The 57671-nt window shown below is 37.3% G+C and carries 64 protein-coding genes and 2 pseudogenes (2 of these 66 running past the window's edge); 15 read left to right on the top strand and 51 right to left on the bottom strand.

Features of this window, described 5'->3' with window-relative positions; translation table 11 throughout:
* The 3 genes from SMA_RS12210 to SMA_RS07895 all read left to right on the top strand — a co-directional run.
* Positions 1-49: the 3' portion of a hypothetical protein gene (locus tag SMA_RS12210; RefSeq protein ID WP_270335682.1), read on the top strand. Its footprint begins 83 nt before the window's first position; 49 of the gene's 132 nt are visible here — the last part of the coding sequence; its start codon lies off the left edge, out of view; it ends in the stop codon at positions 47-49.
* Positions 3-839: a peptidylprolyl isomerase gene (locus tag SMA_RS07890; protein WP_014295056.1), complete on the top strand. Its 837-nt coding sequence runs from the start codon at positions 3-5 to the stop codon at positions 837-839. Before SMA_RS12210 ends, SMA_RS07890 begins: the two co-directional genes overlap by 47 nt.
* A 152-nt stretch (positions 840-991) precedes the next feature.
* Positions 992-1642, top strand: a complete 651-nt coding sequence (locus SMA_RS07895; RefSeq protein ID WP_014295057.1) for a metal-dependent transcriptional regulator — start codon at positions 992-994, stop codon at positions 1640-1642.
* Positions 1643-1689: 47 nt separating this feature from the next.
* On the opposite strand, the gene SMA_RS07900 is transcribed toward SMA_RS07895, so the two are convergent.
* The 14 genes and pseudogenes from SMA_RS07900 to SMA_RS07965 all read right to left on the bottom strand — a co-directional run bounded on the left by SMA_RS07900 (position 1690) and on the right by SMA_RS07965 (position 14969).
* A complete protein-coding gene (locus SMA_RS07900) occupies positions 1690-2382 on the bottom strand; it encodes a 5'-methylthioadenosine/adenosylhomocysteine nucleosidase (protein ID WP_014295058.1) in 693 nt (230 codons plus the stop codon).
* Positions 2383-2465: 83 nt separating this feature from the next.
* A complete protein-coding gene (gene macP, locus SMA_RS07905; protein ID WP_014295059.1) occupies positions 2466-2795 on the bottom strand; it encodes a cell wall synthase accessory phosphoprotein MacP in 330 nt (109 codons plus the stop codon).
* A gap of 5 nt (positions 2796-2800) precedes the next feature.
* Complete coding sequence (locus SMA_RS07910; protein WP_014295060.1) at positions 2801-3349, bottom strand: NUDIX hydrolase; 549 nt, start codon at positions 3347-3349, stop codon at positions 2801-2803.
* Positions 3350-3554: 205 nt separating this feature from the next.
* Positions 3555-4937, bottom strand: a complete 1383-nt coding sequence (glmU, locus tag SMA_RS07915) for a bifunctional UDP-N-acetylglucosamine diphosphorylase/glucosamine-1-phosphate N-acetyltransferase GlmU (RefSeq protein ID WP_014295061.1) — start codon at positions 4935-4937, stop codon at positions 3555-3557.
* 143 nt (positions 4938-5080) lie between these two features.
* Positions 5081-6043, bottom strand: coding sequence for a Gfo/Idh/MocA family protein (locus tag SMA_RS07920; protein ID WP_014295062.1), 963 nt, complete (start codon positions 6041-6043; stop codon positions 5081-5083).
* A gap of 23 nt (positions 6044-6066) precedes the next feature.
* Positions 6067-6510, bottom strand: a complete 444-nt coding sequence (locus SMA_RS07925) for an ASCH domain-containing protein (RefSeq protein WP_014295063.1) — start codon at positions 6508-6510, stop codon at positions 6067-6069.
* Positions 6511-6525: 15 nt separating this feature from the next.
* Positions 6526-7227 carry a DUF6994 family protein gene (locus tag SMA_RS07930; RefSeq protein ID WP_014295064.1) on the bottom strand — a complete coding sequence of 234 codons (702 nt, stop codon included), beginning with the start codon at positions 7225-7227 and terminating at the stop codon, positions 6526-6528.
* Positions 7228-7361: 134 nt separating this feature from the next.
* Positions 7362-8060, bottom strand: a complete 699-nt coding sequence (locus SMA_RS07935) for a 3-oxoacyl-ACP reductase (RefSeq protein ID WP_014295065.1) — start codon at positions 8058-8060, stop codon at positions 7362-7364.
* Positions 8053-8289: a DUF2829 domain-containing protein gene (locus SMA_RS07940; RefSeq protein ID WP_003065964.1), complete on the bottom strand. Its 237-nt coding sequence runs from the start codon at positions 8287-8289 to the stop codon at positions 8053-8055. Before SMA_RS07940 ends, SMA_RS07935 begins: the two co-directional genes overlap by 8 nt.
* 69 nt (positions 8290-8358) lie before the next feature.
* Positions 8359-9192, bottom strand: coding sequence for a hypothetical protein (locus tag SMA_RS07945; RefSeq protein ID WP_014295066.1), 834 nt, complete (start codon positions 9190-9192; stop codon positions 8359-8361).
* Positions 9176-9514, bottom strand: a complete 339-nt coding sequence (locus SMA_RS07950; RefSeq protein ID WP_014295067.1) for a PadR family transcriptional regulator — start codon at positions 9512-9514, stop codon at positions 9176-9178. The genes SMA_RS07945 and SMA_RS07950 overlap by 17 nt, the downstream gene beginning before the upstream one ends.
* Positions 9515-10104: 590 nt before the next feature.
* Entirely contained in the window at positions 10105-11337 is a 1233-nt protein-coding gene (locus SMA_RS07955) for an aminoacyltransferase (RefSeq protein ID WP_014295068.1), read from the bottom strand.
* A gap of 196 nt (positions 11338-11533) precedes the next feature.
* On the bottom strand, positions 11534-13537 hold the full coding sequence (gene metG, locus SMA_RS07960) for a methionine--tRNA ligase (protein ID WP_014295069.1): 2004 nt from the start codon (positions 13535-13537) through the stop codon (positions 11534-11536).
* Positions 13538-13655: 118 nt separating this feature from the next.
* Positions 13656-14969, bottom strand: a pseudogene (locus tag SMA_RS07965) (MATE family efflux transporter).
* Between the two features lie 126 nt (positions 14970-15095).
* Here SMA_RS07965 and SMA_RS07970 point away from each other — a divergent pair.
* The gene (locus SMA_RS07970; RefSeq protein ID WP_014295070.1) at positions 15096-15644 is read left to right on the top strand and encodes a TetR/AcrR family transcriptional regulator; all 549 of its coding nucleotides are present in this window, start codon (positions 15096-15098) and stop codon (positions 15642-15644) included.
* On the opposite strand, the gene SMA_RS07975 is transcribed toward SMA_RS07970, so the two are convergent.
* Both SMA_RS07975 and SMA_RS07980 read right to left on the bottom strand, forming a co-directional pair.
* Positions 15633-16271, bottom strand: a complete 639-nt coding sequence (locus SMA_RS07975) for an SdpI family protein (protein ID WP_014295071.1) — start codon at positions 16269-16271, stop codon at positions 15633-15635. The genes SMA_RS07970 and SMA_RS07975 overlap by 12 nt on opposite strands.
* A complete protein-coding gene (locus SMA_RS07980; RefSeq protein WP_014295072.1) occupies positions 16261-16539 on the bottom strand; it encodes an autorepressor SdpR family transcription factor in 279 nt (92 codons plus the stop codon). Before SMA_RS07980 ends, SMA_RS07975 begins: the two co-directional genes overlap by 11 nt.
* Positions 16540-16749: 210 nt before the next feature.
* Between SMA_RS07980 and SMA_RS07985 the strand changes: the two genes are divergently transcribed.
* From SMA_RS07985 to SMA_RS12215, 3 genes are all read left to right on the top strand, one after another.
* The gene (locus SMA_RS07985; RefSeq protein ID WP_014295073.1) at positions 16750-17580 is read left to right on the top strand and encodes an exodeoxyribonuclease III; all 831 of its coding nucleotides are present in this window, start codon (positions 16750-16752) and stop codon (positions 17578-17580) included.
* A 205-nt stretch (positions 17581-17785) separates the two neighbouring features.
* Entirely contained in the window at positions 17786-18271 is a 486-nt protein-coding gene (locus SMA_RS07990; protein ID WP_014295074.1) for a TetR/AcrR family transcriptional regulator, read from the top strand.
* A gap of 334 nt (positions 18272-18605) precedes the next feature.
* Entirely contained in the window at positions 18606-19094 is a 489-nt protein-coding gene (locus tag SMA_RS12215; protein ID WP_014295075.1) for a hypothetical protein, read from the top strand.
* Between the two features lie 114 nt (positions 19095-19208).
* Here SMA_RS12215 and SMA_RS08000 read toward each other — a convergent pair whose 3' ends face one another.
* The 6 genes from SMA_RS08000 to serC all read right to left on the bottom strand — a co-directional run bounded on the left by SMA_RS08000 (position 19209) and on the right by serC (position 23382).
* Complete coding sequence (locus tag SMA_RS08000; protein ID WP_014295076.1) at positions 19209-19565, bottom strand: arsenate reductase family protein; 357 nt, start codon at positions 19563-19565, stop codon at positions 19209-19211.
* 12 nt (positions 19566-19577) lie between these two features.
* Positions 19578-20063, bottom strand: coding sequence for a methylated-DNA--[protein]-cysteine S-methyltransferase (locus tag SMA_RS08005; RefSeq protein ID WP_014295077.1), 486 nt, complete (start codon positions 20061-20063; stop codon positions 19578-19580).
* Positions 20064-20121: 58 nt separating this feature from the next.
* Positions 20122-20349 carry a DUF6440 family protein gene (locus SMA_RS08010; protein ID WP_014295078.1) on the bottom strand — a complete coding sequence of 76 codons (228 nt, stop codon included), beginning with the start codon at positions 20347-20349 and terminating at the stop codon, positions 20122-20124.
* A gap of 98 nt (positions 20350-20447) precedes the next feature.
* The gene (locus SMA_RS08015; protein WP_014295079.1) at positions 20448-21626 is read right to left on the bottom strand and encodes a 3-phosphoglycerate dehydrogenase family protein; all 1179 of its coding nucleotides are present in this window, start codon (positions 21624-21626) and stop codon (positions 20448-20450) included.
* A 45-nt stretch (positions 21627-21671) separates the two neighbouring features.
* Entirely contained in the window at positions 21672-22220 is a 549-nt protein-coding gene (locus SMA_RS08020; protein ID WP_014295080.1) for a GNAT family N-acetyltransferase, read from the bottom strand.
* 70 nt (positions 22221-22290) lie between these two features.
* Complete coding sequence (serC, locus tag SMA_RS08025; RefSeq protein WP_014295081.1) at positions 22291-23382, bottom strand: 3-phosphoserine/phosphohydroxythreonine transaminase; 1092 nt, start codon at positions 23380-23382, stop codon at positions 22291-22293.
* 135 nt (positions 23383-23517) lie between these two features.
* On the opposite strand from serC, the gene SMA_RS08030 reads away from it, so the two are divergent.
* Positions 23518-24156 (top strand): copper homeostasis protein CutC, encoded by a 639-nt coding sequence (locus SMA_RS08030; RefSeq protein WP_014295082.1) that lies wholly within the window; start codon positions 23518-23520, stop codon positions 24154-24156.
* Positions 24157-24286: 130 nt separating this feature from the next.
* On the opposite strand, the gene SMA_RS08035 is transcribed toward SMA_RS08030, so the two are convergent.
* The 17 genes and pseudogenes from SMA_RS08035 to SMA_RS08115 all read right to left on the bottom strand — a co-directional run bounded on the left by SMA_RS08035 (position 24287) and on the right by SMA_RS08115 (position 37901).
* On the bottom strand, positions 24287-24628 hold the full coding sequence (locus tag SMA_RS08035) for a P-II family nitrogen regulator (protein ID WP_014295083.1): 342 nt from the start codon (positions 24626-24628) through the stop codon (positions 24287-24289).
* 56 nt (positions 24629-24684) lie between these two features.
* The gene (locus SMA_RS08040) at positions 24685-25920 is read right to left on the bottom strand and encodes an ammonium transporter (protein ID WP_014295084.1); all 1236 of its coding nucleotides are present in this window, start codon (positions 25918-25920) and stop codon (positions 24685-24687) included.
* Positions 25921-26317: 397 nt separating this feature from the next.
* Positions 26318-27184, bottom strand: coding sequence for a 16S rRNA (cytidine(1402)-2'-O)-methyltransferase (gene rsmI, locus SMA_RS08045; protein WP_014295085.1), 867 nt, complete (start codon positions 27182-27184; stop codon positions 26318-26320).
* A 6-nt stretch (positions 27185-27190) separates the two neighbouring features.
* Positions 27191-27511 (bottom strand): DNA replication initiation control protein YabA, encoded by a 321-nt coding sequence (yabA, locus tag SMA_RS08050; RefSeq protein ID WP_014295086.1) that lies wholly within the window; start codon positions 27509-27511, stop codon positions 27191-27193.
* Positions 27504-28304 (bottom strand): PSP1 domain-containing protein, encoded by an 801-nt coding sequence (locus tag SMA_RS08055; RefSeq protein ID WP_014295087.1) that lies wholly within the window; start codon positions 28302-28304, stop codon positions 27504-27506. The genes yabA and SMA_RS08055 overlap by 8 nt, the downstream gene beginning before the upstream one ends.
* The gene (locus SMA_RS08060; protein WP_014295088.1) at positions 28301-29176 is read right to left on the bottom strand and encodes a DNA polymerase III subunit delta'; all 876 of its coding nucleotides are present in this window, start codon (positions 29174-29176) and stop codon (positions 28301-28303) included. Before SMA_RS08060 ends, SMA_RS08055 begins: the two co-directional genes overlap by 4 nt.
* Before the next feature lie 10 nt (positions 29177-29186).
* Positions 29187-29822 (bottom strand): dTMP kinase, encoded by a 636-nt coding sequence (gene tmk, locus SMA_RS08065; RefSeq protein ID WP_014295089.1) that lies wholly within the window; start codon positions 29820-29822, stop codon positions 29187-29189.
* A gap of 186 nt (positions 29823-30008) precedes the next feature.
* Positions 30009-30668: a CBS domain-containing protein gene (locus tag SMA_RS08070; protein ID WP_014295090.1), complete on the bottom strand. Its 660-nt coding sequence runs from the start codon at positions 30666-30668 to the stop codon at positions 30009-30011.
* A 173-nt stretch (positions 30669-30841) separates the two neighbouring features.
* A complete protein-coding gene (locus SMA_RS08075; RefSeq protein ID WP_014295091.1) occupies positions 30842-31552 on the bottom strand; it encodes an ABC transporter ATP-binding protein in 711 nt (236 codons plus the stop codon).
* Complete coding sequence (locus SMA_RS08080; RefSeq protein ID WP_014295092.1) at positions 31552-32316, bottom strand: ABC transporter ATP-binding protein; 765 nt, start codon at positions 32314-32316, stop codon at positions 31552-31554. Before SMA_RS08080 ends, SMA_RS08075 begins: the two co-directional genes overlap by 1 nt.
* Complete coding sequence (locus SMA_RS08085; RefSeq protein ID WP_014295093.1) at positions 32316-33269, bottom strand: branched-chain amino acid ABC transporter permease; 954 nt, start codon at positions 33267-33269, stop codon at positions 32316-32318. Before SMA_RS08085 ends, SMA_RS08080 begins: the two co-directional genes overlap by 1 nt.
* 3 nt (positions 33270-33272) lie before the next feature.
* Positions 33273-34157, bottom strand: a complete 885-nt coding sequence (locus SMA_RS08090; RefSeq protein WP_014295094.1) for a branched-chain amino acid ABC transporter permease — start codon at positions 34155-34157, stop codon at positions 33273-33275.
* Positions 34158-34208: 51 nt separating this feature from the next.
* A complete protein-coding gene (locus SMA_RS08095) occupies positions 34209-35390 on the bottom strand; it encodes an ABC transporter substrate-binding protein (RefSeq protein WP_014295095.1) in 1182 nt (393 codons plus the stop codon).
* A 112-nt stretch (positions 35391-35502) separates the two neighbouring features.
* Positions 35503-35754 (bottom strand): YlbG family protein, encoded by a 252-nt coding sequence (locus SMA_RS11710; RefSeq protein WP_009854761.1) that lies wholly within the window; start codon positions 35752-35754, stop codon positions 35503-35505.
* A 96-nt stretch (positions 35755-35850) separates the two neighbouring features.
* Positions 35851-36189 (bottom strand): annotated as a pseudogene (locus SMA_RS11715) (YlbF family regulator); the annotation flags it as partial.
* A 96-nt stretch (positions 36190-36285) separates the two neighbouring features.
* Entirely contained in the window at positions 36286-36876 is a 591-nt protein-coding gene (locus SMA_RS08110) for an ATP-dependent Clp protease proteolytic subunit (RefSeq protein ID WP_014295097.1), read from the bottom strand.
* A gap of 131 nt (positions 36877-37007) precedes the next feature.
* Entirely contained in the window at positions 37008-37901 is an 894-nt protein-coding gene (locus SMA_RS08115; protein WP_014295098.1) for a DMT family transporter, read from the bottom strand.
* Between the two features lie 112 nt (positions 37902-38013).
* Here SMA_RS08115 and SMA_RS08120 point away from each other — a divergent pair, with 112 nt between their 5' ends.
* Positions 38014-38883, top strand: a complete 870-nt coding sequence (locus tag SMA_RS08120) for a LysR family transcriptional regulator (RefSeq protein ID WP_014295099.1) — start codon at positions 38014-38016, stop codon at positions 38881-38883.
* Between the two features lie 65 nt (positions 38884-38948).
* Here the strand turns inward: SMA_RS08120 and upp are convergent, their stop codons facing one another.
* The 4 genes from upp to SMA_RS08140 form a co-directional block, all read right to left on the bottom strand.
* On the bottom strand, positions 38949-39578 hold the full coding sequence (gene upp, locus SMA_RS08125) for a uracil phosphoribosyltransferase (RefSeq protein ID WP_014295100.1): 630 nt from the start codon (positions 39576-39578) through the stop codon (positions 38949-38951).
* 158 nt (positions 39579-39736) lie between these two features.
* On the bottom strand, positions 39737-40900 hold the full coding sequence (locus SMA_RS08130) for a MalY/PatB family protein (protein ID WP_014295101.1): 1164 nt from the start codon (positions 40898-40900) through the stop codon (positions 39737-39739).
* A gap of 1 nt (position 40901) precedes the next feature.
* The gene (locus SMA_RS08135) at positions 40902-41996 is read right to left on the bottom strand and encodes a cystathionine gamma-synthase (RefSeq protein ID WP_014295102.1); all 1095 of its coding nucleotides are present in this window, start codon (positions 41994-41996) and stop codon (positions 40902-40904) included.
* Positions 41997-42247: 251 nt separating this feature from the next.
* A complete protein-coding gene (locus SMA_RS08140) occupies positions 42248-43882 on the bottom strand; it encodes a putative polysaccharide biosynthesis protein (protein WP_014295103.1) in 1635 nt (544 codons plus the stop codon).
* 96 nt (positions 43883-43978) lie between these two features.
* On the opposite strand from SMA_RS08140, the gene SMA_RS08145 reads away from it, so the two are divergent.
* The 5 genes from SMA_RS08145 (at position 43979) to SMA_RS08165 (ending at position 49441) form a co-directional block, all read left to right on the top strand.
* Entirely contained in the window at positions 43979-45430 is a 1452-nt protein-coding gene (locus SMA_RS08145) for a UDP-N-acetylmuramoyl-L-alanyl-D-glutamate--L-lysine ligase (protein WP_014295104.1), read from the top strand.
* A 176-nt stretch (positions 45431-45606) separates the two neighbouring features.
* Positions 45607-46389 carry an ABC transporter ATP-binding protein gene (locus SMA_RS08150; RefSeq protein WP_014295105.1) on the top strand — a complete coding sequence of 261 codons (783 nt, stop codon included), beginning with the start codon at positions 45607-45609 and terminating at the stop codon, positions 46387-46389.
* A gap of 21 nt (positions 46390-46410) precedes the next feature.
* On the top strand, positions 46411-47343 hold the full coding sequence (locus tag SMA_RS08155; RefSeq protein ID WP_014295106.1) for an ABC transporter substrate-binding protein: 933 nt from the start codon (positions 46411-46413) through the stop codon (positions 47341-47343).
* Between the two features lie 77 nt (positions 47344-47420).
* Complete coding sequence (locus tag SMA_RS08160; protein WP_014295107.1) at positions 47421-48443, top strand: FecCD family ABC transporter permease; 1023 nt, start codon at positions 47421-47423, stop codon at positions 48441-48443.
* A complete protein-coding gene (locus SMA_RS08165) occupies positions 48440-49441 on the top strand; it encodes a FecCD family ABC transporter permease (RefSeq protein WP_014295108.1) in 1002 nt (333 codons plus the stop codon). The genes SMA_RS08160 and SMA_RS08165 overlap by 4 nt, the downstream gene beginning before the upstream one ends.
* 61 nt (positions 49442-49502) lie before the next feature.
* On the opposite strand, the gene SMA_RS08170 is transcribed toward SMA_RS08165, so the two are convergent.
* Both SMA_RS08170 and SMA_RS08175 read right to left on the bottom strand, forming a co-directional pair.
* Positions 49503-50159: a DUF1803 domain-containing protein gene (locus SMA_RS08170; RefSeq protein ID WP_014295109.1), complete on the bottom strand. Its 657-nt coding sequence runs from the start codon at positions 50157-50159 to the stop codon at positions 49503-49505.
* On the bottom strand, positions 50152-50667 hold the full coding sequence (locus SMA_RS08175; RefSeq protein WP_014295110.1) for a YiiX/YebB-like N1pC/P60 family cysteine hydrolase: 516 nt from the start codon (positions 50665-50667) through the stop codon (positions 50152-50154). Before SMA_RS08175 ends, SMA_RS08170 begins: the two co-directional genes overlap by 8 nt.
* Positions 50668-50776: 109 nt before the next feature.
* Between SMA_RS08175 and yaaA the strand changes: the two genes are divergently transcribed.
* Positions 50777-51508: a peroxide stress protein YaaA gene (gene yaaA, locus SMA_RS08180; protein WP_014295111.1), complete on the top strand. Its 732-nt coding sequence runs from the start codon at positions 50777-50779 to the stop codon at positions 51506-51508.
* A gap of 57 nt (positions 51509-51565) precedes the next feature.
* On the opposite strand, the gene SMA_RS08185 is transcribed toward yaaA, so the two are convergent.
* From SMA_RS08185 to SMA_RS08210, 6 genes are all read right to left on the bottom strand, one after another.
* Positions 51566-52537 (bottom strand): DUF6287 domain-containing protein, encoded by a 972-nt coding sequence (locus tag SMA_RS08185; RefSeq protein ID WP_014295112.1) that lies wholly within the window; start codon positions 52535-52537, stop codon positions 51566-51568.
* Between the two features lie 29 nt (positions 52538-52566).
* Complete coding sequence (locus SMA_RS08190) at positions 52567-53748, bottom strand: DUF6287 domain-containing protein (RefSeq protein ID WP_014295113.1); 1182 nt, start codon at positions 53746-53748, stop codon at positions 52567-52569.
* 209 nt (positions 53749-53957) lie between these two features.
* Entirely contained in the window at positions 53958-54890 is a 933-nt protein-coding gene (locus SMA_RS08195; RefSeq protein WP_014295114.1) for a manganese-dependent inorganic pyrophosphatase, read from the bottom strand.
* A gap of 148 nt (positions 54891-55038) precedes the next feature.
* Positions 55039-55686 carry a hypothetical protein gene (locus SMA_RS08200; protein ID WP_014295115.1) on the bottom strand — a complete coding sequence of 216 codons (648 nt, stop codon included), beginning with the start codon at positions 55684-55686 and terminating at the stop codon, positions 55039-55041.
* A gap of 53 nt (positions 55687-55739) precedes the next feature.
* Positions 55740-56528, bottom strand: coding sequence for a pyruvate formate-lyase-activating protein (pflA, locus tag SMA_RS08205; RefSeq protein WP_014295116.1), 789 nt, complete (start codon positions 56526-56528; stop codon positions 55740-55742).
* 71 nt (positions 56529-56599) lie between these two features.
* A protein-coding gene (locus SMA_RS08210; protein WP_014295117.1) for a hemolysin family protein crosses the window boundary here: on the bottom strand, positions 56600-57671 show its 3' portion. It continues 260 nt past the right edge of the window; the window shows 1072 of its 1332 coding nt (coding positions 261-1332); its start codon lies off the right edge, out of view; its stop codon occupies positions 56600-56602.

The following is a 57671-nucleotide window of genomic DNA, read 5'->3' on the forward strand; positions in this document are numbered from 1 at the left end:
ACATGAAAAAATTTTGGTCTTTTGGATTAATGGTATTATGCCTAACTAGTTTATCTGGTTGTGAAAGCATTACACGCGCTATACGTGGCGATGATTATGTCGATGCAAAAATAGCGGCTAGTTCTTCAGAAGTAGCTGCTCCTGCTTCAGCAAGCGCCAGCGCATCCTCATCAAAAGCTTACCAAAAAGAATTAAAGAAAGCTTTGAGCGCCGACAAATCTGCCTTTCCTCAATTATCAACAGACGTCTCAGGTGACGAAGCTGAAGTCATTATGCATACTTCTATGGGAGATATTACCTTAAAACTATTTCCAAAATATGCACCTTTGGCAGTTGAAAATTTCCTCACACACGCCAAAGACGGTTATTATGATGGTCTGCTATTTCACCGTGTGATTTCAGATTTCATGATTCAATCAGGTGACCCTAACGGAGATGGCACAGGTGGTCAATCTATCTGGAATGGTAAAGACAAGAGTATCGACTCAGGGAACGGATTTGTCAATGAAATCTCACCCTACCTCTATAATATTCGTGGCGCTCTTGCCATGGCAAATGCTGGTGCTGATACCAACGGTAGCCAATTTTTCATCAACCAAAATTCAGATGACCAATCAAGCCAACTCTCATCAGATAATTATCCTCAATCGATTATTGATGCTTATGCCAACGGCGGTAACCCAAGCTTAGATAAAAACTATACTGTCTTTGGACAAGTTATTGATGGCATGGATGTGGTTGATAAAATCGCTGTGGTTGACACTGATGACAATGATAAACCAACGACTGATGTTACCATCACAAGCATTGAGGTCGTGAAAGACTACGATTTTGATTAATGAATTGATCCTCAAATAATTAAAAAATCAAGCTAGGATAGCCTGCCTTGGTTTTTTGCTTGCCTTTTTATTAAAATCATTCCGCTAAAACACCCAATCCCCCAAGAAAAACAGATTTTTTGCTATAATATAAGAACAGAAAGCGAGACGATATGACGCCAAATAAAGAAGATTACTTAAAATGTATTCATGAACTTGGAAAAAACAGAACTAAAATCACGAACAAACGCATTGCTGAATTAATGAAAGTATCTGCGCCAGCTGTTTCTGAAATGGTCAAAAAAATGATTACCGATGATCTCATTGTCAAAGATAAAGCACTTGGTTACTACCTGACCAAAAAAGGCTTGCTTTTGGTTTCAGAACTTTACCGAAAACACCGTTTAATAGAAGTTTTTCTAGCCAACCATCTTCACTACAATGCTGATGAAATTCACCAAGAAGCTGAAGTTTTAGAACACACGGTTTCTACCATTTTTATCGATCGTTTGGAAGAAAATCTTAATTTTCCCGCATTTTGTCCGCACGGTGGAACAATTCCAAAAAAGGGGGAGTTTTTAGTAGAAATTCATCATCAAACGCTTAGTCAAATTGAAACATTGGGAACTTACAAAATCAGTCGCACGCACGACGAAGCTCATTTACTAAACTACCTTGAAGAACATGAGTTGACCATCAATGATGTCGTCGAGTTGGTAAAAGTCGATGACTATGCCAAAACGCACACACTCGCCTACCACTCACGACAATTGCTTATCCCAGAAAGAATTGCTGAACAAATTTATGTTGAAAAAGTTGATTAAGTGATCTATACAAAATATCCCGAGACAAATTGCCTCAGGATGTTTTTTTATGCTAATTTTTCCAAGAATGCCATTAAAATCTTAGCAGATTGTTTACCAGCTTCGATGATAAATTCATCAAATGTAATATTGGCATCATGAGCTGCTGTATCAGACATGGCACGAACAACGATAAATGGTTTTTTCAAACTGTGGGCAGCTTGCGCAATCGCAGCACCTTCCATTTCAACAGCTTGAACTTCTGGAAATGCTGCTTTAATGGCATCAATTTTATCTTGTCCAGCGATAAAAGAATCCCCAGTTGCAATCAAACCAATTTTACTAGCGACGTTAGCTTTGTTTAAGACTTGTTCAAAAGTGTCAATAAAGCCTTTGTCTGACTCAAAGTAAAGAGGTTGCATTGACATTTGACCATAATCGTAGCCAAAAGCTGTTAAATCAACGTCATGATAAACTAATTTATCGGCAACGACAACATCACCAATATTTAAACCCGTAGCAACAGCACCAGCTGACCCTGTGTTAATAAGAGCATCAACACCAAAATGATCGGCAAGAACAGCTACAGACATCGCCGACATCACCTTTCCAATACCTGATTGGACAAGAACAACATCATGATTTCCAAGTTTACCTTCATAATAAGTATTCCCTAGAACTTGATGTTCAACTTTGTTTTCCAAATGTTCCACAAGAAGCTTTAATTCCTGCTCCATTGCTGCAATAATTCCAATTTTCATCACAAAAATACAAGAGTTTTCAACTAAGATGATACTCCAAGTTAGTTTTCTAACTCTTGCTTACTCCTTCTTAACTTTTTTAATTAGAGATTAAACACCGCGAAAAAGAGTGCAATCAATAAAACAATAACCACAAACATGATTAGATTAAGTTTTCGTTGAAACTTGCTACGTTTAGCATTTTCAATGCGACGACTTTTATAAACGTATTGGTCTTTTTTCTTACGATCTTTCCATTTATCCAGAAATCCTTGGTTTTTTTCTTCCTCTTCTTCATATGGCACAATGGTATCATAAAGGTCTGTACGGATAACTTTTGTCTCCTCGTCATCTTCTAGATACTGGTCATCATAAAAAATTTCACCATGGTTAGCACGTTCGATTATCTCGTCTGTTAAAAGTGGTTTTCCCATTTTGTCTATCCTCCAAAATGCAGAGCATAATATTGAAGGGCTATGATTGTTTTAGCATCTTCAATAGCTCCAGATTTCACCAAATCCATACATTCTTGATAGGTTAATTCAAGAATTTCTAAGACCTCGTCATCATCTTGCGGACGTGGATTTGGCACTTTTTGCAAATGAGTTGCTTGATATAGCTTAATTTTTTCATTGCAAAAACCAATAGCAGTATAAAACTCATGAATTTGTTTTAAATCGCCAGAGTATCCTGTTTCCTCTTCTAATTCACGCGCAGCGGCATCTTGTTCAGACCCGTTTTCACCAATTTCGAGTTTGCCTGCTGGAATTTCGTAAGAAATTTTTTCGATTGCCTTGCGATATTGCTTAACCAGAATAATTTTATTCTCATCAGTCACCGCTAAAATAGCAACAGCTCCTCGGTGAAAAATGAGTTCTCGTTTAGCTTGACCTAAATCATTTGGTAATTCGACATCGTCAACAACAACTTTAAAAATATGCCCATCAAAAATCTCTGTTCGTTTGAGCGTTTTTTCTTCAAAATCCATACTAAGCATTCTCCCTAAAGATATTTCCAAATTAGATTTTACTACAAAATAGGAAGGAATGCCATTCTTACACGGTTAATTGCCATAATGTCTCTAAAAAATCATAAAAAAGAGATCAAATCAAGTTAATGCTGTCCCCTGAATATAAGTAAAAATTGCCCATGCTTAGAGTACAGCTTAATGATTTAAACCTCCTAAAATATGCTTACTTTTTATTGTTTGGGTGGTGTGGTTTGTTAAGGGCATAGCCTGCTTTGTTAACTTGACGACTACGTCCAATCGCTAAAGCATCTTTTTCAACGTCATCAGAAATCGTTGAACCTGCTGCTGTCAAAGCGTTATCTCCCAAAGTAACTGGTGCAATGATCGTTGAATTACTTCCAACAAACACATTGTTACCAATGGTTGTTTTAAATTTATGTTGACCATCATAGTTGGCAATGATTGTACCAGCACCAAAATTAACTTCGCTTCCAACGGTCGCATTACCAATGTATGTCAAATGTCCTGCTTTAGTATCTTCACCAACGATAGATGATTTTACTTCAACAAAGTTACCAATGTGGACATTTTTTTCAAGCGTTGAATCTGGGCGAACATGGGCAAACGGTCCAATGGTTACACCATCTTTAACAACAGATTGTTCAATCATTGAGTTTGTGATAACGACATTTTCACCAATTGTTGCATCAACAAGATAAGTACCATTTGTCAAGACAGAACCTGAACCAACTTTAGTATTCCCTTTGAGGGTAACGTTGGCTTCAATCATCACATCAGGTGCAATCTCAACGTCAACATCAATGTAAGTTGCTGATGGATTTTGGAAAGTCACACCGTTGACCATGTGTTTTTTGTTGATACGACGACGCATAATGTCTTCTGCTGTCGCCAGTGCCACACGGTCATTAACACCAAGACTTTCATCAAAATCATGAAGCACGTAAGCTCCGACTTTTTCACCATTATTGCGGAAAATTGAAATGACATCAGTCAAATAATATTCCCCTTGGGCGTTGTTAGTGTTGATATTTTTAAGCGCTTCAAAAAGGCGTTTATTGTCAAAGACATAAGTTCCTGTGTTGATTTCTTTGACTTGACGTTCAAATTCAGAAGCGTCTTTTTGTTCAACGATTTTAAGCACTTCGCCGTTTTCATTACGAATGATACGTCCGTAACCAAATGGATTTTCGGCTGTCGCTGTTAAAATTGTGGCAACGTTTTTGTGGCTAACATGAAAATCAATTAATTCTTTCAAGCTTTCTCCAGTGATAAGCGGTGTATCACCAGCGATAACAAGGGTCTGACCTTCAAGACCAGCCAATTCATCTTCTGCCATCATGACCGCATGACCAGTTCCGAGTTGTTCTGTTTGCATGACAAATTCTGATTTATCAGCTAAAACCTCACGAACCATTTCGGCTTTATGCCCAATGACCGTCACATTTTTTTCTGGATTCAAAGCTGATACGGCACGAAAAACGTGTTCTAACATTGTAATGCCAGAAACTTTATGAAGGACTTTTGGCAAGTCAGATTTCATACGTGTTCCCTTACCAGCAGCTAAAATAATTGCATAATTTGACATAACTAATTCCTTAAAAAATAGAGTAGTTCTGTGGGATAAACAAAGTTACATTCCTTTATTTTTCTCACACAAGCTACTCCATTATATCACATTTACTTATTTTGAGCTTAATTTTATGGCAATCAAGGTGCACATTCTAACCATTACAAGCTGTTAACAGCTGCATCCAAAACTTCCATAACGGCACGGCTATGCTCAAGCGCCAATTTTGTAGCCGTCATGTCCTCTTGCTCGATAATGGCTTGGAAAGCAACAAATTCATCGTGCATACGGTGATTTAGGGTGTTTTCATTAATCATTGTCATGCTTTGATCATTCAGGCTTAAAGCTAATTCTGGCAAGGTATTCGTAGCGCCGATAATAGCAATTGAGCCTTTATTGCCTTGAATCGTTGATTTAATCTCTGCTGCACAATCTTTGGCACCGATACAAGCAGCTTTAAAGTGACCATAATCCATGATTAGGATACCTGAGGTATCCACACCACGTTCCATATTTGCCAAATACTGTACTTTTTCAGGTTTACCAAATAAGCCAATTACCAAATGAATGTTGTAAATATTAAGATCACGCAGTGCTCCACCACCTTTTTCTGGGTCAAACGCAGGCGCAATCTCGCCACGTTTGAAAGCATCGTAACGTGAAGAATACTGTGAATAATTACATTCAACGATTTTGATATCACCAAGCTTAGTCAGATTGTCTTTAATAGCTGCAAAATTGCCAAGGTACTGATTGGTAATAGCTTCTAACAAAATACGATTGTTCTGATCTGCTATTTTTGCCAAATCTTCAAATTCTGCTAAAGTCAATGTAAATGGCTTTTCACAGATGACGTGTTTCCCAGCAAGAAGTGCTTTTTTAGCATAATCATAGTGCAAGTGGTTTGGAAGTGCCACATAAACGGTGTCAACGTCTGGATTTGCCAAAATGCTATCATAATCGCTACTTGCTTGAGAAATGCCGTAAATTTCAGCGAGTTTTTGTGCCTTTTCAAGACTTCGTGGTGTTGATAAAATAGCACTTAACTCAATGCCATTGATTTCTTTTAAAACGGGTAACACTTCGTCAACAATTTTTCCTGTTCCTAAAATGGCTAATTTCATGAATTTCCTCCTATCATATCTTGCTAAACTGTGGGATAAACCACTTCAAATTCTTCTAAAACAATTAAGCTTTCTGGTGTGAATGTCAGCCCATATTCTTTAAAATAAGGTTTAAAAAATGCTTCGTGAGCATCTCGCCAATAATCAAGCGATTTATCACCCTCGCCTTCTTTGAAAGCATGCTTCTCCGAGACTTCCTTGAAAGGGGCGAGGGAAACTTTCTTGATTTGAATAATACAAACTGCTTGGTCTTTGCTATCTAAAACCACATCGTATGAGCCAACCTCTGGTAGTGGATCGTTATCAACAGCATATAAATCGTAAGCTGATGCCGTCGCCGTTTTTGTTCCCTCAAGGACTAATTGTGCTAACAAATCAGCTTCCGCACCAAATTGCCAAGCGTCAATGTCATCTCCGATTGAAGAATTGATTTTCTTATACTTGTTCCAAAGCTCTTGTGCGTTCATAATTTTCTCCAAATTTTAAATAAATTTTCCTTCAACGTTCAACTGTAACATATTTTCTATGTATGTCTCTATCGTTCCTTTTACTTCTTTTCGACTGTATATTCTATCTATAATTTTTGCTTGTCCCTTACTGATATCTAAGACATTATAATCAGTATCGACAAATGCATTAAGTTGCATCCTATCAATAAAATCTGAGAAATTTTTAAACCGCTTTAACCAGATTACTGTCGTCTCTCTTTGATATACCAAAGCCATTGGAGTGTTTTGACCTTCAAAATAGCACTTTAAATCAAATAACAAACAATCTATTCTATCAAGATATCTACTATATCGATAAGTATTAATAGTCGGAGCCTTATGCTTAGGCCACAAAAAATGTAGATTTAAATTTGAACGAACACGCTCATAATCAACTATCCACTCTTCATAATTATTGTTACGAAAATCAACTAATTGTTTTCTTCCACAGATAATATCTGCCGCTAAACGAATTTTTTGTCCTTCAACTTCTTCTACTAGATAGTTTTTACGGGCTAATAAATCAAATTTTCTCCCTAGCTCCTGATAAAGAGAAGCGTCACAATCATCAGGATCTTCATATAAACTTGAAAAAATTTTATCAACACAATCATAATCATTTTCCTTTAAATAGGAATAGTAGTCACTCCGATAAAATGCATTGAAATGATTTATATTTTCTTTATAAACTCTCATACATCTCCCCCATTAATAGTTTAATAAATCATAATCAGTATTAAAATCTCTTTTCCATCTTTCAAAAATTAAATTACTTAATTTTTGGATCCATAAAGAAACCTTTGATAAAATTCCTAGAACCGTCCTCTCACCTATTTCAAACTCCAGCCGCCGTCGATTTTTATGATTTCTCCTTGCATGGAGTTTGCTTTGCCTGAGGCTAAAAATTCTGTCAAATCAGCGATTTCTTCGGGATTACTCCAACGTCCGATTGGTGTTTCTTGGGCTACCCAGTCAGCTAATCCTCCAGGTTCAAAATCACTAGCTGTCATAGCTGTCTTAACCGCACCTGGTGCAATACCAAAAATTTGAATCTTATCCTTAGCATAGTCAAGTGCCAGCTGGCGCGTGAAGCCTGCAAGAGCGTGTTTACTAGCGGTGTAAGCTGCTCCGCCACCACCTGCTATAAATGACGCAATTGAGCACATGTTGATGATGATACCAGATTTTCGTTCCACCATTTTGGCTAAATAGTGGCGTGTAATTTTGACTGTCGCAAAGAAATTGGTCTGAAAAACACGTTCCAATTCGTCGTCTGAAACTTCAAGCAAAGGCTTGTAAGCGTCGAGAATTCCAGCGGTGTTACACAAGATATCCACGTCTTGAACAAAATCGTACAGCGCAGCTAAATCCGTTGTCAAGTCCAACTGTAAGAAATGAAAGTTGTCATCTTGAATCTGAGGCGCTTGCGATTTGTCAACGCCATATACCGCGCAGCTATTTTTCAAAAAAAGTCGTGCTTGTGCGAGTCCAATGCCAGAACTAACGCCTGTGATGAGAACTTTAGTCATGGACTTCAACCCAATCAGTCGCTAGAACGTCACATGGGGTCGGCGACCACATAGAAAAGCCTTCACCGTCACCTGAAACGTTGATGAGAAAATACGGTGTCACTGGTAATGCCACGCCATTTTGCTCAAGCGTGTCAAATAGCTGAACGTAATTTTCAGCGCCACCCCAGCCTGTGCGGACATATTTTTTCTTAGCCTTTAAACCAGGCAAAATTTCTTCAAAAGTCATTTCTTTCTCCTTGATTTTACTAAGTCTAGTATATCAAAAAACGAGCTCGTAAGCTCGTTTGCTTCTTAATTAAATATCTTTTTTCATCAATAGGTATGACTGACGATAAAAAGTGATAAGACCAAGGAAAGTAACGAACAATGGTAAAATGGTCACTACAAAGACATTAGTTAATTGAAAAGCATTCGCTGAAAATCTGATAATACCGCATAGAAAAAAGGCAATCAGAGGTGCAATAAATGTCCTTGTGACTTGGTCTCTTCTACAAAAAATAATACCCAATCCGCAAAGAAGCGCAGCAAGAGCTAGACTGATAATCGTAGGTAATATTATTCTTGGACCTATCACCCAGGCTTCAAGTTTAATTTTTAGAAAAATGAGGACAATAAACATTAGTATTAGAGCAAGAAGAGCTCCGTATTTAATTACTCTATTTTTCAAAAAGGTAAAGCAATAGACGTTTCTTTTAAAGATGTAAAAAATAAAACAAACACCAAGTACACCGAAGAGGATATCACTCAAATAACCAACTAAGTTCAAAGTAACCAGTCCATGCGAGGCAAAATCACTCAAAAAACGGAAATAGCACAAAATACCAACGATTATTCCTAAAAGTTTAGCAAGACTTAATTTAGTGGCTACATTAGATTCTTTAATCAGGTTATCCACCATTTGCTTCGGTTCATCCCCAAAATAATCCACAGCAGAAACGCCATCGGCTTCAGCTGCTTTCAGATCCAAAGCTAGTTGAAGAATAAGCTGGCGAATAGCAATTTCATCTCTAAAGAAACTTGAAAATATCATATATTCTTGAATTTTTTCAAAAAAGTCTCTATTCTCGGGCTTTAAACTAACAATGATGTCTTCTGTTTGGTGATAGTAATTATTAAGAGTATTTTGCATTCGTTCTATCCTTCTCTAAATTTGAAACCTTATTTACTAATCCATGCCATTCATCCCAAAAATCTCCTAAAAACCTTTCTCCTTTTACCGTTATTTGAAAATATTTTCGTGGTGGACCATCTGGAGAAGGTTTCATAAATGACGTAATCATTTCCTTCTTCTCCAATTTTTGCAAAAGTGGATAGACCGTTCCTGCAACAATATTGGTAAAACCAGCCGCTTTTAATCGCTGAACCAATTCATAGCCATAAATATCTTCTTTGGCAATGATTTGAAGAACACAACCGTCTAATACCCCTTTTAGCAACTGTGTTTCGCGCATACCAACCTCCCTCTTTTTTAACTAGTATGTATTACAAACTAGTTGATTTACTATAATTGTAATACATTTTCACTATTATGTAAAACAAAATAGTGAAAATAAAAAAATCAACCCAAGATAGGTTGATTATAGATGTTGACAAAGCTACTTTTTACTAGAAATAAGTTACAAAAAATTATTATTTCTAGTTAATTTCAGAATTATTTGTGAGTAAAGCGAACACAAAAGCGATACTTCCTTCCGTGGTGAAAATGGCTGAAATATTAATAAAATCAGCCATCCGTAAGTTTCGAGGGAGTGGTACAGAATCCCAATATTCATAGTTCGTTGTATCACCTCCGAACAGTTGACTAGGTTAGTCGCAATTTTGCGAAGCAAAATGAGAACTGCCAGTTAACCACTACGACTCTTAGGAATTCCTTGGATTCCTTCGATAGTCCACTGGACTGTCGAACCTGCCGACGGCTCAAACCATCCACTGGATGGTTTGAGGTCTGAGCCTAGAAATAAAAAAGCGAGGAACTTAAAGAAAGTATCAAAAAAACTTTTTCTCCAGTCTAAACTAATCTAGTATAGGTTGATTTCATAGGTTATCGTCCTAAGATTTTCTTTAAAAACGTGATTGCCTTATACAACATTGGACGTGGATAATAACGGAATGTTCCCATTTTGCGGACAATATAGCCATTAAAGTTTTGTTTGAAACGAAGAACACCATCACTACCATCGAAAATCCCTTGAATACCAAGGAAAGTATAAAAATGAATGCCACGATTTAATGCTTCTGTCATCACGTGTTCTTGAAGGGCGACAGGTGCATAGAATTTGTTAAATTCCGTATAAGAGCCACTAAAGAGATAAACAGCTTCTTGTGGTGTGTAAATAAAGAGACTACCTGCCAAAACCACATCTTCTGAACCATGTTTTTCAATTAACTCTTTGGCTTCGTTGATACGAACATCAAAGGTTGCAATTTGTTTATCTAGTTGTGCCTTTTGTTTATTGACCTTAGCTGAGTTAACACCGTAAGCAATTTTTTGATTTAAAACAGCTAGTTCAGAAGCAATCGTTTCACGGCTAGCCTGAAGATTATTAAGATAGTCTTGGAAATTAATCGTTGCAATCATAAATTCGCATTTATCACCAAAACTATCGTAAAAAGCTTCATAATAATCTAAAGGTTTATCAACGTATTCGCGACGTTCTGAAGTCGATGCTGTAATTTCTTTAAAAATGTGGAGTTCATCACGCTCTAGACGACGTACTTTAATACCAAAAGAATTTGTTTTATTAGCTAGCGGACGTCCTTTTTTGCTAAATGACTTACGAAGCGTTTCAGGTGTCAATCCTGTCAAATCTTTGACATAATGCCAATCTGGCTCGCCACCAGGATAACCAGTTTGCAGACCATCAAAGTGATAGCCAAGTTCTGTCAGACACGTAATCAGTTCAGGCTTTTCGTCGTCATTTGGCTCACCATGACTATCAAATGTTTGATAAGTATCGTAAGGCTTGACAATCAGTTCAAGCGCCCCATTTTCCTTGACATAAGCTTGTAATTCTCTGTAAAATTCAGCCAGATAAGCCGTATCTGTCGAAGCAGGACCCGAATTAATTTCCATGTGAAGTCCGCCTGTCATCGGCATGCTGTACAAAACACCCGCCACTTGAATAGCTCCATCTGCTTCCAAACCTAGAAAAGTAATGTCAAACCCACGTTTTTCAAGCAAATCCGCCATTTCAACAGATTGCATAAACGAACGTTCTTTAAATGTGGCACTCACTTGTTCATAATCTTCTCGTGATAAAATTTTTAAAGTCATGTTTGTTTTTCTCGATTCTAATTCACCATAATAAAATTCGCCATTAAAAATTATCAAAGGAAACTTAAATGAAAATTAATTGTCATTTTTGAAATTTATTTTCATTTTTTGCGAATTTCTTTTCATAAAAACACAAGTTAAATACCCAGTTACCATTATAGGTACTGAGTATTTTCATTATCTTTTGTGACAATTATTAACCAATTTGGCTACCGTTTGGAACGCTTGGGTCAACTGTTAAAACAGTCAAGTTGCCATCATGTTCAGCCGATAAAATCATTCCCTGACTAAGCAAGCCCATCATTTTACGTGGTTTCAGATTAGCAACGATTTGCAATTTTTTACCAATGAGCTCTTGTTCATTTGGATAGAATTTTGCAATTCCTGAAAGGATTTGACGGTCTTCCCCGTCGCCAGCATCAAGACGGAATTTGAGCAATTTTTCAGAACCTTCAACTTTTGATACTTCTTTGACTTCTGCGACACGGATTTCTACTTTGTCAAAGTCATCAAATTTGATAGCTTTCTTTTCATTTTTTAGCTCAACATTTGCTGGATTCCATTCTTTTTCTTCTGTCGCAGCTGCTGTTCCACCCATGTTAGCTTTGATATAGTCGATTTCAGCTTCCATGTCAAGGCGTGGGAAGATTGGTGTTCCTTTGGCAACAACTTTAACTCCTTCTGGGAAGCCTGCAAGAGTAAGATTTTCAAGGTCAAAATCACTTCCTAGACCAAGTTGTTCCATAATAGCGTTTGATGTTGTCATCATAAATGGTTGAATAAGGTGAGCCACCACACGAAGACTAGCTGCCAAGTGAGCCATTACTGCTGCCAGTTCATCACGTTTAGCGTCATCTTTTGCAATAACCCAAGGAGCTGTTTCATCAATGTATTTATTTGTACGTGAAATAATGCTCCAAACCGCATCAAGTGCGCGTGGGTAGTCAACAGCGTTCATTTGTTTATGGTATTCAGCGAGTTTTTCTTCGACAACACCTGCCAAATCAGCATCAAATGCTGTGACATTTTCAACGTAAGCTGGAACATCGCCACCGAAATATTTATTAATCATGGCAACTGTGCGGTTAAGAAGATTTCCAAGGTCATTTGCCAACTCATAATTGATACGTCCAACGTAATCTTCTGGCGTAAATGTTCCGTCAGAACCAACTGGAAGTGAGCGCATGAGGTAATAACGAAGTGGGTCAAGTCCATAGCGTTCGACAAGCATTTCTGGGTAAACCACATTACCTTTAGATTTAGACATTTTACCGTCTTTCATGACAAACCAACCGTGGGCAATCAAGCGGTCAGGCAATTTCATGTCTAACATCATGAGCATAATTGGCCAGTAAATTGAGTGGAAACGTAGGATATCTTTACCAACCATATGGAAAACTGTTCCCTCGTTCCAGAATTTATCAAAGTTTGCGTGTTCTTCTTGACCATAACCAAGTGCCGTAGCGTAGTTAAGAAGCGCATCAATCCACACGTAAACAACGTGTTTTGGATTTGAAGGCACTTTAACGCCCCATGTAAATGATGTACGACTGACAGCCAAATCTTCAAGACCTGGTTCAATGAAGTTCTTGATGATTTCGTTCATACGACCATCAGGTTGGATGAAATCAGGGTGTGCATGGAAAAATTCTACCAAGCGGTCAGCATATTTTCCAAGACGTAAGAAATATGATTCTTCTGAAACCCATTCTACTTCGTGTCCAGAAGGGGCAATCCCGCCGATGACTTTTCCATTTTCGTCACGGAAAACTTCTTCTAATTGGCTTTCTGTGAAAAATTCTTCATCTGACACTGAGTACCAACCAGAATACTCACCCAAATAAATATCATCCTGTGCCAACAATTTTTCAAAAACATCAGCAACGACTTTTTCATGGTAATCATCAGTTGTACGAATGAATTTATCATATGAAATACCGAGCATTTCCCAAAGTTTTTTAACATCAGCAGCCATACCGTCAACATAAGATTGTGGTGTAATTCCTGCTTCTTCAGCTTTTTGTTGAATTTTTTGACCGTGTTCATCAAGACCAGTCAAATAAAAAACCTCATGGTTCATCATGCGTTTGTAACGTGCTAAAACGTCACAAGCAATTGTTGTATAAGCTGAACCAATGTGAAGCTTACCAGATGGATAATAAATAGGTGTTGTAATGTAAAATGGTTGTTTACTAGTCATTTTCTTTCCTTTCAAATAGGAGCTAATGAAACTCCTTTATTGATAACACTTTATTATAACATAAATTTATAGCTGATTATAGATAAAATCGCATAACAATGCGAAAAAATCCTAGCAATCACGCCAAGATTTTAGTGACTTTATTAAAGCGATAAGATAGAAAAATAGCTCGAATGGCTAAATCAATTAGAATCGATAACCAAACACCTGCAATGCCTAAACCAAGATATTGTCCTAAGAGAAATACACCAACCACGCGTATTCCCCACATACCAATAATCGTACTGTAAAGAGGTGTTTTGGTATCTCCCATTCCTTGAAGAGCTCCCGCTAAAATCAAACTAATTGCTAAAACAGGTTGGATAAAACCATCAATTTTCAAAGCGATGCCCACTTGGGCAATCGCAGAGCTATCAGAGGTAAAGAAAGTGGCAAAATAAGCTCCACCAAAAAACAGAAATAGTCCGAAAAATCCTAAGATAACAACGCCATAAAGGGTTGACCAAAAACCAACTTGACGAATTTTATGATAATCTTTTTCACCCTTTGCCATACCAATCAAAACAGCTGCTGCCGTTGCTAAACCATAAGCTGGCATGTAAACAAATGATTCAATTGAACCTGCAATATTATGGCTGGCGTACGTTTTACTACTAAACGCAACAATCAAGCTCATATAAACCACTTGTCCCAAACGCATGACCAAACGCTCTGCTGTCGCCGGAATGGTCAAGGAAATCAATTCCTTATCTTTACAGTCAAACCGTAGGTCATCTTTTTGTAAAGCGAGTTCTTAGGCTTGTAATTTTTTAAACAACAAAACCGTTCCAAAGATTCTGGCAATTACTGTTCCAATCGCTGTCCCCAATATTCCAAGTCCAGCAAACGACCCAATCCCAAAAATCAAAACATAGTCAACACAGATATTCGTCACATTTGTGATAGCTGAAATCGTCATCGGTGACTTGGTATCACCAGTTGCACGAATAATACTTGCTAAAACAGTCATCAAACTATTAAAACACGTCAATCCACCAACAAGGTAAAAATAAGTTTTGGCTGCTGCCAATTCTGTTGCATCAAGCCCCATCTAAAGTAAAAGATAATATCCAAACAGCAACGCTACCAGTCCCAAAACCAAACTAACAATGAGTTCTAAATAAATCGACTGAACAGCAACGCTCTTTGCAGCTTTACTATTTTTTGCACCAATATTTCGCGATACCAGTGCTGAACTTCCAACCCCAATGGCAATGTAAACCGCTAAGTAAACATTAAGAATTGTATTAGAAACACCTACTGCTGTCACCGCTGTCAAGCCAAGCTTTGCATTCATCAAGGTGTCAATAAAGCCCACCAAGGTCTGTAAAATATTTTCAATCGTTGCTGGTATCGCAAGATTTAAAATGGATTTATGTAATGTATTTGTCATAAGATTACTTCTTTCTTTAAATTATCTCTATTATCTTAAACTTTTAACTTTAAAACCATACGCAAAAATATTATAATGTTCAATAATAGACAAAAAAGAAAAAATGTCCATTTCAGGAGAAATCTCATGACACGTCAGGAAGTCAAAACACAGGAAGCCATTTTTACCGCATTTTTTGATTTATTAGCTCAAAAATCATTTCACGATATTCGCATTATTGAATTATGTCAGAAAGCTAATATTGGTCGTTCAACCTTTTATAGTCATTTTACGAGCAAAGATGATTTGCTAATCGCTGTTTGTCAACAGCTTTTTCAACACGTTTTTGTGACTTCTTCGCTTGCTGAACATCAAACCAACCAATCCTTACACAAAGGCAGCCTTGAAGAACAAGTAACTCACCTTTACCGACACTTCAAAGAAAATGCTGATAAAATGACAACCCTTTACCAGCTGGAAGATGATTATTTTAGTCGCAGTCTACAAGCAGAACTTCAAAAATATTTGGTTCCCATTCTTAAGCCCATTTACTTTAAAGAAAACGCGTTACCTGACCAACTGTTGGACCAATATATTATTGATACTTTTTTAACAACGCTTAGCTGGTGGCTACACGCCCAACCAGACCTCGAAGCTATTGAAATCACACATTATTACCTGAAATTACTTGCTTGAGTGACGACTAAGCACAAACGAATAAAACACTGGCACAATAACCATTAAACCAATAACACCACCCAAAACATAAGGCAAAGCAAGTTGGAAAAAACTATCAAATAAAAGAAACAAGCCACCCAGCACCCAAATCTTACTAGCAAAACGGTGCGTTTTATACCAATTGCGGTCATCAGAAAGTGTCCATGGCAAACGAATGCCAATCGTATAATTTCGTTGTGTTTTAGGAAGGTAATTTCCAATAAAAATAAAAATGATGCCCAGAAAAGCAGTTACAAGTGCCGGACTACTTTCGATAACTCCAAGTGCATTCGCATAAATCGACAACTGGACAATTAAACTAAGAAAAGGAATGAGCCACGCATATATCTTTACCATACGAGCTGGCGTGGTAGCTTTAACAGAATCCTTTTCTAACGATACTAACACAATCAATTGAAAAAGTAAGAAAAGTATCGGAAAAGCAAAGATGGCAAAAATTTTACTATTATAACCATCGGCATTTCCACTAATATCAAAATGTGTCGCCATTTGACTTGGCAATTGATTCCACAATAAAATTCCGATAAGAACTGGTAAAAGAATGACAAGACTTGTCTTAACCAAACTCTTTTTATTAATCTTCATCTCCTGACTCCCCCTTTAAATCCGCTAACCATGTCATAATATCTTCTAAAACTGACGTACTTAATTCGTAATAGATAAAATTTTTCTCACGTTTCTCAACAACTAAACCAGCCTTTTTCAAAATATTAAGGTGGTGAGAAATTGTTGCACCTGCAACGTCAAAATGTCCAGTGATATCACCTGCTGGCAAGCGTTCTGATTTTAATAACTCCAGAATCTCTCGCCGAATTGGGTGTGATAACGCTTTAAAAGTCTCTGCAAATCCCATAGCTGTCTCCCTTCGTTATTTAGAAAATCTATTTAGATGTTTTTCTAAATAGATTAGAACACTTTTTTCATCTTTTATGGTAAGAAAAAACCACCTTTCAAATCATCAAAGTCGCGTACTATTTCTTTTTTTGTTAAAATAGGGGGTAACGATTAGATTTTTTAGAAAGAAGAGAATCTTGTTTTCCTACAAGGTTCTGGTAGCTTAGTTATGAAACTTATTTCGTGGAATATTGATTCACTCAACGCTGCTTTGACTAGCAATTCTGCACGCGCTATTATGTCTCGCGCTGTTATTGATACCTTGGTTACTGAAAATGCTGACATCATTGCCATTCAAGAAACAAAATTGTCAGCCAAAGGTCCGACCAAAAAGCATTTGCAAATTTTACAAGATTATTTTCCTGAATACGAGGTCTCTTGGCGTTCATCTGTTGAGCCTGCCAGAAAAGGCTATGCTGGTACCATGTTTCTCTACAAAAGTAGCCTGACACCAAGAAGCATTTCATATCCCGAAATCGGTGCTCCTGACAACATGGATAGTGAAGGGCGCATTATCACCCTTGAATTTGACAAATTTTTCGTCACACAAGTTTACACCCCAAACGCTGGTGACGGTTTAAAACGTTTGGCTGAACGTCAAATCTGGGACGAAAAATACGCGGATTACTTGGCAGAATTAGACCAAGTAAAACCAGTCTTGGCAACAGGTGACTACAACGTCGCTCACAAAGAAATTGACTTGGCACACCCAAGTTCAAACCGTCGTTCTCCTGGCTTTACCGACGAAGAACGTGCAGGATTCACCAACTTACTAGCAAAAGGTTTTACCGACACTTTCCGCTACATCCATGGCGATGTTCCCGGTGTTTATAGCTGGTGGGCGCAACGTAGCAAAACAAGCAAAATCAACAATAGTGGCTGGCGTATTGACTACTGGCTCACATCAAGTCGTATCGCAGACAAAATCACAAAATCAGAAATGATTGACTCAGGCGCACGCCAAGACCACACACCAATTGTCTTGGAAATTGATTTATAACCCACATAAAATCTCCTAAGTTTTTTAGCTTAGGAGATTATTTTTATTAAAAAACCAAGCCTTCTTACTTTTCACTTTTAGGGCAGCTGAGAGCAAGTAGCACCTTTACAAGAATTTGTCGAATTTAAATGTCTAAAAATAATAGCTTAACATACATCTTGTGAGATTTTTTTGTTAAAATGGTCCTAGAAATAAGGAAACATTTATGACGCATTCTGCTCAAGAAAAACTCAAACAAAGTTTAATTCTATTACTAGACGATTTTGATTTTGACCAAATCTCAATCAGTAAAATCTGCAAAGAGGCAGGTGTTCACCGCTCCATTTTTTATGCCTACTATGACAACCAATCTGATTTACTAGAGGATGTCATGGCTTACCTTGCAGATATTTTCACAGCCGAATTTATATCACTTCAAGAAACCTTTGAAGCTGAAAAAGAACGTGACAGTTTGCTTGATTCTTACTATCTTCTGCCTTACCTAACTTACATTAAAAATCATCAAAAACTCTTTAAAATCTACCTCAAAAATCCCACTGATTTTCAGCATGAGAAAGTTGTTGAACAGCATATTAACGAGCAGTTTCTCAATCGTTACCACGCCAAGGGATTTACCGATGAAAAGATGATTTGCTACATGACACACTTCTACACCGCTGTATTCGTCGGATTATCGTCGGATTATCTATGACTGGGTTATGGACGATTGCCACGACGACATTACCTACATTATCAAAATCATTCATACCATTATTTTTTAGGAGGGGCTTTTGGAAACTATTTAAAAATCACTTGCGTTATTTAAAAAGCATCGCTTGATTTTTCTAGGACTTAATCTACTGATGATAATAGCTGGCGTTTTGGTAATTTCTCATCATTTTAGCAATGTTATACTCGTTGATTTTCTATCCGTATTTTCAGGAATAATAGCTGCGCTTGATACTTGGCTAATCATCTGCCTCATACGTCTTTTTCTAAATCATTTTGCACTCTTAAAAAATAATTAGTTAAAGGCAAGAATTTCTATGACAACAGGTGCTATTTATAATGCGTTTTATGTCATAATGTCGCTGGTGTCATGTTTTGCATTGCAATCTGTCTGGTATCTCATCTACGCCGCTTACCACCTACTCTTTGCAATCGCGAAATTTTACACAAGACAAAGTATGCAGCGCAACAAAAGGGACAGCTGGAAATTTTATCAATATGTCGGCTACTTTCTGATTATAGCTGCCTTTATTTTCCATATCATGGTCATTTTTGTTTCACAACACGATGACAATATCGGAGTTGCCTATCCATTTTTAGTCTATCTCATTGCACTAGCTACTTTTATTAATCTCGTCAGTTCAATGATTCAGCTATTTCGCCTTCGTAAAAGTAGCTCTGCTTATCTCAAGGCAAGTAAAAACATTTCCTTTGCTTCTTCACTCTTTTTCCTTCAAACCATGATGCTAAGACAATTCAGTGGTCCAGCCGATGCCACTTTAGCTGGCTTATTACCATTATCCTAGGCACCTGCGTTTTTTCAAGCCTCCTCATTTTAGGAATCCCCATGATTATCTCAGGTAGGAAAAAAGCCTAATTTCTCCACATAAAACCACTTTCTATAACGAAAGTGGTTGATTTTATTTTTCTAGCAATTCTGCATAGGATTTGCGGTGACCAAGTTGTAAGACTTGATTATCTTTAACCAATACTGGGCGTTTGATGAGCATACCATCTGAAGCCAAGAGGCTTGCTGCCTCATCAATTGACAAACTATCGATTTTATCTTTTAAGCCAAGTGTACGGTAGACTTGTCCGCTAGTGTTGAAAAAATTCTTGATAGTATATGTTGAATTTTCAATCCATTCTTTCAATTGTTCTACCTTAGGTGTATCGACTGTAATATCGACAGCTACAAAATCAACACCTAATTCTTGCAATTCCGCCTTAGCACGGCGACACGTACTACATTTTGGATATTCATAAAAAGTAAACATTTCTTTCTCCTTCTAAAAATTAGCTTTCTCATGTTCCAATAGCCAACACTTTCGCTCTACTCCGCCAGCATAGCCTGTTAATTGCCCTTGATTTCCTAAAACACGGTGGCAAGGAACAATGATAGACAAGGGATTTTTACCTACAGCCCCACCAACGGCTTGCGCCGAACCACAGTTAATTTTTTCGGCAATTTCCCCATAGGTCATTGTCTCTCCATAAGGAATTTGTGCTAAGACTTTCCAAACTTTCCTCTGAAAAGCCGTACCATAAGGCACCAAGGTCAATCGACTCGGGTCTGGATTTTTACCAGCAAAATAATCATCCAACCAAACTTTTGCCTCATCTAAAAAAATGGTCGTTTCTTCAATAATTTTTTCGCGTTCATAACCATATTCAAAATACTTTTGTCCTAGAAAATAGCAACCTAAGAGCTCTTTTTCATTAGCTAATACTACTATTTCTCCTAACTCAGACTGATAAACCAAATTTCTTAACATTTTATCACTCCCACTTAATCCATATGCCTAATAGAAAAAGCAAGCTCTGCTTCCTTATCTATAACTGATGGTTCTGCCATTCTGTATTAATCTTAGGTGTCCCATCCGCATTAAGTAAAGGTGTTATCACCGAAGGATCACCTAGACCAGCCGTCACTCCAAGATATTCTACTCCAGTTTCACGGCCAACTAACAGAACCAAATTTTGTTTTTTGTTATCAAATCGAACACTGAAAAATTGTTCTCTTAACTGTTTTTGGTATTTTTTTAACTGCTTTTTATCCATAAACTATCTCCCCCCTAATTTTGAAATCGTTTTAACCATTATAGCAAAAAAAGAAAAAAAGAGCTGAGAAATACTTCCAACTCTTCCAATCTCTATTGTTATTTTTTCGTGATTAAACGTACACGAACGATATTATCGCTAGCTTCAAAATTAGCAACTAAGTGATCAATTTTCGCCTTATCAGTTTCATCAAGGTCAAGTAGCGTATAAGCATAGTCACCTTTTGAACGATTGATGATATTATCAATATTAATGCCTAAGTCAGATACCGCTGTTGAAATTTTAGCAACGATATTTGGCACATTTTTATTAATCAATGTGATACGATACGGTGCAGTCAATGCTTGATGAACATTTGGAAAGTTAACAGAGTTAGTAATCTCACCTGTTTCCATAAATTGACGAATTGTCTTACCAGCCATAATCGCACAATTAAGTTCAGCTTCAGCCGTTGAACCGCCTACGTGAGGGAAAACTGTGATTTTATCTTTGTTAAGCAACTCTTCTGTACCAAAATCGGTAATGTAACGTTTCACAACACCAGCTTCAATAGCTTCAAAAAGTGCTGCATTGTTAACCAATTCACCACGCGCAAAATTGATAACAACCGTTCCTTTTTGCATCAAACCGAACGCTTCACTATCAAATGTATGGCGTGTTTCATCTGTCAAAGGCACATGAACAGTGATATAATCAGAATTCGCAAAGATTTCTTTAACATCAGCCACACGTTTGACGTGATGAGAAATATTCCAAGCTGTTTCAATAGAAACATATGGATCATACCCTAGAACATTCATACCAAGACGTTGTGCATAGTTAGCAATACGACCACCGATAGCACCAAGTCCGATAACGCCTAGCATTTTACCAGAAATTTCATTACCAGCAAATTGTTTCTTACCAGCTTCGACTTGTTTTGAAACATCATCACCAGAAAGGGTGTTTACCCACGCATTAGCAGCGATGTAGTCACGCGCTGACATCAAGATAGAAGCAAGAACCGCTTCTTTTACAGCATTAGCATTTGCACCAGGCGTATTAAAGACAACAATCCCTGCTGCCGTTGCCTCATCAATCGGAATATTATTTGTTCCTGCACCTGCACGCGCAATCGCTTTTAAATTTTCTGGAAATACTGTTCCATGCAAATTTTGACTACGAAGAATATAGGCATCTGGATTTTTCGCTAAATCACCATCAATTTGGAAAAGATTTCCTAATTCTTTAAGCCCTACTTGATTAATATTATTAAACGTTTTAACACTATATACCATTTATTTCACACAAAGGCTACAAAAAGCCTTCCTTTTCCGTTATTGTTAATAACTATGATGATCAGCCTCGTCAACTTCTTGATAGAGAGCATTCTCATCCTTAGTTTTAATTTTTTGATAAGCTAGACGTTCACCATCAATTGGCACTTTTTCACAATAGACATAACCAAGGTTCTCAAAAATGTGTTGCATGGCACCATTCTTTTCATGGGTGTCACAACGGAAATCATGCCCCTCAGTTCCTTCAATCAATCCTTGAAGAAATGTTTGAGCAACCTTTCGACCAGTCACGCTAGACAAAATAGCAACACGGTGAAATGTGATGTAACGGTGATTATTGTGTTTCCACTGACCATCGTAAATCTTGTCATAAGCAGGGTCACCATCAGTGATAACAGCTGCATAGGCTACAATTTGCCCATCTAATAAGGCTACATACCCTTGACCAGTCAAAACGTCATCATAAATCGTATCCTCATCAGGATATTTCCCTTGCCATTGATTACTACCGCTTGCTGCCAATTGTTTTCGTGCGTCCTCAATAACGAGCATGATTGGGTCGACTTCATTGGGAAAAGCTTGTCTAATTTCCATATTATTACCTTTTCTAATGATTATGAATCTATTTTATAACAAATTCGATACGGAAGTGGTAATAAAACAATTATTTATTTTCAGCCTCAAATTTTTTCATGAATTCAATCAAATCAAGTACCCCTTGATGTGGGAATGCATTGTAAAGACTAGCACGCATACCACCCACAGAGCGGTGACCTTTGATATTTTTAAATCCAAGCGGTGTTGCTTCAGCAACAAATTTAGCATCAAGTTCTTTACTTGGTGTTACAAATGGAATATTAGCCACTGAACGTTCTGCTGGATTTTTAACAGGGTTTGTATAGAAGTCAGATTGGTCAATAAAATCGTACAACAAACCTGATTTTTCGCGGTTAGCAGCTTCCATCTTATCAACACCACCGAAAGCTTTCACCCATTCAAAAACAAGTTTTGCAATATAGATGTTATAGGCAGGTGGTGTATTGTAGAGTGAACCCGCTTCTGCTTGGATACGGTAATCAAGCATAGCAGAAAGCGTTGGTTCATCATTCAAGAAATCTTCACGGACAATGACAACTGTAACCCCTGCAGGACCAATGTTCTTTTGGGCACCTGCATAAATCAAAGCAAAATCTTCAACGTTGTAACGTACAGCCAGAATATTTGAAGACATATCCGCTACAATTGGCACACCATTTGTATCAGGAAGATTATAAATAGATGTTCCTTCAATTGTATTGTTTGTTGTGATGTGAACATAAGCAGCTTCTGGGTCAATATCTTTTGAATCAAAAGTAGGGATATGATCATATACTGTATCTTCAGATGATGCTAGTAGCAATGGTTCAAAAGGAACAGTTTTGGACAATTTAACAGCTTCTGCATAAGCTTTTTTACCCCACGAACCACCAACTAGATAATATGCCTTACGTCCCTTAGCAAGGTTTAAAGGAAGCATTGTAAATTGCGTAGATGCACCACCTTGAAGGAACATCACTTTATAATTATCTGGAATAGCCATTAATTCACGCAATAATTGTTCTGCTTCTTTAATGATATTATCAAACTCTTTGGAACGGTGGGACATTTCTAAAACACTCATGCCGCTACCTTGGTAGTCAAGCATTTCACGCTGTGCTTGTTCAAGCACTGGTTTCGGTAACACTGCAGGACCTGCAGAGAAATTGTAAATTGTCATAAAAATACCTCCGTATAATGGTATAAATTATAACACAATTTTCTGAATCTTGTAAAGATTTTTGAGATTTTTTACTCAAAATATTTATAAATAATCATGATATAATGATAAGTAGTAAATAATTAAGGAGTCCAAATGATTATCAAAGAATTTTGTGCTGAAAATACAACACTTCTCAATCAACTCGATCAGTCTGTTAAACGTGTTGAACTTTGTGATAATTTAGCCGTTGGAGGCACAACGCCATCTTATGGTGTTATCAAAGAAGCGGCACGCTACCTGCATGAAAAAGACATCGCACTAGCAACAATGATTCGCCCTCGCGGTGGTAACTTTGTCTATAATGATAGCGAACTTCGCATCATGGAAGACGATATTCTTCGTGCCGTTGAACTTGAAAGTGACAGTTTAGTTTTGGGATTATTAACAGAAGATAATCACATCGACCAAGACGGTATCGAACAACTTCTTCCTGCCACACAAGGATTGCCACTTGTTTTTCACATGGCTTTTGACCACATTCCGCTTGAAGAGCAAAAAGAAGCACTCGACCAATTGGTTGAATTAGGCTTTACACGTATTTTGACACACGGGTCTGCTCAAAATAATAACATTTTTGAAAACATTGCTCACCTTAAAGACCTTGTTGATCATGCTGACGGTCGTATTGAAATCATGATTGGTGGTGGTGTCACAGCTGATAATTACCAAGAACTTATTGAAAAAACAGGTGCCCAAGCTGCGCACGGAACAAAAATTAATTGCGTCTTGTAAACAATAACTATATAAACAAAGAAGCTGGACAGTTTTGTCTCAGCTTTTTTATACAAAAAAACCGAATCCTTTAAGAATTCAGGTTTTCTACCACTATTTTTGCTTGACTAAACTTCGGAGATTTTAAAACTTAAACGGCATCACCACCTCGTTCTCCTGTTCGAATACGAACAACTTCTTCAATCGGAAGAATAAAAATTTTACCATCTCCGACTTCACCTGTACGAACAGCTTTGCAAATGATATCCACAATTTCATCAACCGTCGCATCATGTGTCACAATTTCAACTTTTACTTTCGCAAGCAAAGTTGGCACAATCTTTTGACCACGAACATATTCTGCAAAACCGCGTTGGTTTCCATAACCAAGCACTTGACTGACTGTCATTCCCTTGGTAAATCCTGATTTAGACAAGGCATCTTTGAGATCTTCCAAACGGTCTGAACGGATAATCGCCTCTATTTTTTTCATAATACACTCTCTTTCTAAACGTTTCTATTTAGCTCAGATTTCTAACTATCCTTTAATTATGAATCAAGCCCCATAAATGTTGGGTAAGCTGTTTCTCCATGCTCACTATCATCAAGACCAATAACTTCCGCACGATCCTCAACACGAATACTTGTGAAGATTGAAATCACTTTAATAATAACAAAAGTTGCTACCGCTGACCAAACAATTGTAAAAATGATAGCTGCTATTGTTACTAGAAATAAATGCGCATTACCATAGATTAAACCGATATTATTTCCGTCAAGAGCGAGTTCTGGTGTAGTGAAAAGTCCTGTTACCAAACCACCAAAGATCCCTCCGATACCATGACAACCAAAGGCATCTAAAGCATCATCATAACCGAATTTACTCTTAAGAACTGAAATCGCAAAATAACAAACTGGGCTAACGCAAAGACCGATGAGAAGAGAGCTCCAAGTTGAAACAAAACCTGCTCCTGGCGTGATAGCGACAAGCCCTGCTACCAATCCTGTTGAAGCACCGACAAGTGAGAATTTTCCAGTTAACACTTTTTCAACAAGCAACCAAGACAACATTGCTGCCGCAGCTGAAATGTGTGTTGTGACAAAGGCATGGACTGCAAGACCGTCTGCTGCAAGGGCAGAACCAGCATTGAATCCAAACCAACCAAACCAGAGAAGACCTGCACCAAGGAAAACAAATGGTACGTTATGCGGACGGTATTCTAAACGGTTATAATCTCGACGTTTTCCAAGTACCAATGCCAAAACCAAACCTGAAACCCCAGAAGTAATATGAACGACATCACCACCAGCAAAGTCAATTGTTCCCCATTGAGCCAAAAGTCCTTCATCCCAGACCATATGAGCAAATGGGAAATAAACCAAGAGAAGCCAGAAAATGATGAAAATAATCAAAGGTGTAAAACGCATACGTCCTGCTGCCGCTCCTGTTAAAATGGCAACTGTAATGATTGGAAACATCATTTGGAACGCTGAGAATAACGCATCAGGAATTTCTAAACCACGTGTGCTAGCCGTTTCGCTAACACCATTGAAAAAGAGATGCGAGAAATTACCAATTAGGCTTCCTTCACCACCAAATGAAAGGGAATACCCACAAATCATCCACATTACTGAACCAACAGCAATCGGAATCACACACATCATCATTGTATTAATGACATTTTTGCGTCTCCCTAAACCACCATAGAAGAATGCTAAACCTGGTGTCATCAAAAAGACTAGGCTAGCACAGATAATCATAAAAGCTATACTTCCTGCATCCATATCAAAAACTCCTTTTATATTTTAAGACTTTAAACCTTAAAGTCAATTTCTAAAATACTACAACAAGTGTTGCGAGATTTTATGTTAGATAATATAACATTATTTTTTGGTGAAGTAAAGTGTTTTTTGCTAAATTTTCTAAATTTTCTGTATATATCACATAAAATGTTAGTCGTTTTAGGCATTAAAAAACACTCTTTTTCCCTTGATAATACTGATTTTATCGATTATATCATTTGACATAGAAATGTTAGCTAAGTCGCTGTTTCTGATATAACTATAAATGTTATATTTTCTAACGTTAAATTGTGAAATATAAGTAAAAAAGCTTTGAAGATAAAAACCACCGATGATAATTCCATAATCATCGGTGGTTGTCTCAACTGATTAATAATCTTTAAAGTTGATGATAAGTATTATAAACTTCTTGGCGGTTTAAACCATAAATTTTAGCTATTTTTTTAATGGCTTGATTTGGTTTGTCCCCAGCTTCGACTAACTGAGCAACGAGTTCAGCAGGATTGATATCTTCTGGCATTTCTTCTGATGTTACTGTCTCGTCTTGACCAGATACAACGATTAAACATTCTCCTTTTAAAGGATTTTGGGCAATGTATTCCAAAATTTCTGAGATGTATCCGCGCTGATATTCTTCATAAAGTTTTGTTAACTCACGAACCAAAACGATTTTTCTGTCACCATATATTGCTAACATATTGTCCAATGTATCTGCGACACGGTAAGGTGATTCATAAAAAATTTGTGTTTCAGGATACTGTTTCTTAGCTTCAAAAAATTCCTTCTGCTGCTTAGCTTTTCTTGGCAAAAAACCGTAAAAAATATGCGGTTGCGGTGCTAAGCCACTCGCAATAAGCGCCGTAATCCCAGCAGAAGCCCCTGGGATAGCAACGACAGGAATCTCTTCAGCGATAGCTACTTTTACTAAATCATGACCTGGATCAGAAATAGAAGGCATCCCAGCATCAGACACTTGTGCCAAATTTTTTCCTTCTTTCATCAGAGCAATTAATTCAGGAATTTTTTCATAGGCATTGTGTTCATGAAAGCTAATTTGCCTGGCTGAAATGTCGAAATGTTTCAGCAAAAGCCCTGTATTGCGAGTGTCTTCTGCACAGACAAAATCAGCATTTTTTAGTATTTCCACGGCACGATAAGTCATGTCTTGCATATTGCCAATTGGTGTTGGGACAAGATACAACTTGCCGTAGGTTGTCTGATTTTTAAAACTTTTTTGTATTTTCATAGGCAGTTACTCCCTATCTAAAACTTCCATACAAAACATACATTCTCCATCGTTTTCACGACGTTGACCATAGTAGTCATTGCAAATATGGAAACCATCATGGTAAATGCCTTCGATATATCGTTTTCCTTGCTTAGAAGATTTAGCTGGCGTATCTTGCTCAAGTTGAGCTAGGCGCGTTCGAATTTTATCATTTTCAAGACGCAAAGCTGTATTTTCCTCTAGGAGCGATTGCACTTGCTTTTTCATGGCTTCAATTTCAGCCAAGGTAATCATTAAATTTTGTGAAAAACCATCAAAGGCATCAAACAATTCTTTTTTATCCACGTACTTTGACCTCCTCTAAAGCATAGGTTAAAAGCGTGTGTTTTTCCGGTAAACGAACTTTGACGGTATCAGAAAACACACCAATCCCCGCAATAACTCCCAAGCCATCAGCTGTTTCAATCTCCGTTCCCACATCAGGGAATTTCTCCTTAGAGGTTTTATAAAAGTCATCTTCAAAACTCAAACAACACATCAAACGTCCACAGATACCTGCTGTTTTTCCTGTGCTGAGTGACATTCCTTGATTTTTGACCATTTTAATAGATACAGGTGGAAATTCTCCCAAGAAGCTTGAGCAGCAAAGGGCACGACCACATGGTCCAACACCACCATAAACCTTAGCTTCTTCGCGACTATTGATTTGGCGAAGTTCAATTCTTGTTTTGAAATGACCTGCTAAGTCACGTAGCAATCGACGAAAATCAACACGTTCTTCTGCTGAAAACGTGATAAGCACATAGCTTCTTTCCAATGGGAAAATAATATCAATCACTTTCATTTTTAGGTCATTGGCTAAAATCAGCTCATTAACCGTTGAAAACGAATGCTTCGCTAAGTCAATATTTTCTTGGAATGCTTGTTTATCTTTTTCGTTGGCAAGACGCGTCACAGAATCCATCTCAGCAGGTAATTTGACCTCATCGATGACTTCGTTACTAGTGACAACTTGCGCCAAACGACACCCTTTTTTATTTTTGACGACGACGTAATCGCCGAGTTTATATTTTTTATTTGGTAAAACATAGACAATACTGCCTGTTTCTTCGTATTTTACGCTCAATACTTCTGTCATGAAATCACCATATATTCTAGCACATTTTGGAAGCTTACATTGCTTTTCCACATTTGTTGCGCCTTATAACTTTTTTCTAAATAAAGCAAACTTTCTTTTTGTTTAAATTGCTTGGCTAAGAATAGCGGCAAGAGTTGAAAAACAAATTCTTGGTCAGATTTTTCTAAAGCAACTTGAACCAAACGCCCTGTTTCTAAATAAGCTAGCATTTTTTCCTTAAACAGAACCGTAACAAAACGCTCACAAGTTTGAATGACATCCAATATTTTTTTATCTTGCATCAATTCATCAAGGTCCTTCGGTGTTTTTGCCAATTCTGCTAATATTTCTGCTTGTGTTTTCAAAACTCCAGCTTTTTCAGCTTGCTCAATCAACAGCGGCTTATTTTTCGGAAAACGGAAAATCTGTGTTCGACTTTTAATCGTCGGCAAAACCTTATTTTCATCACTAGTCAACAAAATCATGTAGGAAGAACTTTGCGGCTCTTCAATGAATTTCAAAAGGCTATTTGCAGCATTAACATGCATTTTTTCACAATCTTGAATGATGAAAACTTGTGATTTACCTTCAAAACCTGAACGTGAGAAATTGCGCATCAATTCACGAATCATATCAGTTTTGATAACTTGCCCGCTTGGTTTGACAATCTTAACATCCGAAAATTCATTTTCAGCAATTAACTGACACTCACGGCATTCTCCACATGGCAAACCATCTTGGAGATTTTTGCAAAAACGACTTTTAGCAAGATAAAGAGCAAAATCAAAGCTCGCAAAATCCCCTGAAAAAAGATAGGCGTGGTTCATCCTATCTGATTTCAAAATCTGATTAAACTCTTTAAAAAGTTGGGGTTGCAAGTGCTCTAATTCCATCTAAATCCCTCTACTCATTTTTTGCTAACTGTTCAAGAATAGTATGAAGTGTCTCTGACACAACATCTGCCAATTCACGCGACGCATCAATAGTCACAATACGTTTTTCTTGTTCAGTCAAGACTAAATAACCTTCTCGAACACGCTTGTGCATGTCTAATTTTTCCAAATCAAGTCGGTTAACTTCACGCTCAGCATTTTTAGCAATTCTGGCTAAACCAATTTCTGATTCAACATCAAAATAAAGCGTCAAGTCTGGTTTTCTACCGTCTGTTGCAAAGTCATTTAATCTCGTAATGATATCTTTATCCAAGCCACGTCCAGCGCCTTGGTAAGCGATTGAACTATCAATAAAACGGTCAATCAAGACCACTTTACCAACCTCTAAAGCTGGCAGAACCTTCTCAACATAATGTTGACGTCTTGCTGCCATATACAAGAGCAACTCTGCCTTACTATCCATAGCAACGTGATTGACATCTAAGATGACATCACGAATACGCTCTGCAATTTCAACACCACCAGGTTCACGTGTGGTTACAATATCATAGCCCTTTTCTTGCAAAACTGGAAGAACTTGTTCTAAAACTGTGGTTTTTCCAGCCCCATCTGGACCTTCAAATGAAATAATTATACCGTTTTTCATGAAAATTCCTTAAAATTCTTTCTACGCTTCTATTTTAACAAAAAACAGGCAAAAATAACACTAGCAAATTCGCTAACTTATTGGATTCAAGCATAAAAAGTTAATAAACATGACTTTACATCTCGTCGCTCAAAAAAACAGAACCTAGTTTGAAACTAAATTCTGCTCTCTCAGTTAGATTACCAATCAATCCAATGATTTTGCTTCTGTTAATTCAATCGCATCAACTTGAATGCCTTGGTTAAGCAATTTTTCACGCAAATCTGCAACGTCAGCTTTACCATCGATTTGGATTTCAATAGCAACTTTTCCAGATTTACGAGTGGCAACAACGGTACGTTTGATATTGAGATTGTCGTTTGAAATCGTATCTACAATTTTTGCCAAAGTTCCAACCGTATCATCAGCCGAAATAGCCACGCGAATACCCTCTTCGCCATAACCAGAAATTTCAAGAAAAGTTTTGAAGATATCTTTATCTGTGATGATACCATAGACTTGGCTACTTTCGACAACAGGAACAATTCCAACACGATTTTTCATCATGGTATAAATCGCATCTTCTAGACTTGCGTATGGTGAAACCGTCACAACATCGCGAATCATCACGTCACGAATTTTAGTTTTATTAAGCAAATAATTCATCTCATAAATTGACAAAGTCGTTGCTTTTGAAGGACTAGCTTCTGCCATTGTTCTTTCGGTAACAATCCCGACAAGCTTATCATTTTCGATAACAGGTAAGCGACGCAAGCCTTGTTCTCTCATCATATCAGCCGCATGTGCGACTGTTGTATCAGGAGACACATAAATAACTTTTTTAGTCATAAAATCTTTTACTGCCATAACAATTCTCCATATTATTTTCTTGTTATTATTATACCACAAACCGCAAACGGTTTCACCAAAGATTGAAAAAATAATGAAAATAAAGCAGCCAAGAATGTTGTTCATGATAAAAAGCCTAGGATAACAACTATCCTAGACTTGGTTAAATACTAAATTCAGCTAACGGTTTGTTAGCCACCGAGGTAAGCCTTGCGAACTTCTTCTGATTCTAACAACTCTTTACCTGTTCCTGAAAGAACAATTTTTCCTGTTTCTAAAACATAACCGCGGTCAGCAATCGCTAATGCTTTATTGGCATTTTGTTCAATCAACAAGACAGTTGTTCCTTGTTTTTGAATATCTTGAATGATGTCAAAGATTTCTTGGATAAAAATTGGCGCAAGTCCCATTGACGGTTCATCAAGAAGAAGTAATTTGGGTTGGCTCATCAAAGCACGTCCCATAGCAAGCATTTGTTGTTCACCACCTGAAAGTGTGGCTGCATCCTGCGATTTACGCTCTTCAAGTCGTGGGAAACGATCAAAAACTTTCTTCAAATTCTTTTGATTTTCTTCACGGTCATTACGCAAGAAAGCTCCCAATTCAAGGTTTTCAAGCACAGTTAAGCCTGGGAAAACGTGGCGCCCTTCAGGAACTTGTGACAAACCACTAGCAACGATTTTTCGAGCGGGTTCTTTTTGAATCTCTTCTCCTAAAAATTCAATTTTACCAGCACTTGGACGAACTAAACCAGAAATCGTACGAAGAATAGAAGTTTTACCAGCACCATTGGCACCGATAAGTGTGACAACTTCTCCTTCATTGACTTCAAATGAAACATCTTTTACAGCTTGGATAACGCCGTAATGGACTGATAAATTATCAACTTTTAACATTGTCATTATCCTTCACCTCCAAGATAAGCTTCAATAACACGTTGATTATTTTTGATTTCATCAGGTGTACCGTGAGCAATTAAACGTCCATATTCAAGAACATAAATGCGTTCTGTCACTTCCATTACAAGACTCATATCATGTTCGATAAGCATAATGGTAATGTTAAATTCTTCTTTGATTTGACGAATTAACTGTGTCAATTCTGCTGTTTCTTGTGGATTCATCCCAGCAGCAGGTTCATCTAAAAAAAGAATTTTTGGTTCAGTTGCAAGGGCACGCACAATTTCCAAACGACGTTGCTGACCGTAAGGAAGATTTTTAGCTAGGGTATCTGCATCCCCATCCAAATTAAAGATAGCTAACAAATCCATAGCTTTTTGGCGCAACTCTTCCTCGCTTTGATAGAATTTTGACAAACGAAGAAAGCTTGCAAAGACATGTGATTTATTTTGATTAGCCATGCCAACAAGTACATTTTCCAAAACAGTCATATCTTTAAAGAGACGGATATTTTGGAAAGTACGTGAAAGACCAAGCGATGCGATTTTATAAGGTTTCTTGCTATTTAACAATGTGCCGTCTAAAGAAACTGAGCCTTCGCTTGGTTCATAGACACCTGTCAAAAGGTTGAAAAGTGTTGTTTTACCAGCACCGTTTGGACCAATAAGACCAACTAACTCTCCCTCATTTAAATGCATTGTGACATCACCAACGGCTGTCAAACCACCGAAATGTTTGGTTAAATTTTTAACATCAAGAAGTGCCATTAATGATTGTCCCCCTTAGTTTTATTAAAGAAACGTGATAATGTGAATTCTTTTGTTCCTAAAAGTCCTCCTGGACGGAAAATCATTACCAAGATTAATGCCAATGAATAGATAATCATACGGAGGTTTGAAACGTTTTGCAAGAACATGTTAAGAATTCCTAAAACAATGGCTGCTAGAATAGTTCCTGTGATAGAACCAAGCCCACCAAGAACGGCAATAATCAAGTAATCAATTGATTTCATGATAGTAAAGTCTTTTGGTACAACTGTTCCGATGTAACCAACGTAAAGTGAGCCAGCGATAGCTGAAATGATAGCTCCCATTACAAAAATTAAGACTTTCATTCTTGTGACGTTGACACCCATTGCTTCTGCTGCAATCTCATCTTCACGAACAGAAATAACTTGACGTCCAATAGATGAACGCAAGAAATTTAAAATCAAAATCGTAATTGCGACGACAAAGATAAAGATTACTGGCCATGTTGTGTATGGCAAAATTCCTGTCAAACCAGCCGCACCGTTGGTTAAATCGCCACCATTGACAATAACAATACGGATAATTTCAGCCATACCAAGCGTTGCAATCGCAAGGTAGTCACCTTTCAAACGAAGTGTTGGAATACCAAAAACAAGCGCCACAAGAACAGCAATCACAATCCCAACAAGCATTGAGAAATAGAAACCACCATAAGTTGGATTTTGTTGTGTAATAATCGCTGTTGCATAAGCACCGATTGCCATAAACCCAGCTTGTCCAAGTGTGAATTGTCCTGAGAAACCGAGCACAAGGTTAGTACCAAGTCCCATTAAAATACTAATCCCAATCCCCATGAGAATTTGAATGTAGTAAAGGTTCAAAATATTAGTTGTTGCTAGAAATTCTAAGATTCCAAAAAGAACAACAATCAAAGCAAGCCAAGAAAGATTGATTTTTAGATTCTTTTTCATTTTCTACACCTTCTCTTTCACGTTTTTGCCAAGAATACCAGCAGGTCTTACCAAAAGAATGATAATTAAGACACCGTAAACAATGGCATCACGATAACTTGAAAGGTTGAGAGAAATTGATAAAGTTTCCAAAATACCAATAACAAATCCACCTAAAGCTGCCCCTGGAATAATGCCGATACCACCAAGAACAGCGGCAACGAAGGCTTTGATACCAGGTGTCATCCCCATTAATGGTTCAATTGAGTTATAGTAAAGACCGATTAACACACCTGCGGCACCTGCAAGTGCAGAACCAAGCGCAAATGTGAAACTAATTGTTGAATTGACGTTAATTCCCATTAATTCAGCTGCATCGCTATCAACAGATACAGCACGCATTGCTTTCCCCATTTTTGTTTTCTTAACGATTAATTGCAACGCAACCATCAAAACAAGGGAAACAATCAAAATCAACAATTGAATGTTTGTCACCGTTACAGAGCCAATCTTGTAGCTGACAATGTCGATAGCTTGCGGGAATGAACGTGTATTTGCACCGACCAAGAAAATCATACCATATTCAAGGAAGAATGACACACCAATCGCCGTAATCAAAGCTGCAATACGCGTCGAATGACGTAATGGACGATAAGCCAAAAACTCAATAATCATTCCCAGACAAGCTGTGGCAATCATTGTAAAAATGAGTGCAATCCAGAAATTCATGTGAAGGCTACTAATAGCATAGTAACCGATAAATGCACCTAGCATATAAATATCGCCATGAGCAAAATTAATTAATTTAATAATCCCATAAACCATGGTATAACCAAGAGCAAGTAACGCATAGATACTTCCTAGAATAATACCATTAACCAGTTGTTGGGGGAGCTGTTCTAAAAACATATAATACCAAACTTTCTAGTTATGTGATATAAAGCTAAAGGAAAATGACCTCTAGTTATCTCCTGTAATTTCAACGGCTTCAGCCGAATCTTCAACACCATCTTTCATCTTAACCATCAAGGCTGTCTTGATTGGGTTATGATCTTCATCGATAGTCATTGTACCAGTAACACCTTCAAAATCTGTCAGATTTGCTAAGTTATTAGCAATATCAACAGAAGTCTCTGCGCCTTCTGCTGCTTTTGCAATCATATAAACAGAGTCATATGCAAGCGCTGCAAACATATTTGGTTCTGAACCGTATTTTTCTTTATATGCTGCAATAAATTCTGTTGCTTTATCTGAAAGTGCTGTTTTCGTTGAATAACCTGATACGTAATAAACATCATGCGTATTTGCTGTACCAGCCAAGTCAGCAAAGCTATCATCATTGAAACCATCAGGTCCCAAAATTGGAACTTCGATACCCATATCACGCGCTTGTTTTGTAATGATACCAGTTTCTGTATAATAACCTGGCATTACAATAGCATCATAATCCAAGTTTTTGAATTTTGTCAAGGCTGATTGGAAATCTTTATCCCCTGAAGCAAATGTCTCTGTTGCAACAATCTCTCCTTGATATTTTTCTTGGAATTCCTCAGCAATCCCTTTAGCATAGTCACTTGAGTTATCATAATAAAGAACAACCTTTTTAGCATTCAAATTGCTATAAGCGTACTGTGCTAAAACCTGACCTTGGAAGCTGTCCTGGAAAGTCGCACGGAAAACGTACTTTTTAACGCCATCACTATCCACTGTCAAATCATCCTGTGTGCCACTTGGAGTCAACAACGGAACACCTGTTTTCTGGGCATTCAAACTAGCGGCAGAAACCGCACCAGAAGTGGCTGGACCAATCATGGCATTAACTTGACTTTGAATAGCCAAGTTAGTCGCTGCAGTAGAAGCTTCCGCGTTTTCAGATTTATTATCTTTCGTAACGAGTTCGATTTTTTTACCATCAACACCGCCAGCTTTATTAATCTCTTCAACGGCAAGTTTTATACCGTCATTTTCTGCATTACCATAAGCAGCTACTGCACCAGTCAATTCAAGATTAACACCAATTTTCAAGGTATCACCAATCGTTGTTCCTGTGGCATTTGCAGTGACGTCTGGTGACTTACTACAAGCCGCTAAAGCAATTGAGGCTAAAAAAGTTAGCGCTGTAAGCGCAATCTTTTTATGCATAAAAATTTCTCTCCTTAAATTTCTAATAAAAAGTTACTTCAGAGAATACTGAATTATCAGAAAATTGTCAACATTCTTTGTGTACTTCTTAGTCATACAAAATTATATTATATCAAAAACGAGCTAAATTGCCTACAAAATTTTTATCGATATTATCAAACTGTGATAATGATACTTCTTTAACAAATTTCAATTCTGAAATTTCTTTTGCAATATCTTCTGCTTCTTCTTTATTCACATACAAGACCTGATATCGCATTTTACGCGAATGGTATAAAACATCACCATATTTATTTAATTTTCGAGCATCACGATTATAGTATAAATAAACAATAATCCCCTGACGTTCCTGTTTTTTAAACATTTTTTTCCGTCCTCCTTTACTACAATTCCCATGGTGTAATTTATGTGGTGCCAAAGGCAAACCTGTATCTACAAAAATATCAGATGAAATAGCTGATGAGATTTTTTGTGATAGTTCTGCTAAAATTTTTTGAACAGCAACTTCACTTTGTCGCAATTGACTCACTTTTTCGTTGATGTCAATGGCTCTTTTTTCCTTTAAAAGTTGATGACGTATCTCAGTAAGTTCTGGTCGAAAAGCTGCATACGGCTTAGCATCTTCATAGCTTTGTTTCAAGGCTTGAAAATGCATAATTTTTTCCTGAAGTATAGTATCTGCCAAGAAAACCTCACGTGCTTTCCGATAGTCTTTGACACTTTCCAACTCAAGAAAGGATGCGACAACCTCATCAATAGTCTCATCAATATCAAATAATTGTTCATCAATTGTCAACATAAAACGATTATACCACAATTAACGTTAAATGTATCCTCGGTCAGCTCGGAACAAAAAAACCCACCAAAGGTGGGCTTAATATAGTATTATCTTCAATTAGTTTAATTCGTTGTTTACCATGATTTCGTCGATGAAGCCGTATTCGAGGGTTTCTTGTGCACTCATCCAGTTATCACGTTCGGCGTCAGCGTGAACTTTTTCAAATGTTTGACCAGAGTTGTTAGCCAAAATTTGTTCCAAGTTGTGACGTATTTTCAAAAGGTGTTCGGCAGCAATTGCCATATCTGTTTGTTGTGTACCGCCACCAGTACCACCCATTGGTTGGTGAATCATGTATTCAGCATTTGGCAACATGAAACGTTTACCTTTTGCACCTGATGACGCAATAACAGTTCCCATTGAAGCTGCCATACCCATAACAATTGTTTGAACATCTGATTTAATGAAATTCATTGTATCAACAATGGCAAGTCCTGCTGATACTGAACCACCAGGAGTATTAACATAAAGGTAAATATCTTTAGTGTTATCTTGTGCATCAAGGAACAACAATTGGGCAATGATAGAGTTAGCCATATTATCTTCAACTGGTCCAGTCAACATGATAATACGGTCTTTCAAAAGGCGTGAATAAATATCATATGAGCGTTCACCACGGCTCGTTTGTTCAATAACTACGGGAATCATATATTTCCTCCTTTATTAAGATACATGGACAAATTGAAATGGTGACTATCACCTTCTTATCCATGTCTGGTTTTAATAATGAATCTAAAACTATTATAGTCAATTGGTCAAAAAAGGTCAAATAAAAAACGTTAATAATTGACTTTTTCCTGAAGTAAAATGGATTGCTTGTCTTTTTTAGGCTGATAAGTCACTAAAAGCACACCGATAAAAATCAAAATAGTTCCCAAATAAGCTAAACTGCTCAGCCATTCTCCAAAAAATAAAAGGGCAAAAAAGGCTGTAAAAATAGGTTCTAGCGAAAACATAAAACTAGTAAATTCTGCACTGACATATGCTTGAACAATGGTTTGCATCACCCAACCATAAGCTGAACAAATCAATGCTAAACCTAGGACAGCTGCCCAAATCGTCCCACTATGAGGCAAAACAGATCTTTCAAGCGCAAGCGTCCCCACTAAAGCATAGAGGCTAGCAAAGCCCAACTGCCAAATGCCCAAACTCATCGCATCTACTCGCTCAATAAAATATTTAGAGAGAATGATATAGATAGCATATAAAGCTGCAGCCATTAGACACATAATCGCGCCGAAATTAAATTGCGATAAATCGGCACCAGTCAATAAAAAAAGCCCTGATAAAACAATCAGAATTGCTACTATTGTCTTTAAATCTGGTATTTTTCGTGTCATCATAGCCTGAATGATAGGAACAATAACTACCGTAGTAGAAGCCAGAAATCCTGCTGTTGAAGCTGATGTGTCAACGACACCAACGACTAAGCCATAAAAGACAGCGAATAGTAATAATCCTGCAAATGCACTGTAAATCATCATTTTCCACGAGAACGTCTTTTGCAAATGGCGGAAAAAAAGCAAAACGAGTGCCACAAAAGCTAACCCACAGCGAAGAGCAACTAATTCTATCGCCGGAATTTCAGATGCCCCAAGCGCCATAAAAAGATAAGACATTCCCCATACTAGAGGAACTGAAGCTGAAAAAAGTTTAGCATATTTCTGAATCATAACGTCACCTCTCGATTTTTCATTTCTTGTTTTATTATAAGTTGATATTAGCCATAAGTAAAATTAAAGTTTATAATATAAGTATAAGTTTTACTTATCAGGAGATACAGTTATGGTTTCAAAATATGCTATTTTTTGCTCAGTTATTGAATTGGGCTCATTTACCAAAACAGCAAAGCAACTAAATTATTCGCAGAGTGCTGTCAGCCAGACGATTAAAAATCTCGAAGAAGAGATTGGAACATGTTTACTAACGCGTGGCAATGAGGGAATAAAGCTCACAAAAGACGGACAAACACTTTATCCTTATTTCCAACAAATCGTCCAAGGTGAAAAACAGCTAACCAAAAAAATCAAGGAATTGCAAGGGTTGGATAAAGCCGAGATACGTATTGGTATCTTTACGTCGGCTAGTCGGAATTTCATTTTACCTTTTATCAAAGCATTCAAGGCGAATTATCCAAGTGTCAATTTTGTGCTCAAACAGGGAGAATATACTAGTATTTACCAATGGCTAGAAACTGGGCAAGTTGATTTAGGGTTTACCCATATGGACTACGTTGGGCAACTGCAATCGCAAATTCTCTATCAAGATTCTCTTTACGCCGTCTTGCCTAGCAAACACCCCCTAGCTCAGCAATCCGAAATCTCACTGGCTGATTTAGCTCAGACAGAGTTAATTCTACTTGATGAAGGTGACCACAGTTTGACACGTACCGCCTTTGCTAAGGAAAATATCGTGCCGACCTTTACCTATGAAATTTATGACGACTATACGATCTTGGAGATGATTCGACAAGGATTGGGAGTCAGTTTGCTTTATGAAAATTTCCTTGATGGCTTATCTCTTGAGGATTTAGCTGTTCGTCAGATTAGCGAAAATCCATTTAGAACCGTTGTTCTTGCATGGAAAAATTGGCAGACACTTCCCTTAGCAGCGCAACAATTTACCAAAAACGTTTCCAGCACTATTCATGACTAACAAAAAAGTTTGCGCTCATTATGGAACACAAACTTTTTATTATTAGTTAGGCAATCAACTTAATCTTATTTTGTGCCGAATAGGCGGTCACCAGCGTCACCAAGACCTGGAACGATGTAACCATGTTCGTCAAGTTTTTCGTCAAGAGTGGCTGTGTAAATGTCGATATCTGGGTGTGCTTCTTGGAGAGCTTTAACACCTTCTGGTGCAGATACGAGACAAACAAATTTAATGTTAGCTGCGCCACGTTTTTTAAGAGAATCAACAGCTAAAATAGCTGAACCACCTGTTGCAAGCATTGGGTCAACCACAAAAATTTGACGTTGGTCAATATCTTCTGGTAATTTCACAAGGTATTCAACAGGTTGCAATGTTTCTTCATCACGATACATTCCGATATGACCAACTTTAGCAGCTGGAACTAAGCTGAGGAAACCGTCAACCATACCGATACCAGCACGTAAAATAGGAACAATTGCTAATTTTTTACCAGTTAATTGTTTTTGAGTTGTTTTTGTAATCGGTGTTTCGATTTCAACATCTTCAAGTGGAAGGTCGCGCAATACTTCATAACCCATAAGCATTGCAATTTCATCAACTAATTCACGAAAATCTTTAGTTGAAGTTGTTGTGCGACGCAAGATTGATAATTTGTGTTGGATAAGCGGGTGTGAGATAACTTGGAATTTTCCCATGATGTACTCCTTTTATACTAAATTTAGTTTAACCTTATCAATTATAGCAGAAAATGGCAAAATATGCTCACTAATTATGACCAATGTCATACTTTTTTTAAAATTAGTCATTATTCTCAGTTTTATGAAAAAAACATCAGCCAATTGGACTGATGTCTTTACTTTCCAAAGACGCTAGCGATGCGTTTGCTGGCTTCTTTTACAGTTTCTAGTGGTGCAGCAACGTTTAGACGAGCAAAACTTTTGCCTTCTTTTCCAAAATGTGCGCCATCATTTAACACCACTTTTGCTTCTTTTTGAAGTTTTTCATTTAATTGTGGTTGTTCAATGCCATAGGCTGAAAAGTCAAGCCACACAAGGTAAGTTCCCTCAGGCTTCATGACCTTAATCTTGGTATTTTCCTCAAAATAATCCACAACGTAATTAATATTTTCTTCGATAACTTTTTTTAATTCTTCTAACCATGGCTTGCCATAAGTAAAGGCAGTTTCTGTCGTAATCATTCCCAGAGTCGGAACTTCGTGTTGATTATTAGCCAATTGGACACGTTTAAATTGCTTACGAAGTTTCGGATTTTGAATAATCGCAAAGCTATTTTTCGTACCAGCAATGTTAAATGTTTTCGTAGCTGATGACAGGATAAGCGTAAATTCTTTAAAACGGTCATCAACCGTATTGAAAGAATGGTGTTTATTGCCAAAAAGCGCTAAGTCTTGATGAATTTCATCTGAAACTAAGATAACGCCATGTTTTTCACAAAGCTCACCGATTTTTTGCAATTCTTGTGCTGACCAGATACGCCCACCAGGGTTGTGTGGGCTACAAAAAACATAAAGTTTCACCTGATTATCAACGATATCTTTCTCAAGTTGGTCAAAGTCAATTTCAAAATGCCCATTCTTAATAACCAAAGAATTTTCCACTAATTTACGGTCATTTAGACGAATTGTCCGTGCAAAAGGATAATAAACTGGCGAATTAATCAGCACCGCATCGCCTTTTTCAGTAAAAGCCTGAATAGCAACTGAAATGGCAGGAACAACACCATCAATGAAAGAAATGTCATCTTTGGTGATGTTGTAGCCGTGTTCTTTTCTTTCCCAATCAATCACTGATTGATAAAGAGAATCCTTAAAATAATTATAGCCAAAGAGGTGTTCTTGTCCATAATCGATAACCGCTTCTTTAATTTCTGGAACAGGCAAAAAATCCATATCAGCAACCCAAAGTTGAAGCAAATCAGGGTCATTTTCAGACGTCTGCCATTTATATGTGAAATGTGTTAGGCGATTTGGTCTCGTTGTAAAATCATATGTTCCCATACTAAGCCTCCAATGCGTGTTTTAGGTCATCAATTAAATCTTCAACATCTTCGATTCCAATAGATAAGCGCAATAAATCATTGGTTAATCCGTAAGATAAACGAACCTCTTCAGGAATGTCTGCGTGTGTTTGGGTTCTTGGGTAAGTGATTAAACTTTCCACACCACCAAGACTTTCTGCAAATGTAATAATATCAAGACTATTGATAATATCTGGAATCTTACTTTCATCAACCACTCTGAAAGAAATCATGCCACCTTTACCCGTATAAAGCACTTCTTTAACAGCAGGTAATTTTTCCAAAAATGCAACAATCTCACGCGCATTTTCAGTTGATTTTTCCATGCGAAGTTTAAGAGTTTTTAACCCACGCATTAACATATAAGAATCAAATGGTGATAAAGTTGGACCAGTCGTATTGAGATTGTAGAAAAGTTTGTCATATGTCTCTTTGTCGTTTGTAATCACAACGCCTGCTAAGACATCATTATGTCCTGCCAAATATTTTGTGGCTGAATGCACAACAATATCAGCTCCAAGTGGAATTGGATTTTGATAAATTGGGCTGTAAAAAGTATTGTCCACAATAAGCTTAACCCCCTTGGCATGAGCCGCATTCGCCACTTTTTCAATGTCAAATTCAACCATTAGTGGATTCGTTGGAGTCTCAATGTAAACAATATCCGTGTCATCAGAAATTGCTGCTAAAAGCTCTGCTTCTGTATTGGTGTATTCAAACGAAAAACGCCCTTCTCTTTCTTTATCATTGAACCAACGGAAAGAGCCACCATATAAGTCACGTGCGGCAACTACTTTGGCTCCAACAGGAAAAATTTCAAAGGCTAAAACAATAGCACTCATACCAGATGACGTTGCAAGTGCATAATCTGCTTTTTCAATCGCTGCAAGTGTCTTTTCAAGTGTTGCGCGTGTTGGGTTTTGCGTTCTTGTGTAATCAAAACCTGTTGATTTTCCAAACTCTGGGTGTTGATAAGTTGTGGAAAAATGAATAGGTGCTGCTAACGCTCCTGTCGCTTCATCTGATTTTATTCCTGCATGTGCTAAAATAGTTGCCAATCTACAATCACTTTTCATGGTGTCTCCCCCTCCAAACATATCACTACCAGCTATACTGGTCTATTAAAATTTATAAACTATTCTATCATTTATTCGTTGAAATGCATGACTTTTTCGTTATTCTATTTCTTGATAATCGGCTATAAGTAAAAACTATAACTAAAAAAACAGTCCACTGGACTGTTTTTTTACGAGCCTTGAAATAAAGAAGCGAGTCAATCCAGTGGACGTTTTTTCATGAGCTTAGAAACAAGAAAGCGATTTTTTCATCATTCTAAATGTAGTTTTTGGCGGAGTGCTTTTGCTCTGCCACCAATTAATTTATCAAGCAGACGAGTTACCAAAGCAAGGAAGCCGTAAGCAAGCACACCTAAAGCACCAACAAGCACAATATAAACAACACTACCGACACGTGTCGTTGGGCTAACAATAAAATGAAGTCCAACGGTTGCTATGGCAATAATAACACCCATAATAACTGTTAAAATACTAACAAGAAGAATTCCTTGCCACAAAGCTTTATGGTTAAAGCGTGTCACTTCATGAATACGCTTATACATCAGAATAATTGGTATTGTTAAACCAATGGCTGTTGATAAAAGTGGGCCATAAGCGTGGAAGAAATAGATAAACGGAATTTGCAAAACAATCTTAATAATTAAACCGTAACCAAAATATCGAATAGCTTTGCGATTTTCAAATAAGGCTTGAAGCATAGGCGCTAAAAGGCTATAAAGTGCTAAGAAAATTACTTGCACCAAGGCACCTATAAATAGCCAAAGGGCTGTGCTATTTGGCGCACCGTAGAAAAGCGTATAGACTGGTTGTGCTAAAATAATCGCCCCAAGCATTGCTGGGAAAAGCACCATACACAGCATTTGCAAACTATTAATAACCAAATGCGCTGCTGCTTTTTTGTCTTTATTAACAAAGTTTTCTGTCAAAAGGGGAATACCAGCTCCACCGATGGCAGTAGCCAAAGAAATCAAAATCATCGTTACTTTATTTGGATTACTTGACAAATAAGCATATAAAATTTGCAATTCTTTGGTCGTATGCGACGTAAACAACTTCATTGTGTTGATAAATGACAACTGGTCAACAATCTGGAAGAGTTGAATCGCTGCTCCTGTAATGATAAACGGAATAGCTTCTTTTATCGTTTCAATGATAATCGCATTGGCATCAATATCAACATCATTATTTCCTGCAGAGAAAATAGCTTGCAACTTACCCTCGCGCCAAAGGAAGAAAAGGAGAACAAGGACACTAGCAATCATTCCGATAAAAGCAGCAAACGTTGATTGAACAACGGCTGAAACATAATCACCAGAGCCAATTTTCATAATCATGAAAGCCGTTAAAAGCATCCAGATAACACGGATAATTTGCTCTGCAATTTGGCTCATGGCATAAGGTTTTAAATTATTAAATCCTTGGAAAAAGCCACGTAGAACACTCATTGACGGGAAAAGCACGAGTGCCCAAGATAGACTTTTCATAACACGAACCAAATCAGCTCCGCCACCACTCCAAGCAGCTAGAATTGGTGAGCCAATGTACATAATCGCCGCAAAAATAAGCCCCAATACCAAGGTCAATCTTAAAATTTTACGTAATAAATAATAACTAGTATCTTCTTGACCTAACGTATTATACTTGGAAACCTGTTTAGCAATGGCAACAGGAATTCCCGCGGTTGAGATGAGTAGAAAAACGGCGTAAATATTATAGCCCATTCCAAAAAGTGCATTGGCTTGCTCACCGTGAGTCCCCATCCAAGCATACCAAGGGATAATGTAGAAAGCACCCAAAAGGCGACTAATAAAGTTTGACGCTGTCAACCATGCCGCCCCGCGCACCATCTGTTGCTGCTGTGTCATATTTGTTTTATTTTCAGACATAGTATTCTTCCTAATTTTTAAAATAAGCGTTGCTTTTTATTATAAACTTTTGATTGTGACTTGTAAAATAAAGACATTAAGTCTAAAATAGAGAGTATGATTACACTTGAAAAAACCCTCGACATTCTGAAAAATGACCATAATTTTCGCGAAATTATTTTCCATAATCACTATTCTTTAGATTGGAAAGAAAATCCAAGTTTTTCTAAGATTAGTTTTGATAGTCGCGAAGCAGATAAATCAACACTTTTCTTTGCCAAAGGTACGGCCTTTAAAAAAGAGTATCTTGAGCAAGCAATTAAAAATGGCTTGACTTTCTATGTTAGCCAAGTTGATTATGAGCTTGATATTCCAGCAATTATCGTTACTGATATCAAAAAAGCCATGAGCTTAATCGCCATGGAATTTTATGGTCATCCAGAAAATGATTTGAAAATCATTGCTTTTACGGGAACAAAAGGGAAAACAACTGCTGCTTATTTTGCCTACAATATCTTGAAACAAAGCCACCGAACTGCGATGTTTTCAACCATGAATACAACTTTGGACGGCAAAACTTTCTTTAAATCAAAATTAACAACGCCTGAAAGTCTTGACCTTTTCAAAATGATGGCAACAGCTGTCCAAAATGGCATGACACACCTTATCATGGAGGTTTCTAGTCAAGCTTATCTGGTTAAACGTGTTTATGGATTGACTTTTGATGTCGGAGTATTTCTCAATATCAGTCCAGACCATATTGGACCGATTGAACACCCAACATTTGAAGATTATTTCTACCACAAACGTCTTTTAATGGCAAATAGCAAAGCTGTGGTTGTCAATGCAGGAATGGATTACTTTGACGTTGTCGCACAACAAGTTGCCAATACTCCTCATGATTTTTACGGCAAGGGTTCTGATAATACGATCGAAAATGGTAGAGCTTTTGATTTTGATGTGACTGGCAAATTAGCAGGACATTATGATATTCAACTCATTGGCTCATTTAACAAAGAAAATGCGGTTGCTGCTGGTCTTGCTTGTCTGCGTTTGGGAACAAGTCTAGCTGACATTCAAAAAGGAATTGCGCAAACAAGTGTCCCTGGTCGCATGGAAGTCATTACGCAAACTAATGGTGCTAAAGTCTTTGTCGATTATGCACACAATGGTGACAGTCTTGAAAAACTGTTATCTGTCGTTGAAGAACACCAAAAAGGCGACCTTTACCTGATTCTTGGTGCAACTGGTAATAAGGGAGAAAGCCGTCGTGCTGACTTTGCTCGTGTCATCAATGCTCATCCAAATATTCACGTTATCTTAACAGCTGATGACCCTAATTACGAAGACCCACAAGCTATTGCCGAAGAAATTGCTAGTCAAGTGACACGTCCACTTGACATTCAAGTTGACCGTGAAAAGGCTATTTCACAAGCTATGGCACGAACTAATAATGAGACAGATGCTGTTATTATCGCTGGAAAAGGAGCTGACGCTTATCAAATCGTAAACGGTGAACGCACAGCTTATGCTGGTGATTTGAATATCGCCAAAAACTACCTTAATTAGAACAATTTTAAGTATTATTTTGAATGATTCTAATCACTAAAATGTAATAAAAATATTTAAACAAAAGGCTTTTCAGAGGCCTTTTTTCTTGTTACAATAAGAAAACAATTCTCGATTTAGGGACTTGTTTTTTGGAAGAAAAATTCCCCTAAAATGATTTTGAAAAGAGGTCAATTATGTCAGATATTTACGCTGAAAACATCTCAGTAGTTTACGATGATAAAGTGATTATCAATGACTTATCTGTTACCATAGCAAAACAAAAAATCACGACAATTATCGGTGCCAATGGTTGTGGTAAATCAACTTTATTAAAAGCTTTAACACGCATTCATGCCCTTAAAGCTGGTCAAGTATTTGTTGACGGAGAAGCAATTGCTCATTTACCTACTAAAGAAATCGCCAAAAAGTTAGCAATACTCCCCCAAATGCTTAAAGCGACTGAAGGCATTTCAGTTTATGAGCTTGTCTCATACGGTCGCTTTCCACATCAAAACTATTTGGGAAGTTTGAGCGACACGGACAAGGAAAAAATCAACTGGGCAATGGAAATAACCAAAATTGTTGAATTTGCCAATGAAAAAGTTGATTCGCTTTCAGGTGGTCAACGTCAACGTGTTTGGATTGCTATGGCTTTGGCTCAAGACACAGATACTATTTTTTTAGACGAGCCAACAACTTATCTAGATATGAACCACCAGCTGGAAATCTTGGAATTACTCCAAAAACTTAACCAAGATACCCAGAAAACTATTATTATGGTTTTGCACGATTTGAACTTATCAGCACGTTTTTCTGACGAATTGATTACCATGAAAGCTGGCGCGATTAAATATCACGGTAAGGTTCAAGACATCATGACAGCAGACATTTTACGTGATATTTTTAATATCGAAGCTCATATCGTTCAAGACCCCATCCTCAATCGTCCTATTTTGCTGACTTATCAGCTAACATAGATTTTTATTAGGAGAATAGACATGAAAAAGTTTTTCGCCGTTTTAACGACTTTTCTAGCAACATTTTTACTCGTTGCTTGCCATAATACATCATCGACTTCAGATGATACCGAGTTATCTAGCATGCCTAAAATTACTGGATTTTCTTATGAAGGAGATATTCCTAAAAATCCTCAAAAGGTCATTAATTTTGCCTACTCATACACAGGTTATTTATTAGAACTCGGTGTCAATGTTTCAAGTTATTCACTTGATTTAGAAAAAAATAGCCCTGTTTTTGGTGATCAATTAGCTGACGCTGTCCAATTAACATCAGATGATACCGAAGCTATTGCTGCCCAAAAACCAGACCTTATCATTGCTTTTTCAACAGATGAAAATCTTGATGATTTAAAAGCAATTGCTCCTGTTTTAGTCATTGAATACGGTAAAAGTGATTATTTGGAAATGATGACTAATCTCGGAAAAGTTTTTGATAAAGAAGATGAAGCACAAGAATGGCTTGATAACTGGGAAACTAAAACTGCTGAAGCTAAAGAAGAACTGAGTCAATACATTGATTCATCAACGACTTTTACGGTTATGGATTTTTACGACAAAGATATTTACCTTTATGGTAATAACTGGGGACGTGGTGGTGAGTTGATTTATGATTCGCTTGATTATGCTGCACCACAAAAAGTCCAAGATGATGTTTTCCCTGCTGGCTGGTTTGGCATTTCACAAGAAGTTCTTGGAGATTATATCGGAGACTACGTTGTTCTTAATGTTAGTGACGACACTAAAGAAGCGGCAGCTTCCCTAAAAGAAAGCGATATTTGGAACAATATTTCTGCTGTGAAAAATAATCACGTTTTAGAGGTTGATGAAAGCCTCTTCTACTTCTCAGACCCAATGTCGCTTGATAAACAGCTGGATGCTTTTGTATCAGCAATCAAGCAAGCTAATAGTTAAACTCACTTACCAGCTGAGAACTGCCCGCAATCCATACGCTAGGTAGTTTTCGCTGATTTCTCTGAAAGGGAAAGACAATGAAACAACTGTACCTTTTTTTTAAAAAGAATAAACGTTTAAGAGCGTGGCTTCTTTTTTTCAGCCTCTGTTTTCTTTTTATCTTTGGTTGGTATTTAAGCCTTCGCTTTGGTGCAGTAGCTTATTCTAATACTCAATTAATGAGTGTTTTTAGACACCCTTTAACTGATTCTAACTTACAAGATGTGATTTTTGATTTGCGGCTGCCAAGAACCATTGCTGCTATTTTAGTTGGGGCTGCCATGGCACAATCTGGTAGCATTATTCAAGGCGTTACTCGTAATCCTATTGCTGACCCTGGTTTGCTTGGCATTAATGCTGGCGCTGGTTTAGCCTTGATTGTAGGTTATGCCATTTTTGGTAGTATGCATTACAGTTTGATTTTAATCATTTGTCTGTTTGGTGCGATTTTAGCTGCTATTTTAGTATTTGGAATAGCTTATCATCCTCGAAAAGGATACCAACAACTTCGACTCATTTTAGCAGGTATTATGATTTCAACCCTATTTTCATCACTTGGTCAGGTAATAATGCTGTATTTTGATTTGTCAAAAGCAGTTATCGGTTGGCAATCTGGTGGCTTAGCACAAATAAATTGGAAAATGTCAGGAATAATTGCGCCTTTTATTGTCATTGGCTTACTGTTAGCGCAGCTTTTTGCGCGTCAATTAACCATTCTAAGTCTTGATGAGACAGTTGCTAAAGCTCTGGGGCAACGAACTTTTGCCATGACCATGACTTTCCTTGCTATTGTGGTTATCTTATCGGCTGCCGCCGTGGCTCTTGTTGGCAGCATTGCATTTGTCGGGCTTATCATTCCTCATTTTATCAAAATGTTTGTGGCGAAAGATTATCGGATTATCCTTCCTTTAACAGCATTTGCTGGGAGCACTTTTATGCTTTGGGTCGATTTGATTTGCCGTACAATCAATCCGCCAGCAGAAACACCTGTTAGTGCGATTGTTAGTATCGTTGGCTTACCCTGCTTTCTGTGGTTGGTGCGAAAGGGAGAAAATTTATGACATCTGGAAAGAAAGTAGCTTGTCATTTCAGCGTTCTCATTTTTCTGTTATGTCTTATTTTCCTGCTATCCTTATCTCTAGGATATGCTAATTCCTCACTTCTAGAGGTCTGCAAGGTCTTTTTAGGAAAATCAGATGCAACCATGTCTTTCATTGTCACGCAAATCAGACTACCACACATTTTTGCTTGTATGCTCGGTGGCGGTTCGCTTGCCATGTCAGGTGTGTTGCTTCAAACACTCACTAAAAATCCCTTAGCCGATTCAGGTATTTTAGGAATAAATGCAGGAGCTGGGCTTGTGATTACGATTATGGTTGGGCTTTTGGATGTTACCAATTCCATGATGATTGCGCTTATGCCATTTTTAGCCATGTTAGGTGGTATTCTGACCATTTGTACTGTTTATTTTGTTTCACGTCAGAAAAATCAGCCGATTAGTCCGACACGCCTTATCATTACAGGTGTTGGAATTTCTAGCTTGCTTTCAGGTATCATGATTTCAATCATTGCAAACCTTGATACAAGTAAGACGGATTATATCGTCTCATGGCTAAGCGGAAAAGTAAGTGGGGGCAATTGGCAGACATTGATGATTTTAGCACCGCTTCTATTAATCACTTGGCTATTAACTTACAGTCAAAGTTATGCACTAAATATTATGAGCCTTAACGAAGAAACAGCTATCGCTTTAGGTTTAAATCTAAAACGAGAATGTCTCTACACACTAATACTCTCGACTGCCTTGGCGGCGCTTAGTGTTGTTCTTGTGGGCAATATCACATTTATCGGTCTACTTGCTGGTCACATCACGCGCCAATTATTAGGAAGCGACCACCACATCAGCCTTCCGTCTAGTCTGCTCATCGGAATGATTATTTTTTTAATTGCCGATACGATTGGACGTGTTTGCTTAGTTGGTACAGGAATTCCAACAGGACTTGTCGTTGCAGTTATCGGAGCACCTTATTTTATCTATCTAATGATAAAGACAACGTGAATTGTCCAATAGCTTTCTTGTTTCTAGGCGAGTAAAAAAACAGTCTGCTGGACTGTTTTTTTTAAGCTTTACTGATAAAAATCAAGTTTTCTTTGTCAAAAAGCATGTTCAATTCGTACTTGCCTTGGTCATTTTTTCGGATATAATCCAATTTTTCCAACGTTTCTACAAAAATATCTGGGCGTTTTTGAGCAACTTCGTCCTTACGACCAAATTTTAACAAAAATGTTGTCATATATTTCAAAGCATATTGTGGATTGACGTCTCCAAGCAAATCATACAAAGGTTCTTGCGCTTTAGACATTGATAAATTATCTGCTAATTTGAAGAAATAATTTGACAAGGTTAACTCACTACGAGCGATACTTGTTTTTTCAACAAGCACCAAATCATTAGCCTCATTTATCAAATGTGTTTCAAAAGTCAGAGCCATCAAGTCCTCATAGATAGCACTTTGGTCATCTACAAAAAGTTGACTGTCTAAACTAACATTTTCTAGGCTATCAAGCAAGTTAAAACCAATCGTATAGCGTTTATTGTCACGAATAATGTAGCCTGCTTGCACGTATTCCTCAATCAAACGGTCAATTTTGGGAACCTCTGGAAAGTTTTCCTTGATTTGGCGTAAGGTCACATCATCTGTTTGATAAAGAAAATTAATCAAGTCTTGAAAAAAAGCTTGTCTGGTCAATTTATCTGGATTGAAAATGTTAATCATGTAATTCTCCTAAATACTGCAAATGCTCGGACTGTGCCAATTGACTAGGGTTAGTCCCAGATTGATTTAGCGGAACAGTCACTCCAAGCTCATCATAATATTGCTGCCAAAACTCAGAAATCGTATGCTTATCATCACCAAACTGCATGGGGATTGTTTCAAAAATTGGCAAAATATCCGCAATATATTGTGAGCAATAATAAGAACCATTATCTGGATAGAAACTGTGATTGTAAGGTCTGCCCAGCAAATGCTCCGTCGCTGCCTGAACCTGCTCAGACTTAATCCTAGGATAACGGTAAACAAAAATTCTATGCTGCTTCGTTTTCAAAAATTCCCTTAACTGCTGTTTAATGACACCTTTATCCTTGGTCGCATGATAAATCATTGAGTCAAAATAAATAGCAACATGGCTATATTGTCCAGTTGCTTTCTGGATAGCTTGCGACATATCGGAATTTCCGTACATAAAAAGCAAATCGCCAGCTCGTAATTCTTGAATATTCATAGCTTTATTGTAACAAAAAACACAAATGACTGCTATAAGAAGATAAGCTTCACTTTTTAATAAGTTTTTATCTTTGAAGAACTTTTGAGTTCTATGCTATAATGCCAGTATGAAAATATTGATTCCTAATGCCAAAGAATTACATACCAATCAAGATGCTTTTCCAAGCCAACCATTATCTGCCAAGAGCCAAGCAGTGCTCAAAGCCTTACAAGAATACTCCGTCGAAAGTTTGGCTAATTTTTACAAAATCAATTTAAGTAAAGCTGACCAAGAATGGACACGTTGGCAACGTCTAGCAGATAAACAAGCCAAAAACTACCCCGCATGGCTATTATATGACGGTCTCATGTATCGGTATATGAAACGAACTCAGGTAACCGAAGCGGAGCGATATTATCTTGATAACCATCTTCGTATTGCTACTGCCTTATACGGTTTAATCAGTCCCATGACGTTAATCGCACCACATCGCCTTGATTTTCAAGGAAATCTCAAGATTAACAACACATCATTAAAACAATTTTGGAGACAACAATACGACGAAGAAGTCCAAAATGACAAACTCATCATTTCACTACTGTCATCAGAATTTGAACAAGTTTTCTCTCCAAATATCCGCAAACGCATGGTTAAAATTGTCTTTATGGAAAATAGAAACGGAAAGCCAAAAGGTCATTCAACCATTTCTAAAAAAGGACGTGGTCGTTTGGTCTCACTAATGGCTGAAAAACAAATTGAAACCATTGAGCAAATCAAACACCTAACCTTTGACGGCTTCCGATTCTCACCAGAATTATCCAAAGACCAAACTCTCACCTTTATCCGTGATCAAGAATAACATCCCAAAAATAAAAAGCAAACCAATCAAACCAACGATTCGTTTGCTTTTGTTTTGTTATTCTCTATAATAATATGCTTCTGCAGGAAAGTCAATAAATTGTTGCCCAGCAATCAACCTTGTTTGAGAAGAATCCGAATGATCTCCTTTGGGATTTTTGACACCAGTAGGGTAAACTTCAATAGCAAATCCACCGGGTGCACCGTTAGCTGCACCACATGCTAAGGTAACTGTTCCATAAGAACTTTCTCGTGGCGAACTAATATTCATTCCTTCAAGCATTCCTTCATCACTAAATTCAAAAGTTTGCCCTCTACCATTTTTCCATGTCCCAGCTAATGATGTATAATCTCCATTAAGTATCTGGTCAATATTTAAATCACCTGAAGAAGTCTGTTCTGATGCCAAAGGTTGCCAATCCAAAATACTAAAATCAAACTCTTTTTTCCCCTTGATGTCAAAGTAATCCGACAACTCTACATCTCTCCCAATAGGTACATTAGCATTTTTTATTACATCAACACCGCTATTGTCTGCTCTCAGTTGATATTGAGTGTCTTCCATTTGAGTTCCTGTTGACATCCACTTAGCTGTAATAACCGTTCCATCTGTATAAATATTTGCAGCTTCTCTATAACCACCAGCTGACGCAACATAACTTTGTGCCAAATAATCAGCTACTCCGTTATTATCATAATAAAGAGCGGCGAATTCAATTGTTCCCGTAGACTCCCAGTACCGTCCAGAAAATAGTTCATCCTGACCATTCCCATCGATATCATAATAAGCGTAATGCGTCGCTGGAGTATCACTTGTATCATTTCTAAGTTTTTCTAAAACGATATCATAAATACTATTATCACTTGTCGTTTTCTCATTACTTTCAGTTTGTGATGAACTAGAAGTCGAGCTACTACTTTCATTTGAACTAATATACCAACTGCCAGTCGCCGCTTGATTACTATCTTTTTTAGAGCAACCAAACAATATCGATAATCCCATCATTCCTAGTAAAGCTATCTTTTTCATTCTAAAAATTTTCTCCGTAATTAATTATACTATTGATGATAATAATAGACATCACTCGGTAAATTATACACACCATTCTGTGTTGGTACAATTCGTGGTTTAGAAGTATCTGAATTGTCATCTTCTGTTTTAAAACCAATCTTAAGTAATGCTATTAAACCTCCCGTGTAGCCATTGCTCATTCCAATATAAGGAATACCATCACTTTCATATCTAAAAGCACCTCCCAAACTTTCTTCGCCTATTCTTCCACTTACTGTACTAACAACATAGCCGTCTGCTTGAATGACAAGAGTATCACCTTTACCGTTACGCCATGTTCCCACTAACGACTCATAATTGCCTTTACTGATTGCAGATAAATCAATATCATTTACAGATTGCTGTTCATAATCATACACTGATTTTGCTTGTAGAGCACCCGACCAAACATAACATCTTTTCCCATCAACAGATACCTCCCACCAACTTGAAATATCATTATACTTATCACCATTAACCCAATCAGACACTTGGATAATATCACCCTTTCGTCTTGAATCAATAATATCGGAATTTAAGCTTGGTTTTGAATGTAGATTTACCTCATCTACATTAACAACATATTCTGTTTCATTAGGTTTTCCATGAAAATAGACTTGTATTGCTGATTTGATTTCTTCTCCTGTTGTTAACACTTTATTTCCTTCATCATTGGTATAGCCATATAATACCTCTGTCGTTTGATCATCCAAAAATTCAGCTGTACCATTAACTCGTTTAATGTCTTCAGACGAAATATTAATTACAATCTTAACACTTGGCATCACTGATGTTCGGTTTGGTTCTTCACCATTTACGGTCATATTCCCCGAAGTGACATAGGTTTGAATAGAATCCGATCCTTTATACTCTTCGATTGTGTATGTCCCTATCAGAGGACTTCCTTGATTATATGCCATTAGCTCTGCACCAGATCTATATAATATTGCGCTACCATCATTATTTAATGATAACCCTCCAACCATTAATGACGATGTATTAGATTGAACATAATAATACTTATAATTTAGGTACCATTCACTATAATCTTTACTCTCTTCTTGTGATGATATATTACTACTGCTAGAAGTTTGTATTCTTTCACTACTTTGCGTTGTTTTAGTATTATTTGATTCCTGATGACAGCCTACTAGTAATAAACAAGAAAAAAATAAAACAAGCTTTTTCATAATAATCCCTCATTTTTCTTTCGCTTTGTACTCATTATATCATAACAGATGCTCCTCCGAATAGATTATAGTAACTATCTAAAAACGTTAAAAATTATGGGACAAACCCAGAAAAAAAGTGAGATACAATAATTATCTCACTTTAGTTTTAATATAAAATTCTAAGATTTTTAAACGACTCACGTCGCCTTTTTATTATTCCTTATTAATTAAGCGTTGAAGCTTTCTGTTAATTGTGGGACAACTTGTTTTTTACGTGAAACAGCACCTGGAAGGAATGCGTGGTTGTTTTCAAGTTTGAAGTTGAAGGCAGCTTCAACTTTGTCAATATTTGAACCAAGTGCCAAGATTTCTGAGTTTGAGTTAAGAATATCAGTAATCATAAGTACAAAGTCAGAGTAACCATTTGCAAGTATTGCTGCTGTAATAGCTGCTTCGATTTCTGCTTGACGTTCAAGAACTTCGTTAATATCAACTGTGTTAACTTGTGCTACACGAACTTGGTTTCCATTAAGTTCAAATGTTTTAGCGTCAATGTCAATCAATTCTTCAGCAGATTTTGTTGCCAAGTTTGTACCAGCTTTAAGTAATGCCAAACCATATTCTTCAAGGTTTACACCTGCGATTTCTGCCAAGTCAGCAGCAACAGCTGGGTCAGTTGCGTGAGTTGTTGGTGATTTAAGAAGAAGTGTATCTGAAATCAAACCAGACAAAAGCAAACCAGCCATTTCTTTAGGAATAACAACGTTATTTTCTTTGTATAGGCGGTAAACAATTGATGAAGCTGAACCAACTGGTTCTAAACGCATGTAAAGTGGGTTAGCTGTTTCAAAGTTTGCAACACGGTGGTGATCAATAACTTCGATAACTTCAACGTCACGAATATCAGAGATTGATTGTTGGAATTCGTTGTGGTCTGTCAAAATAACTTGGTCAGCCCCTTCAGCTTTTGCTGATTCAACAACACGTGGTGCTTCTACACCAAAGTAATTCAAAGCAAAAGTTGTTTCTTCATTAGGTGTTCCAAGAGCAACAGCTTCAGCATCAACACCAAGTTCACGTTTCAAATATGCATAAGCAACTGATGAACCGATAGCATCAGAATCTGGATTTTGGTGACCAAAAACTAAAATTTTAGACATGTTTTGTACCTCATAATAATTATTTATTCTTATTTTAGCAAAATTTAAAGGAGATGGCAAAGTCAGCAGCTGCTTTTATCGCAATAATAGTACAAAAAAAGCACCTTTATCACTAATTATTGTTAATTACTGATAAAAATGCTTCTATTTAGTCTTTTTCTATTGTGTTTTGTGTGAAATCATTGTTGGTTTCTTTGACATCAGGTGTTTCATTATCAGAAGAATCGTCCTTGGCAGCTTCTACTTTTGCCGTTTTTTCTTGCTCCAAGGCTAAGCGTAACAAGCGTTCTTCTTCCTCATGATTTTCTTGATCACGGATAGCTTCTTGTTCTTTGCGATAAGCCATGTATTTTCGGCTATTATCCACAATGTGCAATCCCTTCACACCTTTGACTAGCAAACGCCAAATAAAGGTAATAAGTGATTCAATCAAGAGTAAGATTTCAATCGCAATGACACCAAGTAAACTCCAAGCCATAAAAAGTGTTACCAATAATTGAGAAAAAATCTTTTTCAGATTACCTAGATCATTGTTATGGATAGACAATGTTTCAAGGAAAAGGTTCAAGATACCTTGTAAGAGCCCAGATTTTACAGACTTGTCGTCGTTTAAATCCAAAGCTGCCTCATCTTGATTTTGCAAAACAAGGACAATGTCCCCGTCTTGAATATAATCAACCTTATCTCCCAATTTTATGTCAAAATCAAATAAATCACGCGCAAGCTTTTTTATTTTTCCGTCTTGCGTCAAATAGACGAATTCGTCGTCAAATTTTAAAACTTTGTAACTGTTCATAGATTCCACCTTATGCTAGAGCTTACCAAAGTTTCAAGCTAATGTCAATATTTTTACTGATGAATTCGTTTCATGTATTCGGTGTAAGATTCTGTATGCATCAAGTCTTTGGCATTTTGCACACGCTCTTTCGTTGGAGGTTTAACGCCTTCCAAAGTATATGGAATGCCAAGCTCATGCCACTTAAATTCACCCAAGGTGTGATAAGGAAGAATTTCAAATTTATCCACATTTTTCAACGTTGCGACAAATTTGCCAAGTTCAATCAAATCATCATCAAAATCAGTTAAGCCAGGTACCAAAACGTGACGAATCCAAACAGGAACCTCCTTGTCAGATAAATAACGCGCAAATGCCAAAATATTAGTATTTGGCTGGCGTGTCACGACAATATGTTGTTTAGAATTAATTTCTTTCAAATCTAAAAGAATCAAATCTGTTACTGCTAACAATTTATCCACAATTTCATGGTATTCTGGTGTGTCACGAAAAGCAAAACCACAAGTATCTAACGTGCAATGAATGCCCAATTCTTTTGCTTTTGTGAAAAGTGCTGTGACAAATTCAATCTGTAGCATGGCTTCACCGCCTGATACGGTAATACCACCATTTTTTCCCCAGAAATGCTTGTAACGCAAAGCTTCAGCCAACACATCATCAACTGTGCGTTCTTGCGATTGATTGGTTTCCATAGCCCAAGTATCTGGGTTGTGGCAATATTGACAGCGCATCTTGCAGCCCTGCATAAAAATTACAAACCGAATTCCTGGACCATCCACAGAACCAAAACTTTCTGTTGAGTGAATCATCCCAGTTACTTTTCCGTAATCAATTTCAGTCATTTTTTCTTCCTTTGTAACCGTTTTTTCTGCTTCATTATAACATTTTCTAAAGGAAAAAGACTAAGATCAACTTAGTCTTCTTGAATACTCTGTTCTATATCAGAAAAAATAACTTTCAGTTTTGTAACACGTCCATCTTTAACTGTATCATTTGTCAAAGTAAGGTGTTTTTCTTTCGTATCCACTTCAAACGTTTCACGACTATCTTGGTCTGGAATATTTCCCACACCAGTTAGGTAGTAACCTGCAATAGTATCCACATCATCACTTTCAAGATCGACGTCAAAATAGTCATTGAATTCGTTAAGTGTCATTGTCCCAAGAACAATGTAAGTATGTTCACCGATTTTACGGACAAATTGCTCTGCTTTATCGGTTTCATCGTCGATTTCTCCGACGATTTCTTCAAGCAAATCCTCCAGTGTGACAATACCTGCAACGCCACCGTATTCGTCCAACAAAATCGCCATTTGATTTTGGGTATTTCTCAATTGGCGTAACAAATCGTCCACAAAAATCGTTTCTGGAACAAAGAGCGGTTCTTGCAAAATCTTACGCAAGACAATATTGTCAAAACCATCACGGAAACCAGCGGCCAGCAGGCGTTTGGTGTGAAGTACACCAATAATCTTATCCTTATCACCATCATAAACAGGGATACGTGAAAAATTCTGTTTGAGAATTTTTTGAATATTTTCTTGTGTATCATCATTAATGTCAATCATGAAAGCATCTGTTCTTGGAACCATGACTTCACGCGCCATTAATTCATCAAGTGAGAAGACACCTTGTAACATCTCAATTTCTTCAGCATCTAGTGTTTCTTCACTATTTGACAGCATGTATTCAATTTCATCACGAGTCATTTTTTCGTCCGCATCATCAAATTGCATTGGCGTGATACGTGAGAGAAGATTGGTTGACGCTGATAAGAGCCAAACAAAAGGACTGACAATTTTTCCAATAAAAATAATAACAGGGGTAGAAATGACAGCCAGATTTTCCTTGAGATTCATGGCAATACGTTTTGGATAAAGCTCACCAAGAACAATGGAAACATAGGTCAAAAAGACAAGGGAAATAACGCTACCTGCTGTCTGAGCCCAGACAAAGTCTCCAAACCAGGAAGCAATAACACTTCCA

This window comes from Streptococcus macedonicus ACA-DC 198, from assembly GCA_000283635.1.
Classification (GTDB): Bacteria; Bacillota; Bacilli; order Lactobacillales; family Streptococcaceae; genus Streptococcus; species Streptococcus macedonicus.

Bases quoted from the DNA above. Each gene is read 5' to 3' on its own strand.
- SMA_RS07890 (WP_014295056.1), top strand. From the start codon at position 3: ATGAAAAAATTTTGGTCTTTTGGATTAATGGTATTATGCCTAACTAGT.
- SMA_RS07895 (WP_014295057.1), top strand. From the start codon at position 992: ATGACGCCAAATAAAGAAGATTACTTAAAATGTATTCATGAACTTGGA.
- SMA_RS07900 (WP_014295058.1), bottom strand. From the start codon at position 2,382: ATGAAAATTGGAATTATTGCAGCAATGGAGCAGGAATTAAAGCTTCTT.
- macP (WP_014295059.1), bottom strand. From the start codon at position 2,795: ATGGGAAAACCACTTTTAACAGACGAGATAATCGAACGTGCTAACCAT.
- SMA_RS07910 (WP_014295060.1), bottom strand. From the start codon at position 3,349: ATGGATTTTGAAGAAAAAACGCTCAAACGAACAGAGATTTTTGATGGG.
- glmU (WP_014295061.1), bottom strand. From the start codon at position 4,937: ATGTCAAATTATGCAATTATTTTAGCTGCTGGTAAGGGAACACGTATG.
- SMA_RS07920 (WP_014295062.1), bottom strand. From the start codon at position 6,043: ATGAAATTAGCCATTTTAGGAACAGGAAAAATTGTTGACGAAGTGTTA.
- SMA_RS07925 (WP_014295063.1), bottom strand. From the start codon at position 6,510: ATGAACGCACAAGAGCTTTGGAACAAGTATAAGAAAATCAATTCTTCA.
- SMA_RS07930 (WP_014295064.1), bottom strand. From the start codon at position 7,227: ATGAGAGTTTATAAAGAAAATATAAATCATTTCAATGCATTTTATCGG.
- SMA_RS07935 (WP_014295065.1), bottom strand. From the start codon at position 8,060: ATGACTAAAGTTCTCATCACAGGCGTTAGTTCTGGCATTGGACTCGCA.
- SMA_RS07940 (WP_003065964.1), bottom strand. From the start codon at position 8,289: ATGACTTTTGAAGAAATTTTGCCTGGTTTAAAGGCTAAGAAAAAATAT.
- SMA_RS07945 (WP_014295066.1), bottom strand. From the start codon at position 9,192: ATGCAAAATACTCTTAATAATTACTATCACCAAACAGAAGACATCATT.
- SMA_RS07950 (WP_014295067.1), bottom strand. From the start codon at position 9,514: ATGCGCGAAACACAGTTGCTAAAAGGGGTATTAGACGGTTGTGTTCTT.
- SMA_RS07955 (WP_014295068.1), bottom strand. From the start codon at position 11,337: ATGACTTTAAAAATTTTATCACGAGAAGATTATGAACAAGTGAGTGCC.
- metG (WP_014295069.1), bottom strand. From the start codon at position 13,537: ATGACTAGTAAACAACCATTTTACATTACAACACCTATTTATTATCCA.
- SMA_RS07970 (WP_014295070.1), top strand. From the start codon at position 15,096: ATGACACGTCAGGAAGTCAAAACACAGGAAGCCATTTTTACCGCATTT.
- SMA_RS07975 (WP_014295071.1), bottom strand. From the start codon at position 16,271: ATGAAGATTAATAAAAAGAGTTTGGTTAAGACAAGTCTTGTCATTCTT.
- SMA_RS07980 (WP_014295072.1), bottom strand. From the start codon at position 16,539: ATGGGATTTGCAGAGACTTTTAAAGCGTTATCACACCCAATTCGGCGA.
- SMA_RS07985 (WP_014295073.1), top strand. From the start codon at position 16,750: ATGAAACTTATTTCGTGGAATATTGATTCACTCAACGCTGCTTTGACT.
- SMA_RS07990 (WP_014295074.1), top strand. From the start codon at position 17,786: ATGACGCATTCTGCTCAAGAAAAACTCAAACAAAGTTTAATTCTATTA.
- SMA_RS12215 (WP_014295075.1), top strand. From the start codon at position 18,606: ATGACAACAGGTGCTATTTATAATGCGTTTTATGTCATAATGTCGCTG.
- SMA_RS08000 (WP_014295076.1), bottom strand. From the start codon at position 19,565: ATGTTTACTTTTTATGAATATCCAAAATGTAGTACGTGTCGCCGTGCT.
- SMA_RS08005 (WP_014295077.1), bottom strand. From the start codon at position 20,063: ATGTTAAGAAATTTGGTTTATCAGTCTGAGTTAGGAGAAATAGTAGTA.
- SMA_RS08010 (WP_014295078.1), bottom strand. From the start codon at position 20,349: ATGGATAAAAAGCAGTTAAAAAAATACCAAAAACAGTTAAGAGAACAA.
- SMA_RS08015 (WP_014295079.1), bottom strand. From the start codon at position 21,626: ATGGTATATAGTGTTAAAACGTTTAATAATATTAATCAAGTAGGGCTT.
- SMA_RS08020 (WP_014295080.1), bottom strand. From the start codon at position 22,220: ATGGAAATTAGACAAGCTTTTCCCAATGAAGTCGACCCAATCATGCTC.
- serC (WP_014295081.1), bottom strand. From the start codon at position 23,382: ATGACAATTTACAATTTCTCTGCAGGTCCTGCAGTGTTACCGAAACCA.
- SMA_RS08030 (WP_014295082.1), top strand. From the start codon at position 23,518: ATGATTATCAAAGAATTTTGTGCTGAAAATACAACACTTCTCAATCAA.
- SMA_RS08035 (WP_014295083.1), bottom strand. From the start codon at position 24,628: ATGAAAAAAATAGAGGCGATTATCCGTTCAGACCGTTTGGAAGATCTC.
- SMA_RS08040 (WP_014295084.1), bottom strand. From the start codon at position 25,920: ATGGATGCAGGAAGTATAGCTTTTATGATTATCTGTGCTAGCCTAGTC.
- rsmI (WP_014295085.1), bottom strand. From the start codon at position 27,184: ATGAAAATACAAAAAAGTTTTAAAAATCAGACAACCTACGGCAAGTTG.
- SMA_RS08055 (WP_014295087.1), bottom strand. From the start codon at position 28,304: ATGACAGAAGTATTGAGCGTAAAATACGAAGAAACAGGCAGTATTGTC.
- SMA_RS08060 (WP_014295088.1), bottom strand. From the start codon at position 29,176: ATGGAATTAGAGCACTTGCAACCCCAACTTTTTAAAGAGTTTAATCAG.
- tmk (WP_014295089.1), bottom strand. From the start codon at position 29,822: ATGAAAAACGGTATAATTATTTCATTTGAAGGTCCAGATGGGGCTGGA.
- SMA_RS08070 (WP_014295090.1), bottom strand. From the start codon at position 30,668: ATGGCAGTAAAAGATTTTATGACTAAAAAAGTTATTTATGTGTCTCCT.
- SMA_RS08075 (WP_014295091.1), bottom strand. From the start codon at position 31,552: ATGACAATGTTAAAAGTTGATAATTTATCAGTCCATTACGGCGTTATC.
- SMA_RS08080 (WP_014295092.1), bottom strand. From the start codon at position 32,316: ATGGCACTTCTTGATGTTAAAAATTTAACCAAACATTTCGGTGGTTTG.
- SMA_RS08085 (WP_014295093.1), bottom strand. From the start codon at position 33,269: ATGAAAAAGAATCTAAAAATCAATCTTTCTTGGCTTGCTTTGATTGTT.
- SMA_RS08090 (WP_014295094.1), bottom strand. From the start codon at position 34,157: ATGTTTTTAGAACAGCTCCCCCAACAACTGGTTAATGGTATTATTCTA.
- SMA_RS08095 (WP_014295095.1), bottom strand. From the start codon at position 35,390: ATGCATAAAAAGATTGCGCTTACAGCGCTAACTTTTTTAGCCTCAATT.
- SMA_RS11710 (WP_009854761.1), bottom strand. From the start codon at position 35,754: ATGTTTAAAAAACAGGAACGTCAGGGGATTATTGTTTATTTATACTAT.
- SMA_RS08110 (WP_014295097.1), bottom strand. From the start codon at position 36,876: ATGATTCCCGTAGTTATTGAACAAACGAGCCGTGGTGAACGCTCATAT.
- SMA_RS08115 (WP_014295098.1), bottom strand. From the start codon at position 37,901: ATGATTCAGAAATATGCTAAACTTTTTTCAGCTTCAGTTCCTCTAGTA.
- SMA_RS08120 (WP_014295099.1), top strand. From the start codon at position 38,014: ATGGTTTCAAAATATGCTATTTTTTGCTCAGTTATTGAATTGGGCTCA.
- upp (WP_014295100.1), bottom strand. From the start codon at position 39,578: ATGGGAAAATTCCAAGTTATCTCACACCCGCTTATCCAACACAAATTA.
- SMA_RS08130 (WP_014295101.1), bottom strand. From the start codon at position 40,900: ATGGGAACATATGATTTTACAACGAGACCAAATCGCCTAACACATTTC.
- SMA_RS08135 (WP_014295102.1), bottom strand. From the start codon at position 41,996: ATGAAAAGTGATTGTAGATTGGCAACTATTTTAGCACATGCAGGAATA.
- SMA_RS08140 (WP_014295103.1), bottom strand. From the start codon at position 43,882: ATGTCTGAAAATAAAACAAATATGACACAGCAGCAACAGATGGTGCGC.
- SMA_RS08145 (WP_014295104.1), top strand. From the start codon at position 43,979: ATGATTACACTTGAAAAAACCCTCGACATTCTGAAAAATGACCATAAT.
- SMA_RS08150 (WP_014295105.1), top strand. From the start codon at position 45,607: ATGTCAGATATTTACGCTGAAAACATCTCAGTAGTTTACGATGATAAA.
- SMA_RS08155 (WP_014295106.1), top strand. From the start codon at position 46,411: ATGAAAAAGTTTTTCGCCGTTTTAACGACTTTTCTAGCAACATTTTTA.
- SMA_RS08160 (WP_014295107.1), top strand. From the start codon at position 47,421: ATGAAACAACTGTACCTTTTTTTTAAAAAGAATAAACGTTTAAGAGCG.
- SMA_RS08165 (WP_014295108.1), top strand. From the start codon at position 48,440: ATGACATCTGGAAAGAAAGTAGCTTGTCATTTCAGCGTTCTCATTTTT.
- SMA_RS08170 (WP_014295109.1), bottom strand. From the start codon at position 50,159: ATGATTAACATTTTCAATCCAGATAAATTGACCAGACAAGCTTTTTTT.
- SMA_RS08175 (WP_014295110.1), bottom strand. From the start codon at position 50,667: ATGAATATTCAAGAATTACGAGCTGGCGATTTGCTTTTTATGTACGGA.
- yaaA (WP_014295111.1), top strand. From the start codon at position 50,777: ATGAAAATATTGATTCCTAATGCCAAAGAATTACATACCAATCAAGAT.
- SMA_RS08185 (WP_014295112.1), bottom strand. From the start codon at position 52,537: ATGAAAAAGATAGCTTTACTAGGAATGATGGGATTATCGATATTGTTT.
- SMA_RS08190 (WP_014295113.1), bottom strand. From the start codon at position 53,748: ATGAAAAAGCTTGTTTTATTTTTTTCTTGTTTATTACTAGTAGGCTGT.
- SMA_RS08195 (WP_014295114.1), bottom strand. From the start codon at position 54,890: ATGTCTAAAATTTTAGTTTTTGGTCACCAAAATCCAGATTCTGATGCT.
- SMA_RS08200 (WP_014295115.1), bottom strand. From the start codon at position 55,686: ATGAACAGTTACAAAGTTTTAAAATTTGACGACGAATTCGTCTATTTG.
- pflA (WP_014295116.1), bottom strand. From the start codon at position 56,528: ATGACTGAAATTGATTACGGAAAAGTAACTGGGATGATTCACTCAACA.